General features: G+C 71.0%; 40 protein-coding genes, 1 tRNA gene and 1 pseudogene. 16 read left to right on the top strand and 26 right to left on the bottom strand.

Going from position 1 to position 43,635, the window contains the following annotated elements; translation table 11 throughout:
- Nucleotides 1-1,613: MMPL family transporter (locus tag ACFVZW_RS24865; RefSeq protein ID WP_384525145.1), on the bottom strand; the 1,613-nt coding region annotated here is incomplete at its 3' end.
- A 124-nt stretch (nucleotides 1,614-1,737) separates the two neighbouring features.
- Nucleotides 1,738-2,310, bottom strand: coding sequence for a TetR/AcrR family transcriptional regulator (locus tag ACFVZW_RS24860; protein ID WP_384525142.1), 573 nt, complete (start codon nucleotides 2,308-2,310; stop codon nucleotides 1,738-1,740).
- A 164-nt stretch (nucleotides 2,311-2,474) separates the two neighbouring features.
- Here ACFVZW_RS24860 and ACFVZW_RS24855 point away from each other — a divergent pair, with 164 nt between their 5' ends.
- Entirely contained in the window at nucleotides 2,475-5,747 is a 3,273-nt protein-coding gene (locus ACFVZW_RS24855; RefSeq protein ID WP_384525139.1) for a S41 family peptidase, read from the top strand.
- Here ACFVZW_RS24855 and ACFVZW_RS24850 read toward each other — a convergent pair.
- From ACFVZW_RS24850 to ACFVZW_RS24830, 5 genes are all read right to left on the bottom strand, one after another.
- Nucleotides 5,690-6,208 (bottom strand): GNAT family N-acetyltransferase, encoded by a 519-nt coding sequence (locus ACFVZW_RS24850; RefSeq protein ID WP_384525136.1) that lies wholly within the window; start codon nucleotides 6,206-6,208, stop codon nucleotides 5,690-5,692. The genes ACFVZW_RS24855 and ACFVZW_RS24850 overlap by 58 nt on opposite strands.
- A 125-nt stretch (nucleotides 6,209-6,333) precedes the next feature.
- Nucleotides 6,334-6,522 carry a hypothetical protein gene (locus ACFVZW_RS24845; RefSeq protein WP_384525133.1) on the bottom strand — a complete coding sequence of 63 codons (189 nt, stop codon included), beginning with the start codon at nucleotides 6,520-6,522 and terminating at the stop codon, nucleotides 6,334-6,336.
- Between the two features lie 110 nt (nucleotides 6,523-6,632).
- Nucleotides 6,633-7,523, bottom strand: a complete 891-nt coding sequence (locus tag ACFVZW_RS24840) for an SDR family oxidoreductase (RefSeq protein WP_384525131.1) — start codon at nucleotides 7,521-7,523, stop codon at nucleotides 6,633-6,635.
- Nucleotides 7,520-8,479: an alpha/beta fold hydrolase gene (locus tag ACFVZW_RS24835; protein ID WP_384525128.1), complete on the bottom strand. Its 960-nt coding sequence runs from the start codon at nucleotides 8,477-8,479 to the stop codon at nucleotides 7,520-7,522. Before ACFVZW_RS24835 ends, ACFVZW_RS24840 begins: the two co-directional genes overlap by 4 nt.
- Nucleotides 8,476-10,008, bottom strand: coding sequence for a flavin-containing monooxygenase (locus ACFVZW_RS24830; protein WP_384525125.1), 1,533 nt, complete (start codon nucleotides 10,006-10,008; stop codon nucleotides 8,476-8,478). Before ACFVZW_RS24830 ends, ACFVZW_RS24835 begins: the two co-directional genes overlap by 4 nt.
- 199 nt (nucleotides 10,009-10,207) lie before the next feature.
- Between ACFVZW_RS24830 and ACFVZW_RS24825 the strand changes: the two genes are divergently transcribed.
- Nucleotides 10,208-10,828: a MerR family transcriptional regulator gene (locus ACFVZW_RS24825; RefSeq protein ID WP_384525152.1), complete on the top strand. Its 621-nt coding sequence runs from the start codon at nucleotides 10,208-10,210 to the stop codon at nucleotides 10,826-10,828.
- Nucleotides 10,829-10,865: 37 nt separating this feature from the next.
- On the opposite strand, the gene ACFVZW_RS24820 is transcribed toward ACFVZW_RS24825, so the two are convergent.
- A complete protein-coding gene (locus ACFVZW_RS24820) occupies nucleotides 10,866-11,663 on the bottom strand; it encodes an exodeoxyribonuclease III (RefSeq protein ID WP_384525122.1) in 798 nt (265 codons plus the stop codon).
- A 50-nt stretch (nucleotides 11,664-11,713) separates the two neighbouring features.
- Between ACFVZW_RS24820 and ACFVZW_RS24815 the strand changes: the two genes are divergently transcribed.
- The 3 genes from ACFVZW_RS24815 (at nucleotide 11,714) to ACFVZW_RS24805 (ending at nucleotide 13,792) form a co-directional block, all read left to right on the top strand.
- Complete coding sequence (locus tag ACFVZW_RS24815; RefSeq protein WP_384525119.1) at nucleotides 11,714-12,208, top strand: GNAT family N-acetyltransferase; 495 nt, start codon at nucleotides 11,714-11,716, stop codon at nucleotides 12,206-12,208.
- 122 nt (nucleotides 12,209-12,330) lie between these two features.
- Nucleotides 12,331-13,251: a peptidase gene (locus ACFVZW_RS24810; protein ID WP_329119562.1), complete on the top strand. Its 921-nt coding sequence runs from the start codon at nucleotides 12,331-12,333 to the stop codon at nucleotides 13,249-13,251.
- Nucleotides 13,252-13,432: 181 nt separating this feature from the next.
- Complete coding sequence (locus ACFVZW_RS24805; protein ID WP_384525116.1) at nucleotides 13,433-13,792, top strand: hypothetical protein; 360 nt, start codon at nucleotides 13,433-13,435, stop codon at nucleotides 13,790-13,792.
- A 66-nt stretch (nucleotides 13,793-13,858) separates the two neighbouring features.
- Here the strand turns inward: ACFVZW_RS24805 and ACFVZW_RS24800 are convergent, their stop codons facing one another.
- Entirely contained in the window at nucleotides 13,859-14,581 is a 723-nt protein-coding gene (locus ACFVZW_RS24800) for a DUF4232 domain-containing protein (protein WP_384525113.1), read from the bottom strand.
- Nucleotides 14,582-14,810: 229 nt separating this feature from the next.
- Between ACFVZW_RS24800 and ACFVZW_RS24795 the strand changes: the two genes are divergently transcribed.
- The gene (locus ACFVZW_RS24795) at nucleotides 14,811-15,344 is read left to right on the top strand and encodes a hypothetical protein (RefSeq protein ID WP_384525110.1); all 534 of its coding nucleotides are present in this window, start codon (nucleotides 14,811-14,813) and stop codon (nucleotides 15,342-15,344) included.
- An 87-nt stretch (nucleotides 15,345-15,431) separates the two neighbouring features.
- Here the strand turns inward: ACFVZW_RS24795 and ACFVZW_RS24790 are convergent.
- The 7 genes from ACFVZW_RS24790 to galU form a co-directional block, all read right to left on the bottom strand.
- Nucleotides 15,432-15,505, bottom strand: a tRNA-Ala gene (locus ACFVZW_RS24790).
- 96 nt (nucleotides 15,506-15,601) lie between these two features.
- A complete protein-coding gene (glpR, locus tag ACFVZW_RS24785; protein ID WP_384525107.1) occupies nucleotides 15,602-16,663 on the bottom strand; it encodes a gephyrin-like molybdotransferase receptor GlpR in 1,062 nt (353 codons plus the stop codon).
- A gap of 142 nt (nucleotides 16,664-16,805) precedes the next feature.
- A complete protein-coding gene (locus ACFVZW_RS24780) occupies nucleotides 16,806-17,429 on the bottom strand; it encodes a GNAT family N-acetyltransferase (protein WP_384525104.1) in 624 nt (207 codons plus the stop codon).
- Nucleotides 17,426-17,989 carry a molybdenum cofactor biosynthesis protein B gene (locus ACFVZW_RS24775; RefSeq protein WP_384525150.1) on the bottom strand — a complete coding sequence of 188 codons (564 nt, stop codon included), beginning with the start codon at nucleotides 17,987-17,989 and terminating at the stop codon, nucleotides 17,426-17,428. The genes ACFVZW_RS24780 and ACFVZW_RS24775 overlap by 4 nt, the downstream gene beginning before the upstream one ends.
- Nucleotides 17,990-18,003: 14 nt before the next feature.
- Nucleotides 18,004-18,495 (bottom strand): cyclic pyranopterin monophosphate synthase MoaC, encoded by a 492-nt coding sequence (moaC, locus tag ACFVZW_RS24770; RefSeq protein ID WP_329119549.1) that lies wholly within the window; start codon nucleotides 18,493-18,495, stop codon nucleotides 18,004-18,006.
- 57 nt (nucleotides 18,496-18,552) lie between these two features.
- On the bottom strand, nucleotides 18,553-19,902 hold the full coding sequence (gene glp, locus ACFVZW_RS24765; protein WP_384525101.1) for a gephyrin-like molybdotransferase Glp: 1,350 nt from the start codon (nucleotides 19,900-19,902) through the stop codon (nucleotides 18,553-18,555).
- A 4-nt stretch (nucleotides 19,903-19,906) separates the two neighbouring features.
- Nucleotides 19,907-20,809, bottom strand: coding sequence for a UTP--glucose-1-phosphate uridylyltransferase GalU (galU, locus tag ACFVZW_RS24760; RefSeq protein WP_376442708.1), 903 nt, complete (start codon nucleotides 20,807-20,809; stop codon nucleotides 19,907-19,909).
- Between the two features lie 55 nt (nucleotides 20,810-20,864).
- Here galU and ACFVZW_RS24755 point away from each other — a divergent pair, with 55 nt between their 5' ends.
- Entirely contained in the window at nucleotides 20,865-21,509 is a 645-nt protein-coding gene (locus ACFVZW_RS24755) for a 5-formyltetrahydrofolate cyclo-ligase (RefSeq protein WP_384525097.1), read from the top strand.
- A 6-nt stretch (nucleotides 21,510-21,515) separates the two neighbouring features.
- Here ACFVZW_RS24755 and ACFVZW_RS24750 read toward each other — a convergent pair whose 3' ends face one another.
- Nucleotides 21,516-24,269, bottom strand: a complete 2,754-nt coding sequence (locus ACFVZW_RS24750; RefSeq protein WP_384525094.1) for a penicillin acylase family protein — start codon at nucleotides 24,267-24,269, stop codon at nucleotides 21,516-21,518.
- Between the two features lie 271 nt (nucleotides 24,270-24,540).
- On the opposite strand from ACFVZW_RS24750, the gene ACFVZW_RS24745 reads away from it, so the two are divergent.
- From ACFVZW_RS24745 to mscL, 6 genes are all read left to right on the top strand, one after another.
- Nucleotides 24,541-26,061: a potassium/proton antiporter gene (locus ACFVZW_RS24745; RefSeq protein WP_384525092.1), complete on the top strand. Its 1,521-nt coding sequence runs from the start codon at nucleotides 24,541-24,543 to the stop codon at nucleotides 26,059-26,061.
- Nucleotides 26,062-26,385: 324 nt separating this feature from the next.
- On the top strand, nucleotides 26,386-27,681 hold the full coding sequence (locus ACFVZW_RS24740; RefSeq protein ID WP_384525089.1) for an MFS transporter: 1,296 nt from the start codon (nucleotides 26,386-26,388) through the stop codon (nucleotides 27,679-27,681).
- A gap of 68 nt (nucleotides 27,682-27,749) precedes the next feature.
- Nucleotides 27,750-28,094: an FmdB family zinc ribbon protein gene (locus ACFVZW_RS24735; RefSeq protein ID WP_384525086.1), complete on the top strand. Its 345-nt coding sequence runs from the start codon at nucleotides 27,750-27,752 to the stop codon at nucleotides 28,092-28,094.
- A 122-nt stretch (nucleotides 28,095-28,216) separates the two neighbouring features.
- A complete protein-coding gene (locus ACFVZW_RS24730) occupies nucleotides 28,217-29,068 on the top strand; it encodes an S-methyl-5'-thioadenosine phosphorylase (protein ID WP_384525083.1) in 852 nt (283 codons plus the stop codon).
- 138 nt (nucleotides 29,069-29,206) lie between these two features.
- Nucleotides 29,207-29,767, top strand: coding sequence for a hypothetical protein (locus ACFVZW_RS24725; RefSeq protein WP_384525081.1), 561 nt, complete (start codon nucleotides 29,207-29,209; stop codon nucleotides 29,765-29,767).
- A 111-nt stretch (nucleotides 29,768-29,878) separates the two neighbouring features.
- A complete protein-coding gene (gene mscL / locus ACFVZW_RS24720; protein WP_384525078.1) occupies nucleotides 29,879-30,367 on the top strand; it encodes a large conductance mechanosensitive channel protein MscL in 489 nt (162 codons plus the stop codon).
- A gap of 19 nt (nucleotides 30,368-30,386) precedes the next feature.
- Here the strand turns inward: mscL and ACFVZW_RS24715 are convergent, their stop codons facing one another.
- From ACFVZW_RS24715 to ACFVZW_RS24675, 9 genes are all read right to left on the bottom strand, one after another.
- Nucleotides 30,387-30,608, bottom strand: a complete 222-nt coding sequence (locus ACFVZW_RS24715; protein WP_329119533.1) for a hypothetical protein — start codon at nucleotides 30,606-30,608, stop codon at nucleotides 30,387-30,389.
- 105 nt (nucleotides 30,609-30,713) lie between these two features.
- Nucleotides 30,714-31,169, bottom strand: a complete 456-nt coding sequence (locus ACFVZW_RS24710; protein WP_384525074.1) for a hypothetical protein — start codon at nucleotides 31,167-31,169, stop codon at nucleotides 30,714-30,716.
- Nucleotides 31,166-31,822 (bottom strand): ubiquinol-cytochrome c reductase iron-sulfur subunit, encoded by a 657-nt coding sequence (locus tag ACFVZW_RS24705; protein ID WP_384525071.1) that lies wholly within the window; start codon nucleotides 31,820-31,822, stop codon nucleotides 31,166-31,168. The genes ACFVZW_RS24710 and ACFVZW_RS24705 overlap by 4 nt, the downstream gene beginning before the upstream one ends.
- Nucleotides 31,819-32,418 (bottom strand): 4Fe-4S dicluster domain-containing protein, encoded by a 600-nt coding sequence (locus ACFVZW_RS24700; protein WP_384525068.1) that lies wholly within the window; start codon nucleotides 32,416-32,418, stop codon nucleotides 31,819-31,821. Before ACFVZW_RS24700 ends, ACFVZW_RS24705 begins: the two co-directional genes overlap by 4 nt.
- An 8-nt stretch (nucleotides 32,419-32,426) precedes the next feature.
- Complete coding sequence (locus tag ACFVZW_RS24695; protein ID WP_384525065.1) at nucleotides 32,427-34,742, bottom strand: molybdopterin oxidoreductase family protein; 2,316 nt, start codon at nucleotides 34,740-34,742, stop codon at nucleotides 32,427-32,429.
- Entirely contained in the window at nucleotides 34,739-35,815 is a 1,077-nt protein-coding gene (locus ACFVZW_RS24690; protein ID WP_384525147.1) for an MFS transporter, read from the bottom strand. The genes ACFVZW_RS24695 and ACFVZW_RS24690 overlap by 4 nt, the downstream gene beginning before the upstream one ends.
- Before the next feature lie 169 nt (nucleotides 35,816-35,984).
- Nucleotides 35,985-36,800, bottom strand: coding sequence for a pyruvate formate-lyase-activating protein (pflA, locus tag ACFVZW_RS24685; protein WP_384525062.1), 816 nt, complete (start codon nucleotides 36,798-36,800; stop codon nucleotides 35,985-35,987).
- Nucleotides 36,801-36,814: 14 nt separating this feature from the next.
- Nucleotides 36,815-39,094, bottom strand: a complete 2,280-nt coding sequence (gene pflB, locus ACFVZW_RS24680; RefSeq protein WP_384525059.1) for a formate C-acetyltransferase — start codon at nucleotides 39,092-39,094, stop codon at nucleotides 36,815-36,817.
- 167 nt (nucleotides 39,095-39,261) lie between these two features.
- On the bottom strand, nucleotides 39,262-40,683 hold the full coding sequence (locus tag ACFVZW_RS24675) for an MFS transporter (protein ID WP_384525056.1): 1,422 nt from the start codon (nucleotides 40,681-40,683) through the stop codon (nucleotides 39,262-39,264).
- Nucleotides 40,684-40,892: 209 nt separating this feature from the next.
- On the opposite strand from ACFVZW_RS24675, the gene ACFVZW_RS24670 reads away from it, so the two are divergent.
- From ACFVZW_RS24670 to ACFVZW_RS24660, 3 genes and pseudogenes are all read left to right on the top strand, one after another.
- A complete protein-coding gene (locus ACFVZW_RS24670) occupies nucleotides 40,893-42,101 on the top strand; it encodes a low temperature requirement protein A (RefSeq protein ID WP_384525053.1) in 1,209 nt (402 codons plus the stop codon).
- Between the two features lie 50 nt (nucleotides 42,102-42,151).
- Nucleotides 42,152-42,718, top strand: a pseudogene (locus ACFVZW_RS24665) (P1 family peptidase); the annotation flags it as partial.
- Nucleotides 42,719-42,783: 65 nt separating this feature from the next.
- Nucleotides 42,784-43,626 (top strand): DUF6227 family protein, encoded by an 843-nt coding sequence (locus tag ACFVZW_RS24660; RefSeq protein WP_384525050.1) that lies wholly within the window; start codon nucleotides 42,784-42,786, stop codon nucleotides 43,624-43,626.
- The last annotated feature ends 9 nt before the right edge of the window (nucleotides 43,627-43,635 follow it).

Raw genomic sequence — 43,635 nt, 5'->3', positions numbered from 1 at the left:
GCCGCCTTCAGCGGGACCAGGACCGAGCGGAAGACCACCATGAGGAGCAGGAAGGCGAGTCCGACGACGAGTGCCAGATAGGGCACGAGCGCGTCGTTCATCTTCTGCGAGAAGTCGATGTTCATCGCGGTGGCACCGGTGACCAGGACGTTGTCGCCGGTCGTCTCCCGGATGTCGTGCACCAGGTTCTCGGTCTCCACCGAGGAGGGACGGTCCTTCGGGATCACCGTGATCATCGCGGTGTCGCCGGCCTTGTTGGGCGTCGGCGGGGTGACCGCCACGACCCCGTCCAGGCCCTCGATCTTCTTCACGGTGGAGTCGGCCACGGCCTTGTCACCGTCGACGACGACCATCAGCGGCCCGTTGAAACCGGGGCCGAAGCCGTCCGACAGCAGGTCGTAGGCGCGGCGCTCGGTGGCGGAGGCGGGCTTGGCGCCGTCGTCCGGCAGGCCCATCTCCAGCGAGGCGGCGGGCACGGCGACCGCGCCGAGGCCCAGGACGCCGACGAGCAGCACCATGACCGGGCGGCGGATGACGAACCGGGCCCAGCGGGTGCCCATGTTGGGCTTGTCGTCGGGCTTCTTGAGCCCCTTGCGCTCCTTGCGCCCCACGACCTTGCTACCGGCGAAGCCGAGCATGGCCGGGATCAGGGTGAGCGCGATCAGGACCGCGATCACCACCGTGCCGGCGGCGGCGAAGCCCATCTTCGTCAGCATCGGGATGTTGACGACGGCCAGGCCGACCAGGGCGATGACCACGGTCAGACCGGCGAAGACGACGGCCGAGCCGGCCGTGCCGACCGCGCGGCCCGCGGCGTCCTCGCGCTCCCGGCCGTCGGCGAGCTCCGAGCGGTAGCGGGAGACGATGAAGAGCGCGTAGTCGATGCCGACCGCGAGGCCGATCATCATCGCGAGGGTGGAGGTGGTGGAGCCGAGGTCGAGGACGTTCGCGAGCGCCGTGATCGAGGAGACGCCGATGCCGACGCCGATGATCGCGGTCAGCAGCGGCAGCCCGGCGGCGACGAGCGAACCGAAGGTGATGACGAGGACGATGCCGGCGATGACCACACCGACGATCTCGCCCGCGCCGGTCTCGGGCATGGTCTGGAGGGCGTCACCGCCGATCTCGACGGTCAGCCCCTGCCCCTGCGCGTCGTGCCCGGTCTTCTGCAGCGCCTCGCGCGTCGCGTCGCTCAGCTCCATGCCGGAGACCTTGTAGCTGACGGAGACGTAGGCGGTCGAGCCGTCCTTCGAGACCGCCTGGGCGGTGTACGGGTCGGTGACCTGGGCGACCTCGTCGGAGCCGGCCTTCAGCTCGCCGACGACGTCCTGGACCTTGGCCTTGTTGGCCGGGTCGGTCATCTTCTGGCCCTCGGGGGCCTTGAAGACGACGCGGGCGGTGGCCCCGTCGGCGTTGCCGCCGGGGAAGCGCTGCTCAAGGAGGTCGAAGGCCTTCTGGGCCTCGGTGCCGGGAATCGAGAAGGAGCTGGAGGTCGCGGCGGGCGCGGTGGCGGCACCGACCCCGGCGAGCGCGAGGAGCGCCACCCAGAGGAGGGCGACGAGCCGTCGGCGCCGGAAGGCGGAGCGACCCAACTTGTAGAGGAACGTGGCCACGGGGGCGTACTCCCATTTCGTGGTGGGACAGGGCATGGGGAGCCGGCCCGACGGCGTGAGCGGTGCGACGTCAGGTGGTGCGGGTGAGGACGTATCGGTGGTACCGGCCGGGGAGCCGGTGCGGTCAGACGCCGAGTGAGGGGAGCACGACGGCGTTGACGTAGTCGGTGATGAAGGCGTGGTCGATCGGCTGATCCTCGATCAGCGGGCGGGCGACGAACGCCCCGATGATCATGTGCGGGACGAACTTCAGTGCCGGATTGTCGGCGCTGATCTCGCCCCGCTCCACCGCTCGTTCCAGGGTGTCGCGCAGGTTGCTCATCTCGGGTTCGATGAGCAGTTCGCGCAGTGCCTGGTGCAGGTCGGGGTTGGAATGGACCGCCTGGGCGAGGCCCCGCATCAGCGCGGTGTCCTTCTCCATCTGGCAGTCGTCGGTCAGCTCCATGATCGCCTGGAAGTCGCCGCGCAAGCTGCCCGTGTCGATCTCGGCGAGCTTGATGGGCTTGTTGTCGCGCAGCGCCGTGGCGACCAGTTCGGGCTTGCTCCCCCACTGGCGGTAGAGGGTGGCCTTGCTGGAGTGGGTGCGGGCGGCGACGGCGTCCATGGTGAGGGCGTCGTAGCCGACCTCGCGAAGGAGGTCGAGCACGGCTCCGTACAGCTCGGACTCACGCTCTGGTGTGAGCCTGCTGCGTGCCATGACCGGACTCCATCCGAACGAAACGGTTTCGTACACCTCGAAGGTACCCCAGCGCCCAGCGAAACGAAACCGTTTCGTACGTGTCCTGGGCCACAGGCGGCCGCGGGCCCACGCGCACGCCCGTACGAGTTGCCGCACCCCATCAGGGTGGAAAGCATTGGGGGGTGAGTGACGACGTCGCGTATCTCCGCTTCCCGCACCTCCACGACGACCTGCTGTGCTTCGCGGCCGAGGACGACCTCTGGGTCGCGCCCCTCGTCCCCGAGGGGCACCGGCCCGGCCGGGCCTGGCGGGTGACCGTCGACCGGACCCGGGTCGGCCACCCGCGCTTCTCGCCCGACGGGCGCCACCTCGCCTACACGAGCTGGCGCAGCCTCGACCCCGAGATCCACCTCGCACCGGTCGAGGGCGGGCCCGCCCGCCGGCTGACCTACTGGGGCTCGACGGACACCCGGGTCTGCTCGTGGTCCCCGGACGGCGACATCCTCGCCGTCTCCTCGCACGGCCAGCCCTTCTCGTACTTCTCCTGGGCCTACACCGTCGCCACCGACGGCTCCCCCGGCGGCCGGATGCCCTGGGGCCCGGTCTCCGACATCGCCGTGGCCGATCTCGACGGAGAGCGCCGCACGCTCCTGCTCACGGGCAAGCCGCCGCACGAGGCGGCGGCCTGGAAGCGGTACCGGGGCGGCGCCACCGGACGGCTGTGGCTGCACGGGAAGCAGCTGCAGCCGGACCTCGACGGCCAGCTCGACTCCCCGATGTTCGTCAACGGCCGGATCGCCTTCCTCTCCGACCACGAGGGCATCGGCAACCTCTACTCCTGCCTGCCCGACGGCACCGATCTGCGCCGCCACACCGACCACGACGCCTTCTACGCCCGGCACGCCTCCAGCGACGGACGGCGCGTGGTCTACCAGTGCGCCGGCGACCTGTGGATCGTCGACGACCTGACCGCCCCAGGCGCCGCGCCGCGCAAGCTGGACGTGCGGCTCGGCGGCCCGCGCGCCGGCCGCCGCGCCTACCAGGTGCCGGCCGCCAACCACGTCGACGCGATCTCGGTCGACGAGACCGGGCGGGCCAGCGCCGTCTCCGTGCGCGGCAGCCTGTACTGGCTCACCCACCGCGACGGGCCCGCCCGCACGATCACGGACACCCCGGGCGTACGGGTCCGGCTGCCCGAGATGCTGGGCAGCGGCGGCCAGATCGCGTACGTCACGGACGCGGAGGGCGAGGACGCGATCGAGGTCGCCTACCTGCCGCGCGCCAGCGGCGACCGCGAGCCGAGGCGGCTGGCCTCGGGCGAACTCGGACGGGTGGAGGAGATGGTCTCCGACCCGGAGGGCGAACGGCTCGCGATCGCCTCCAACGACGGCCGGCTGCTGCTCATCGACGCGACCGAGGACTCCAACGGGGAGGCCACGGAGCTGATCCGCTCCATCAACGGGCCCGTCCGCGATCTCGCCTTCTCTCCCGACGGGGCCTGGCTGACCTGGGCGCACCCCGGCATCGGGCGCTCGCTGCGCCAGATCAAGATGGCCCGGATCTCCGGACCGGGCGCCCGGACCATCGTCGACGTCACCAACGGCCGCTTCGAGGACGAGAATCCGGTCTTCACCAGCGACGGCCGCTATCTCGCCTTCCTCTCCTGGCGGGGCTTCGACCCGGTGTACGACGTGCACACCGGCGACCTGTCGTTCCCGCTGGGCTGCCGCCCCTATCTCGTACCGCTGTCCTCGGCGACGCCGTCCCCGTTCGCCCTGCTGCCCGACGGACGCCCGGCGGCGGGCGGTCTGGACCCGACCGAGACCGAGCCCGAGGGCGGGGAGGGCACCACGATCGTGGAGGTGGAGGGGCTCCCGGACCGGGTCACGCCCTTCCCCGTCTCCGCCTCCAAGTACTCGGCGCTCCACCCGGTCAGCGGCGGCGGGCTCGTCTGGCTGCGCTGGCCCATCTCGGGCGCGCTCGGCGAGACCTTCGCCAACCCCTCCGACACCACGGGCCGCCCCACCCTGGAGCACTTCAACATCACCAAGGCCCGCAAGACCGAACTCGTCGGCCACCTCGACTGGTTCGCGGTCAGCGGCGACGGCTCACGGCTCGTCGTGGTCGACGAGGGCGATCTGCGGGCGGTGCCGGCGACCGAGCCCGGGGACGGCGACTCGACGGTCTACATGGACCTGCGGCGCATCCTGCACGAGGTCGACCCGGAGGCCGAGTGGCGCGGGGCCTACGACGAGGCCGGCCGGATCGTCCGCGCCTACTTCTGGGACCCGAACATGTGCGGAGTGGACTGGACGGCCGTCCTCGACCAGTACCGCCCCCTGGTCGAACGGATCGCGTCCCCCGACGAGTTCGCCGATCTGCTGCGCGAGGTCATGGGCGAGCTGGGCACCTCGCATGCCTATGTCTCGCCCGCCCGCCGCAACGAGGGCCCGCCGCACTACCAGCGGCCGATGGGCCTGCTGGGCGCCAACCTCGTGCCCCGGGACGGCGGCTGGATGGTCAAGCGGATCCTGCCCGGCGACTCCTCCGACTCCAAGGCGCGCTCACCGCTCGCGGGCACCGGCATCCGCGAGGGCGCGGTCCTCACCCATGTCGACGGCCGCCCGGTGGACCCGGTCACCGGCCCGTACCCCCTGCTGTCCTCCTCGGGCGGCACGACGGTCGAGCTGACCTTCCAGCCGGCGGCGGGCGAGGGCCGCTCGCGCCGGGTGGCGATCGTGCCGCTGATCGACGAGCGGCCGCTGCGCTACCAGGACTGGGTGGCCAAACGGCGCGCGGTCGTACGGGAGGTCAGCGGCGGCAAGTGCGGCTACCTGCACATCCCCGACATGGGCGGCTCCGGCTGGGCCCAGTTCAACCGCGACCTGCGGATGGAGGTCTCCCGGCCGGCCCTCATCGTGGACGTACGCGGCAACGCGGGCGGCCACATCAGCGAGCTGGTCGTGGAGAAGCTCACCCGCAAGATCCTCGGCTGGGACCTGACGAGGAACGCGCAGCCCGTCTCGTACGCCTCGAACGCCCCGCGCGGGCCGGTCGTCGCCCTCGCCGACGAGGCCACCTCCTCGGACGGCGACATGATCACGGCCGCGTTCAAGCTGCTCGGCCTCGGACCGGTCGTCGGACAGCGCACCTGGGGCGGCGTGGTGGGCATGACGGGACGTCACCGACTGGGCGACGGCACACAGATCACGGTCCCGATGAACGCGGCATGGTTCCCCGAGTACGGCTGGTCCGTCGAGAACCACGGCGTGGAACCGGACCTGGCGATCCTGCGCACCCCGCTGGACTGGGCCGAGGGCCGCCACGCGCAGCTCGACGACGCGGTCGAGGTGGCCCTCTCGCTGCTCGCGGAGACCCCGGCGGCGAGCCCGCCCGGCTACGCCGACGTCCCCGACAACTCCCGCCCGAAGCTCCCCCCGAGGTCCAGCGCGTAGGAGGTCCCGGGCTGCCCGTCGAGGACGACGTCCCCGACGGGCACGAACCCCGTCCGTACGAGCACGGCCCTCGATCCGGCGTTGCCGAGGGCCGCGGACGCCGTGAGCCGGTCGAGTCCGTACGCGGTGACGGCCAGCCGGCACAGCTCCCGCACCGACGCCGTGGCCACGCCCCGCCCGGCGGCCTTCTCGGCGACCCGGAACCCGAGGTCGGCCGCCCCCTCCGCCACGTCGACGAGGTTGAACCGCCCCAGGATCTCCCCGCCCTCCCCGACCAGCACGTGGAACCGGATCGCCCCGGTCTCCTGCTCGTCGAGCAGCGCCCGGTGCCGCGCCGCGAACTCCGCGAAGTACGCGTCCCCCCGGTCGGGCACATGGGCGGCGAAGTACGCCCGGTTCTCCCGCTCGAACGCGAGGAGCGCGGGGGCGTGTTCGGCTCGGAGCGGCTGCAGTTCGGTCATGGCCGCACGGTACGGGGCACGGCTGCGGGTCGCACCGGAATTCATCAGGGGTGGGAGGGGGAACGCCGGAAGGTGCACCCGGCGTCCCGGGTGCACCTTCTCGGAGGACATTCAGCGGACGGCCGTCAGGCGTCGTAGTCCATGTCCAGGCGGTCCTGGTCCTGCTGCTGGGCCCGGCGCTGCTCCTCCTCGGAGGGGCGGCCCTTGGCCTGGGAGGCCCGCTCGGACGCCTCTTCGCGCGCGTTGCCCATCTTCTTCTTCGCCTGCTCCGCGGCCTGCCTCGCCTTGTCCTTGAACTGGTCTTGCTTGCCCATGAAGGTTCACTCCTAGACGGGTGTGAGGGGAACGGGGCGACTCGCCCCGTTGGGCCTCGACCAGCGTGGCACGGCGGAACATTCCGCGCATTTCGATCGGATACTCCCCGTCACCGCGGCGAGGTGTGGCCCGTGCGCGCCTGCTCGTCGGCCGCCCCACCGGCCCCCACGAGGCCCTTGGAGACTCCGGCGAGACGCGGCTCGAAACGCTTCATCTCGCGCTGCCCGACCGTGGCGATGACCCCCGGCAGATAGCCGCGGACCGACTGCATCCCGCGCAGCCACCATTGGGCGTACACGTGCGCCGAGCGCCGCTCGATGCCCGCCACGATCCGGTCCACGGCCGGGCCCAGCGGATAGGTGCGGTTGGACGGCCAGGGCAGCCGCTGCCGCAGCTCCTTCATCACGTCGTCCTGGTCGGCGCCCCGGACCATGTCGGTGTCGGTCCACGACAGATAGCCGACGCCGACCTTCACCCCCTTGTAGCCGACCTCGGCGCGCAGACTGTGCGCGAACGCCTCGACGCCCGACTTCGAGGCGCAGTACGCCGTCATCATCGGCGCCGGCGTGATGGCCGCGAGCGAGGCGATCTGCAGGAAGTAGCCGCGGGACTCCATCAGGACGGGCAGGAACGCCCGGCCGGTCACGGCTCCGCCGATCAGGTTGACCTCGATGACCCGCCGCCAGGCGTCCGGGTCGGAGTCCACGAACGGACCGCCCGACGCGACACCCGCGTTGGCGACGACGATGTCGACCTTGCCGAAGCGCTCCTTGACCTCGGCCGCCACCCGGGCCATCGCCTCGTGGTCGGTGACGTCCGCGTGCCACCAGTCGGCCTCGGTGTGCAGCCGGCCGGCGACCTGCTTCAGCTCCTCCGGCTCCAGGCCGACCAGCGCGATGCGCGCGCCGCGCGCGGAGAGCTTGCGGGCGAGGAGTTCACCGACACCGCGGGCCGCTCCGGTGACGACCGCGACCTGCCCTTCCAGGCTGACCCTGCTCATGCGTCCTCCTTCTGCTTCTGCGTCTGCTCCTGCTCGACGGGCATGGGCACGACGTACGTGGTCACGAGGTCCCTGATGCGCGCGGTGACCACCTCCGGGGCCTCGACCGGCGTCATGTGGCCCATCCCCGCCAGTTCGTCGAGCCCCACGCACTGCGGCAGCGCGGCGACCATGGCGCGGGAGTGCACGGGCGGGGTGAGCCGGTCGGCCGTACCGACGAGCACGGCCACGGGCAGCTCCAACTCCCGTACGCCCGCTTCGAGATCGAGCTCCGCGAGCACGTGCGACCAGGCCACCCGGGAGAGCCGCGGGCAGGCGTGCACGATCCGGGCGCAGGCGTCGACCCGCTCCGGCGCCGAACCCGGGCCCATCGTGGCGTACCGGAGGATCTTCTTCGACACGGGCGTGACCGGTCCGAGCGGTGCCCTCGCTCCCAGGATCGCCCTGGTCAGCCGGGTCCGCAGCCCGCCCGGCCGCAGGGGCACGACGAGGGATTCGACCGCGAGCCGGGACGGGCCCGTGGAGCAGAGCAGCGCGGCGGCGGCGTGCTCCCTGAAGGCGGGCCGCGCGGCGGCCGCCATGATCGTCATGCCGCCCATGGAGTGCCCGGCCAGGACCGCCTTCTCGCCGGGGGCGAGCGTGGCGGCGAGGACCGCTTCGAGGTCGTCGGCGAGCGCCCGCGTGGAGTGGCCGGCGGCGTCGGCCGGGGCGGGGCTGCGGCCGTGGCCGCGCTGGTCGTAGGCGATGACCCGGTGGTCGCGGGCGAGGTCGCGGATCTGCTCGGCCCAGAAGGCGATGGAGCAGGTCCAGCCGTGGGCCAGGACCACGGCCGGGGCGCCCTCGGAGCCGTGGACCTCGACGTGGACACGGGCGCCGTCGGCGGAGACGGCGATCACCTCGCGCGGATGCGGGAGCGGGGTGGTGCGGGACGTACCGGATCGGGTCAGGCGGCTCACTTCACGGTCTCCTTCTTGCGGGCGGGGCGCTTCGCCGGGGCGGGCTCGGCCTCGGCGACGGCCGGCCGCAGCACCTCGTACTCCGCGAGGTCGACCTGTCGCGTCTCGCGCCGGAACTCGGCTGTCGTGCCCGGCCACAGCGTGGTGTTGCGGCCGTTGGCGTCCAGGTACCAGCTGTCGCAGCCGCCCGACTTCCACACGGTCCGCTCCATCCGGTCCTGCACCTTGCGGTTCCAGGCGCCGACCGCGGACGGCCGGGCGGCGAGGGCGGCGCGCCCTCCGAGCACGTTCAACTGGCGCAGGTAGTCGGCCATGTAGTTCAGCTGGGACTCGATCATCAGGATCATGGAGGAGTTCCCGAGGCCCGTGTTGGGCCCGATGATCGTCATCCAGTTGGGGAAGCCGTCGACCGTCGCACCGCGCAGCGACTGCACCCCGTCCTTCCACGCCTCGGCGAGGGTGGAGCCGTCCGCGCCGACGACCCGCTCGGCGATCGGCATGTCGGTGACGTGGAACCCCGTACCGAAGACGATCGCGTCGACCTCGGTCTCGCTGCCGTCGGCCGCGACGACGGTCGAGCCCCGGACCTCGCGCAGCCCGGAGGCGACGACGTCGACATTGGGCTGGGCGAGCGCCGGGTAGTACGCGTTGGAGAGCAGGATGCGCTTGCAGCCGATGCGGTACGAGGGGGTCAGCTTGGCCCGCAGCGCCGGGTCCTTGATCGCCTTGGCCATGTTGGCCTTGGCGAGCGACTCGACGAGCCCCAGCTCGCCCGGGCGCTTGGTGAACGCGCTGACCTGGAGTTCGCGGATGCCCCAGAGCAGCCCGCGGCGCGCGGTCCCGGTGAAGGGGAGCGTGCGGTGGAGCCAGCGCTCGGCGCCGGTGATGGCGCGGTCCATGCGCGGCATGACCCACGGCGGGGTGCGCTGGAAGAGCGTCAGCTTCCCGACCTGCGGCTGGATCGCGGGCACGATCTGGATCGCGGAGGCGCCGGTGCCGACCATGGCGACGCGCTTGCCGGTGAGGTCGTAGTCGTGGTCCCACCGCGCGGAGTGGAAGACCTTGCCGGGGAAGTCGGCCAGGCCCGGGATGTCGGGGATCTTCGGGTCGGAGAGCGGCCCGGTCGCGGAGACGATCACATCGGCGGTGAGGGGGCCCTGGTTGGTCTCGATGTGCCAGCGCAGCTCCTCGGCGTCCCAGCGCATCAGCGACACCTCGTGGTTCAGCCGCAGATGCGGGCGGAGCCGGAAGGTGTCGGTGACGTGCTCCAGATACGCGCGGATGTGGCGCTGCCCGGAGAAGGTGCGGGGCCAGTCGGGGTTGGGCGCGAAGGAGAAGGAGTAGAGATGGGACGGCACGTCGCAGGCGCAGCCCGGATAGCTGTTGTCGCGCCAGGTGCCGCCCACGGAGTCGGCCCGCTCCAGGACGACGAAGTCGGTGATCCCCTCGCGGCGCAGCCGGACGGCGGCCCCGAGTCCGCCGAACCCCGATCCGATCACCGCCACTCGTACGTGCTCGTGCTTCGCCATGCCGCCTCCCGTGCGCCCGGCCAAGATTCCGCCAGCGATCACTGGCACAGTCGGGACTGTAGAGCAGCGCCATACCGAGCGGTAGGGGTTCGGCGCGGGAAAGTTACCGGCGGTACAACATAGGCTGGCGGGCGTGGCAGAACGATCGGATCAGGTGACGGACCAGGCGGGTCGGACCGCCGGCATACGCGAGTACCGGATGGACGAACTCGCGGCGGCGGCCGGCATCACCGTGCGCACCCTGCGCTTCTACCGCGAGCGCGGACTGATCGCACCGCCCCGCCGCGAGGGCCGCATCGCCTGGTACGACGACCACCACCTGGCCAAGCTCCGGACGATCGCGGCCCTGCTCGAACGCGGCCACACCCTCAACGGCATCGCCGACCTCAACACCGCCTTCGAGAGCGGCAAGGACGTCAGCGAGGTCCTCGGCCTCGGCGAACCCACCGAGGAGGAGCCGATCCGGCTCACCCCGCAGGAACTGGCCGACTACTTCGCCGGCGAGGTCACCCCGGAGAACCTGCTGGCCGCCCTCGACCTCGGATACCTCGCCACCGACGGCGACGCGATCGTCCACATCAGCCGCCGGCTGCTCGACGTCTCCGCGGCCCTGGTGAAGGAGGGCGTCCCGCTCTCCGCGGTCCTGGAGGCGGGCCGCGCGGTACGTGCACACGCGGACGCGCTGGCCGGGCTCTTCACCGACCTGCTGCGCGAGCACACGGACGAGAAGGACGTCCAGCGGCTGCGTCCGCTCGCGAAGAGCGTGGTGGAGGCGGAACTCTCGATGGCCATGGACCGCCGGCTGCGCGAGCCCTCGTAGGCGAAGGGGGCGCACCGGACGCCCCCTCCCCTCACCCCTACAGCTCGTAGACCGCCGTCACGGGCGCGTGGTCACTCCAGCGCTCGGCGTGCGTGGCGGCCCGCTCGACGTACGCCTTGACGGCCTTGGCGGCCAGGCCCGGGGTCGCGACCTGGTAGTCGATGCGCCAGCCGCTGTCGTTGTCGAAGGCGCGCCCGCGGTACGACCACCACGAGTACGGCCCGTCCTGCTCCGGATGGAGGGCGCGGACGACGTCGACGTACTCCGCCTCGTCGAAGACGCGGCTCAGCCAGGCCCGCTCCTCGGGCAGGAAGCCCGAGTTCTTCTGGTTGGTCTTCCAGTTCTTGAGGTCGGCCTCGCGGTGCGCGATGTTCCAGTCCCCGCAGACGACGACCTCACGGCCGTCGGCGGCGGAGCGCTCCTTGAGCTCCTTCAGATACGGCAGGAACTCGTCCATGAAGCGGACCTTCTCGTCCTGCCGCTCGGTGCCGACCTCACCGGAGGGCAGGTAGAGGCTGGCGACGGTGACACCGGGCAGGTCCGCCTCGATGTACCGGCCACTGCCGTCGAACTCGCTCGATCCGAAGCCGACCCGCACCCGGTCGGGCTCCCGCCGGGTGTAGAGGGAGACACCCGCACGCCCCTTGGCGGCGGCGGGCGCGTGCGCGGTGAACCAGCCCTCGGGCGCCCGGACCTCGTCCGGGAGCTGGGATTCCTCGGCGCGCACCTCCTGCAGGCAGACGGCGTCGGCGGAGGTGCCGGCGAGCCACTCCACGAAGCCCTTCTTGGCGGCGGCACGGAGGCCATTGACATTGACGGACGTCACAGTGAGCATCCAGGGAGAATACCGACCGAGCGACCGCGCATAGATGTACGATGCTCCGCATGAACATACGGCCTACCCCCTACGACCACCCTGACGCCGTCAAACTCAACGACGCCGTCCAGCTGGAGTACGTCGCCCGCTACGGCGACGAGGGCGATGCCACACCGCTGGACGCCGGGATGTTCGTACCGCCGCTCGGCCTCTACCTCCTCGCGTACGACTCCGAGGACCGCCCCGTCGCGACCGGCGGCTGGCGCACCCAGGACGAGAACGACGAGGGCTACTCGGACGGCGACGCCGAGCTCAAGCGGATGTACGTGGCCCCCGAGGCGCGCGGTCTGGGTCTGGCCCGCCGCATCCTGGCGGCCCTCGAAGCGGACGCGCGGGCGGCGGGCCGGACCCGCATGGTCCTGGAGACCGGCACGGCGCAGCCGGAGGCGATCGCGCTGTACACCAGCAGCGGCTACGAGCCGTGCGCGAAGTTCGGCCACTACCGGGAGTACGAGAACAGCCGCTGCTTCGCGAAGTCCCTGGTCGCGAGCGACGAGGACTGACGCCTCCGAGCCGATTTACTGACGCGCCCCTGACAATTCATCCCAGTATCTGGCACGCTTCCTCACGCACGTCGATCCGCACCGTTCTCATCCCCCACCTGCCTCGGCAGAAGGAGACATGCGTGAGACGCCATCGCACAGTCGCTGCTGTCCTGTTGTCGGTCGGAGCGCTGCTGACCGGAGCCCTGACCGCGACCTCGGCGCAAGCGGCGGAGAAGCCCGCCTTCTGGACCGCCGAGCGGATGCGCTCGGCGACCCCGCTGGACCTCGAGGTCGCCCCCGGAGCGCTCAAGTCCCTCAAGCAGGTCGCCCGCTCGTCCGCCCCGACGACGATCGCCCCGACCTCCGTCGCCCCGACGGCCTTCCCGCAGCCGGGCGGCCCCTGGACGGGCGGCGGCGCGGTCGTGAAGACCTCGGGCCGGGTCTTCTTCACCTTCCAGGGCCGTACGGCCTCCTGTTCCGGCAACGCGGTCACCAGCCAGAACCAGAGCACGGTCATCACGGCCGGCCACTGCGTGAAGTACCAGGGCAGCTGGCACACGAACTGGGTGTTCGTCCCGGCCTACGACAACGGCAACGCCCCGTACGGCCAGTGGGCGGCGACGAAGACGCTGACGACCCCTCAGTGGGAGGCGAGCGAGGACATCAACTACGACGTCGGCGCGGCGGTCGTGGCCCCGCTGAACGGCCAGAAGCTGACGTCGGTCACCGGCGCCCAGGGCATCCAGTTCAACGGCGGCTACAACAAGCCGATGTACGCCTTCGGCTTCCCGGCCGCCTCTCCCTACGACGGCTCGAAGCTGATCCACTGCGCGGGGAACTCCTCGAAGGACTTCCTCTTCTCCCAGGACCACAGCCTCGGCTGCAACATGACGGGCGGCTCCAGCGGCGGCCCCTGGTTCTCCGGCTTCAGCGAGGCCACGGGCACGGGCCTCCAGGTCTCGGTGAACAGCTTCGGCTACACCTTCCTGCCCAACCGCATGTTCGGCCCGTACTTCGGCAACGACGCGAAGGCCCTGTACGACCGGGCGCAGGCGTCCTGACGTCTCTCCCGACACCCCTGCCGCGGCCCCCCGGCGCACTCCTCCGCCGGGGGCCGCGGACCCTCACTTGTGTGACGAGATGGGATTGGGTGCATTCGGGTGGTAAGCGGCGGCAACCGCAACTGACCGCGGCCCGGCCGTAGTCCTCGTCGGCAGTGGCAGGACAACCGAGGAGGAACCCATGACTGCACTCCAGTCTTTCACCGCGGCCCCGACCGTAACGGCGGACCTCGACCCCTACCGCTTCCCTGCCGCGTTCCTCGACGACCTTGATGACCTTCCCGAGGAGACGGACACCCGGACGTACATGGCGCACGGCTTCCTGGAGACCGGCGACTACCCGCTGCCGGCGCCCGTGGCGAGCACGCGTCTCTCCGTGGCGCTCGATCCGGCGGACCGGCGTCGGCTGGATCTGCATGCCGCGCTCACCACGGCGGGCATCGCCCCGCTGCCGGGCGACCTCGACGCGATCGAGGCGCTGTGCACGCTCGACGACTTCACCCACATCGCGCTCCAGCGGTGGATCACCCGCACCGCGTGACGACGGTGAGGGTGGCCGCGGCGATGCGGCCACCCTCACCCCCGGACGCGGGAGAGCGCGGAGGGATCAGAACTCGTCGGCGCCGTTGCGCAGCTCGTGCGTCCAGTAGCCGGTCCTGGCGACCGCGTCGTCGACGGCGATGCCGCCGGCGGGCGCCTTGACCACCTTGCCGCCCTCGGCCGGGCCGTCCTTGGCGAAGAGGTTCACGTTGAACGAGGTCACGGCGCGGTTCTGCTCGTCGACACCGCCGTTGTTGACGCGCACGGCGGCGTAGGCGGGAGCGCCGGCGGACAGGACGACGGACGTGCCCGGCTTGCTCTTGGGTACGGACGGAACGTCCTTGGCCGTCTGGATGTCGCCGAACGCGATCAGCGGGTACTGCAGCAGGGTGCAGGAGCGGCCCGAGACGTTCGTGGCGGTCAGGGTGATGTGCGTGGTGGGTACGCCGTCCTGCTTGACCGCGGAGATCTTCACGTCGTTGACGGTGCAGGCCGGGGTCCTGCCGTCGTTCTTCTTCTTGGTGCCGGTCTGCGCGGCGGGCGTCGCCGGGCCCGACGCGTCCCCGCCGGAGGTGCCGGCGCTCCCGGCGGCCCCGCCGGTGCTCGTCCGGCCGTCCTGGCCGGTGGCGTTCTCCGTGGCGCCGGTGCCGGGCGTGACCGGGGAGACGGACGCGGCGGCCTTCTTCCCCTTCGCACCGGCGTCGTCCGCCCCGCCGCAGGCGGTGAGTGCGAGGGCGAGTGCGGCGGTGGTGGCGGCAAGGACGGTGGTGCGGGTGCGGAAGGTACGCATGTGAACTCCCCGTAGGTGGTGGCCGACCGCCTCGTCCGGCGGCCTGGTCCACACCCTGCCGCCGCGTCCGCCACGACCACCAGCTCCCACCGCCGGTACGGGACGCTGGGACGTTCCACCCCATCTGACCTGCGGGAACGCGCCAACCAAGAACGCGGGATGGAACGTTGGACCGCCTCGCACCGGCTACCAGGGGCCGGCTGTCAGCGGGTGCGTCTACGGTTCAGTCGTGCCGAACTCCTACACGACGCTGTGGACCAACGATCTGTGCCGGTTCCTCGAGCGATCCGGCTACGCCGGCCTGCGCCTGACGATGCTGTTCGGCGGCCCGCACCAGTCGCTGCCCAGCTTCGAGCGGGCAGGTGTGAAGCCCGGTGACACGATCCATCCCGTCCGGGCCTTCCGCACCCGCCTGCATGTGCTGGGCGCCATGGAGGTGTCGCGGATCATCCCGTACGAGGACGCGGGGGCGGAGCTCGACGACGAGGACTACGCGAAGCTGCTGGACTGGCGGGCGCTGAAGGCGGGCGGCGGCGTCACCGAGGTGCTGCTCGGGCCGCCCGGTTCCCCCCTCGCGTTCGACACGGTCGTCCCCGCCGATCTGCTGGCGCGGCTGACGTTCACGTCCCGCCGGGGCGAGCGCAGGCTGAAGCACGTCGAGGACGGGCGGCTGATGAGGTCGGCGGGCGTCCAGGGCATCTACCGGCTCGCCGCCGACTCCGCCGCCGAGCTCCGGGAGCTCGTCCTGGACCGCACTCGGTGATTCCCGCGCGTCGGCGGAGACGTCGTCCCCGGAAACGACGAGATCCCGCCCGATCTTTCGATCGGACGGGATCTCGTCCTGCGCTTGTGGACCTGTGGGGATTTGAACCCCAGACCCCCTCGATGCGAACGAGGTGCGCTACCAGACTGCGCCACAGGCCCTTGCGACGTGTGAAACATTAGCATCCCGATCGGGGTGCAAGGAAATCCGTTCCCCCGCAGGTCAGCCGAGGGGCCTGACGGCCCCCCGGCCGGGAGTCATTCGTTGGCGGCGCGGGGGCGGTCGTCGTCCGCGTACTGGTCGAAGAGCGGGGTGCGTCCGTGGTCGCGCTGGCGGCGCGGCTGGTTCGTGCGCTGGCGCGGGGCGGGCGCCGGGGCGGGGGACGGTGCCGGGGCGGGGTCCGCCGCCGTGGACGAGCGCGCCGAGCTCCAGGTCTCCGGGTCCGTGATGTCGACGCCGCTCGTCGCCCGCGGGGCGACCGGGGCGGTCACGTACGTGGGGAGCGGGACCGGGACCGGGTCCCAGCTGTCGCCGCGGGCCGGACCGCGCTCGCGCTGCTGGTCCACCCACTCCGCGTGGTCCGTCTGCTCGACGAGCGCGCGGCGGCCGGCCTCCTGCGGGGAGACCGAGGGTGCCGGTTCGGGTTCCGGGCGGGCGGGCTCCTCGCCGGCCTCCGGCGCGGGCTGCCGGCGCGGGGGCCGGCTCTCGCGCAGGCGCGCCGCCGCGGCCTCGGCGCGGCGGCGGTCCATCACGTACACGAAGCGCCGGCGTTCCGTCGTGCGCAGATGCACGATGTACGCGCTCAGCAGCACCGCGGGGACCGCCGGGGCCCACAGGAACGCGAGGCCGCCGACCGCGGCGACGACCGCGCCGAGGGTGAAGGCGAGGAAGAGGACGACCGTGGTGCGCCGGCGCCTGGCGAGGACCTTGCCGCGGCGGGCGCGCTCGGCGGCCGCCTTGGAGGGCCTTCGCGCGGCGGCGGGTGCCGGGGCGGGAGCCGGTTCCGGGACCTCCAGGCGGGCTTCCGTCCTGGCCGCGGGCGCGGAGAAGGCCCGGACGTCGACCGAGCTGAGATGCTCCGTCTCGACGTCCGGGTCCACGTCGGGCTCCGCTTCGTCCGCCCTACGGTCCCGGCCCTTCAGCTCCTTGGCGTATCGGCGCTCCATCCCCGCCCGTCCGGACAGCAGCCGGATGGCGGTGCTGAAGCGTTCCGTCGGACGGGCCTCGTTGAGCTCGTCCTGCCTGCGGAGCCACATCGGTACCAAGTAGGCGGCCCAGGCCCCGACGATGACTGCGTAGATGAGGCCGCTGCTGCTCACGCTTCACACCGTAGAGGGGTTCCGTTACGGGCATCGGCCAATTGGCCCGGTGTGTCGCACGATCTGGCTGATATCACTGAACTTTTTTGTGATTGTTCAGATCGATTGAGGATCAACTGCTGATTGAATTCGAACACTTATTTCATTGGGCGGGGTGGGAGGGACGTGCCTGGTGCCAGCGGCGCAGCAGCCCCTCGGGTACCTCCTCGGCGGTGAGCGCGAAGACGAGATGGTCCCGCCACGCCCCGTCGATGTGGAGGTAGCGCGGCCGGAGCCCTTCCTCCCGGAATCCCAATTTCTCCACGACCCGTCGCGAGGGGCCGTTCTCGGGCCGAATGCAGACTTCCATCCGGTGCAGTCCGACCGAACGGAAGCAATGGTCCACGGCGAGCGCGACCGCCGTCGGCATGACGCCGCGTCCGGCCACCGCGCTGTCCACCCAGTAGCCGACATGGCCCGAGCACATCGAGCCCCAGGTGATCCCGGCCACGGTCAACTGACCGACGAGCTCGCCCCGGTACTCGATCACGAACGGCAGCATCCGGCCGGCGTTCGCCTCGGCCCGCAGATGGCGGACCATCTGCCGGTACGTAGGACGCTGCGCGACCGGACCGCCCGGGGCAGGAGGCGGAACCGTCGCCTCCCACGGACGCAGCCAGTCGCGGTTGCGCCGGTTGACCTCACGCCAGACCCGCTGGTCACGCATCTTTATCGGGCGGAGCACGACGTCTCCGTCGGAGAGGACCACGGGCCAGGACGGGATCATGACGGTCTCGGGTGGTCGCCGCCGCGGACCTGGTCGACCGCATGCCGCAGGAGCGCTTCCAGTACGGCGATGCCGTCGCGGACCCCGCCCGAGGAACCCGGCAGGTTCACGATCACGGTCCCGCGCGCGACACCGGCGAGACCCCGGGAGAGCGCCGCGGTCGGCACCTTCTCCCGCCCGTACGCGCGGATCGCCTCGGGGATGCCGGGGATCTCGTGGTCGAGGACCCGGCGGGTGACCTCGGGCGTCCTGTCGGTCGGCGAGATGCCGGTGCCGCCGGTGGTGAGGATGACGTCGTACCCGGCCTCGACCCCGGCCCGGAGCGCGGCCTCGACCGGCGCGCCGTCCGGGACGACCTGCGGGCCGTCCACGGCGAAGCCCATGCGGGCCAGCCCTTCGGCGAGCAGCGGGCCGCCCTTGTCCTCGTAGACGCCGGCCGCCGCCCGGTTGGAGGCGGTGACGACGAGGGCGGAGTACGGGGCGGTGAGGGCGCCGCCGAGGTCCGTGCCCGCCGCCGGGGCGTCGTGGGCGTGACCCTCGTGTTCGTGCGCCCCGGTCACCCGGCCGCCGCGCGTCACGACTCGGCCCCTTCCCGGGTCCAGTCGCCCGACTTGCCGCCCGTCTTCTCCTCCACCCGTACGTCGGAGATGACCGCGCCCTTGTCGACCGCCTTGATCATGTCGACGACCGTCAGCGCGGCCACCGAGACCGCCGTCAGGGCCTCCATCTCCACGCCCGTGCGGTCCGTGGTCTTCACGGTCGCCAGGATCTCCACCGCGTCGTCCGCGACCGTGAGGTCGAGCGTGACGCCCGAGACGGCCAGCGGGTGGCAGAGCGGAATGAGGTCGGGGGTCTTCTTCGCGCCCATGATCCCGGCGATCCGGGCGGTGGCGAGCGCGTCGCCCTTCGGTACGCCCTCGCCCCGAAGCAGCTCGATCACGCGCGGCGAGACGAGGACGCGGCCGCTGGCGCGTGCGGTCCGCGCGGTGACGTCCTTCGCGGAGACGTCGACCATGCGGGCCGCACCCGCCTCGTCGATGTGGGTGAGTCCTTGCTGCGTGCTCATGGCCGTGACACTCCCGGTCGCTGTGTGGGACGCCACGGTACCGCCACCAGGGCCTCCTCAGCCGAGGAGGACCACGTCCAGCTCCTGCCCCGGCTCCACGGCCGTGGCCTCTTCAGGGACGACGAGCAGGGAGTTCGCATGCGCGAGCGCCGCGATCAGATGGGAGCCCGCTCCGCCCACAGGAGTGACGGTGCCGGACTCGGCGTCGTACGTCCCGCGCAGGAACTGTCGACGGCCGGCCGGGGACGAGAGCGCCTTGTCGGCCTTGAGCACGGCGCGGACCCGGGGACGGTGCAGATCGCCGAGGCCCATCAGGGCCCGGATCGCGGGCCGCACGAAGATCTCGAAGGAGACGTACGAGGAGACCGGGTTGCCCGGCAGGGCGAGCAGCGGGGTGTGCTCGGGGCCGATCGTCCCGAAGCCCTGCGGCTTGCCCGGCTGCATGGCCAGCTTGCGGAAGTCGACCCGTCCGTCGGCGGTCAGCGTCTCCTTGACCACGTCGTACGCGCCGACGCTGACGCCGCCCGTGGTGACGAGGAGGTCGGCGCGGATCAGCTGGTCCTCGATGGTGGCCCGGAGCGTCTCGGCGTCGTCGGTGACGGCGCCGACCCGGTAGGCGATGGCGCCGGCGTCCCGCGCGGCGGCGGCCAGCGCGAAGCTGTTGGAGTCGTAGATCTGGCCCTCGGCCAACTCCTCGCCGGGCTGGACCAGTTCGCTGCCGGTGGAGAGCACGACGACGCGCGGACGCGGCCGGACCCGCACCGTGGCGCGGCCGATCGCGGCGAGCAGCCCGATCTGGGGCGGCCCGAGGACCGTCCCGGCCTCCAGGGCCAGGTCACCGGCCTGGACGTCGCTGCCCCGTGCGCGGACGTGCGCACGGGCCTCGGCGGGCCGGTGGACCCGGACCTCGCCGCCGGCGCCCTCGGGGGCCGCGCTCGCGGCGCGCATCCCGCTCGCCGCGCCCTCGCCCGTGCCGCCGTCGGTCCACTCGACCGGGACGACGGCCTCGGCGCCGGGCGGCAGCGGGGCGCCCGTCATGATCCGGGCGGCCTCGCCGGGGCCGACGACGGGCAGGCCGTCGGCGCCGGCGGCCACGTCGCCGATGACGGTCAGGACGGCCGGGAACTCCTCGGTGGCACCGGCCACATCGGCGACCCGGACCGCGTAACCGTCCATGGAGCTGTTGTCGAACGGGGGCAGCGCGACCGGCACCGTGACGTCCTCGACGAGGACACAGCCCTGGGCCTCCGGCAGTTGCAGCTCGATGGGTTCGAGCGGGGAGACGGCCGCCAGGATGTCGTCGAGGTGCTCGTCCACCGACCACAGGTCGCGGGAGGGACCCGCGCAGGGGTCGGCGGACGGAACGCCGGCCGGATCGCCGGCCTCCGGTGCCGCGCTGCTGCTCACGTGGCTACATCTCCTCGGTGACGTAACTGCGAAGCCAGGTCCGGAAGTCCGGGCCCAGGTCATCACGTTCGCACGCGAGTCTGACAATGGCACGGAGATAGTCCCCGCGGTCACCGGTGTCATAGCGCCGGCCCTTGAAGACCACACCGTGGACCGGGCCGCCGATCTTCTCGTCCTTGGCGAGCTTCTGCAGGGCGTCGGTCAGCTGGATCTCGCCGCCGCGGCCCGGCTCGGTCTCGCGGATTATCCCGAAGACGGCGGGGTCCAGGACGTAGCGGCCGATGATCGCGTAGTTGCTGGGCGCCTCGGCCGGAGACGGCTTCTCGACGAGGTCCGTCACCTTCACGACGTCCGAGTCGATCGTCGCCTCGACGGCGGCGCAGCCGTAGAGGTGGATCTGGGAGGGCTCGACCTCCATCAGCGCGATCACGCTGCCGCCCTCCCGCTCCTGGATCTCCACCATCCGGGAGAGCAGCGGGTCGCGCGGGTCGATCAGGTCGTCGCCGAGCAGCACGGCGAAGGGCTGGTCGCCGACGTGCGGGGCCGCGCAGAGCACGGCGTGCCCGAGACCGCGCGGGTCTCCCTGGCGCACGTAGTGCATGGTCGCGAGGTCGTTGGACTCCTGCACCTTGGAGAGGCGCTCCGCGTCCCCCTTGCGGGTCAGCGCCTCCTCCAGCTCATAGTTCCGGTCGAAGTGGTCCTCCAGGGGACGCTTGTTACGACCGGTGATCATGAGGACGTCGGAGAGGCCGGCGGTGACCGCCTCCTCGACGACGTACTGGATCGCGGGCTTGTCGACGACCGGGAGCATCTCCTTCGGCGTGGCCTTGGTGGCCGGAAGGAAGCGCGTGCCGAGACCGGCGGCCGGGATGACAGCCTTGCTGATCCTGGTGGGGGACTGAGTCATGGGCGCATGATAGCTGTTCGATATGAGAGGAAGATGGGCCTCCCATTGGCTTCCCATGGGTAAAGAGGGATACGAGAGGTTCGTGACATCACGTGAGTTCCCTGTGACGGGCGATACGTCCGAAAAGGCCGCCCTGCGTCGCCGCCTGCTCGCCGCCCGCGCCCGGCTGACCCCTCATGATGCCGAATCCACCGGGGAGCTGTTCGCCCGGGGTGCGCGAGAACTGGCCGAGTCGGCGGGGGCGTCGACCGTCGCCGCCTACGTGTCGGTCGGCCGCGAGCCGGGCACGCGCGCGTTGCTCGACGTACTGCGCGAGCGGGGCGTCCGGGTCCTGCTGCCGGTGCTGCTGCCCGACAACGACCTGGACTGGGCCGCGTACGAAGGCGCGGAGAGCCTGGCGAAAGCGGGCCGGGGCCTGCTGGAGCCGACGGGGCCGCGGCTGGGTCCGGAGGCGGTGTGCGAGGCGGACGTGGTGCTGCTGCCCGGGCTCGCGGTCGACGAGCGCGGGATGCGCCTGGGCCGGGGCGGCGGCTCGTACGACCGCGTGCTCGCCCGGCTCGCGCGGGCGGACGCCCATCCGTCCCTGGTGGTCCTCCTCTACGCGAACGAGGTGGTCGCCCGGGTCCCTGAGGAACCGCACGACCACCCCGTGCACGCGGTGGTGACCCCCGAGGGGGTCAGGCGCTTCGAGCGCCCCTGAGGCCTTCTACGGCTTGAGGACCAGCGTCTCCTTCGTCGAGGCGTCGACCGCCGCCTTGCCGAAGGACCAGTCGAGCAGCTCGCCCTTGGCCCATGCGTCGGTCTGGTCGGTGTAGTGCGAGTGGTACGCGTGCCCCGAGGCGCCGGACAGGTTGATCCAGCGCGACCTGTCCCAGTCGCCGACGTTGACGACCATCCGCATCGACGGGACCCAGACGACGTCGTAGCCGCCGGCCGCGTTCCAGCCGGTCGCGTTCACGGCCGCCTCGCCTCCGCCGAGGTTCCAGGGGCCGCGGTTGAGCAGCGACTGGACGAAGCCCGGTCCCGCGGTGCCGAGGGTCTGGTTCTTCAGGGTCAGCTGGTGCAGCCGGCCCCAGCTCCAGGTGGAGACGTCCTTGCCGAGCTTGGCGGTCAGCTCCCAGCGCGCGTCCTCCATGGCGCGGGCGAGCAGCTGGTCACGGTTCTCGGTGGCCTGGTCGGTGCGGTTGGCCTCGGTCTTCCACCAGTCGCTGTTCTCCTGCTTGAGGAGCGGGCGGACCACCTCGTACCAGCGGTCGCCGCCGTCCGGCTGCGCGGTGTCGCCGTCGCGCTCACCGCACTCCCGTACCCGCTTGTTCTGCTCGTCGACCGGGAGGCCGGTGGAGTCGGCCGGGCGGACGTTGATGCAGTCGCCCTCGGCCCGCAGCTCCTTGGGCAGCTTGTCGCCGAAGGCGAGCTTGAGGACGTTGCGCCAGACCGCGTTGAAGTACGCGGCGGCGGCCGAGTCGGGCTCCTGGGTGTAGTCCCAGCCCTCCAGCAGCTTCTGCGCCTCGCGGACGTAGGGGTCCGAGACGTCGATCTTCAGCAGGAGCGGGTTGAGGAGGGTCGCGATCTCGCTGCGGTTGTCCATCTGCATGGTCCGCATGTCGTCCGGCGAGATCTTGCCGCCGTCCTTGGTCTTCGACTCGATGAGGTCGTCGATCCGCTGGCTGCGCGAGCCGTAGCCCCAGTCCTCCGTAAGGAGGTGGGGGTACTTGTCGGCGTCGACGACGGCCTGGTTGGCGGTGACGATGTAGCCGCGGTCGGGGTTCTCCTCGTACGGCAGCTCGTCGTACGGGATGTAGTCCTTCCACCGGTACGAGGAGTCCCAGCCGGGCGCGGGCACGGTGCCGTTGTGGCCCTTGGCGCGGACCGGGATCTTGCCGGGCGCCTGGTAGCCGATGTTCTCGGCGTCGGCGTAGATCAGGTTCTGGGAGGGGACCTCGAAGTGCTCGGCCGCGGCGCGGAACTGCTTGAAGTTCTTGGCGCGGTTGAGTTCGAAGATCGCGTCCATGGACCTGCCGGGCTCCAGGGCCGTCCACCGGAGGGAGACGGCGTAGCCGGTGCCCCGGTCCGGGGCGGCGTTGCCGACGGGCGCCTTCTGGCCGACCTTCTCCAGGTCCGAGGAGCGGTCGGAGACGAGCGGGCCGTTGCCGGTCGCGCGGATCGTGATCTTCCGGCTGCCGCCGCCCGCGATCTTGATGACCTCGTCGCGGGTCGCGAACGGCTTGACCTTGCCGTCGACGAGGTAGCCCGCGTCCCCGACCTTCTCCAGGTAGAGGTCGGTGACGTCGGCGCCGAGGTTGGTGAGGCCCCACGCGATGGTGTCGTTGTGGCCGATGATCACGCCGGGCGTACCGGAGAAGGTGTAGCCGGCGACGTCGTAGCGGCAGGTCGCCGAGACGGAGCGGCAGTGCAGGCCCATCTGGTACCAGAGGGACGGCAGCATCGGCGCGAGGTGCGGGTCGTTGGCGAGCAGCGGCTTGCCGGAGGTCGTGTACTTCCCGGAGACGACCCAGGAGTTCGAGCCGATGCCGTTGCCGTTGGGGCCGAGCAGCGCGGGGATCTCGTCGAGCGCGTCGGAGAGCGCGCCGAGCTGGGACTGCATCCCCTCCAGGGCGCCGTCCGCGCTGCCGTTCGCGGAGCCGTTGGTGCCGGTGCCTTCGGTGGAACCCTGGGCGCCGGTGCCGGTGGTCGCGTCGTCGGCGTCGTTGCTGCCGCCGCCCTTGCCCGCGCCCTCGACGATCGGCTGGTGCAGGTCGTACGGGTACTGCGGGTACAGCTCCTTGATCTGCGCGGCGCTCAGCCGGCTCGTCATCAGGGAGCGGTCGATCTCGTCCTGCATGTTGCCGCGCAGGTCCCAGGCCATCGCCTTGAGCCAGGCCACCGAGTCGACGGGGGTCCAGGGCTCGATCTCGTAGTCGTTGGTGAACGCCAGTGCCGCGTACTCGACCGAGATGTCCGAGGGGTCCCGGTCCTTGAGATAGGCGTTGACGCCCTCGGCGTAGGCCTGGAGATTCTTCTTCGTCTCCGCAGACAGGACCTTGTCGTACTCCTGCTGGGCGACCTGCCGCCAGCCCAGCGTGCGCAGGAAGGCGTCGGTGTCGACCTGGTCCTTGCCGAACATCTCGGACAGCCGGCCCGACGTCATGTGACGGCGGACGTCCATCTCGTAGAAGCGGTCCTGGGCCTGGACGAAGCCCTGGGCGCGGAAGAGGTCGGCTTCGGTGTCCGCGTAGATCTGCGGAACCCCGTAGGCGTCGCGCTTGACCTCGACCGGGCCGGAGAGCTTGTCGAGCCGGAGCTCGCCCGTGGTCTGCGGGAACGAGGCCCGGACAGTGCTGACGCCCCAGTACCCGCCGTAGCCGACGCCCGCCACCAGAGCGAGGACCAGGACGAGGACGATCAGGCGGGCACGTCGCCCCTTCTTCTTGGCGGGAGGCGCGGTCGTGTTGGAGGGCATCTCTGTCCTTCGAGGGGCAGGGTGGTCCTGGAGTACGGGAGCAACCTTAGGCGCAGCGTCCGGGCGGCCCGGACGGGGTGCCGATAAGCGGACCGCACGAATGATCGAGGAGGGAACAGGAGAGACGCAGGAAGGGCGTCAAGAAAGCGTTAAAGATTAGGTAAGGTAACGAAGTACCGGCTGCTGGAGGAACGATCCGGCCGCACGCGAGGGGAAGGATCGCCCGCTGACTGTCCACCAGCTCAATGAACTCCTGCTCATCTGCTCGCTCGTGCTGCTCATCGCTGTCGCGGCGGTGCGGATCTCGTCCCGGAGCGGGCTCCCCAGCCTGCTCCTGTACCTCGGGATCGGGGTCGCCATCGGGCAGGACGGGATCGGCAACGTCGCCTTCGACAACGCCGAACTGACCCAGGTGATCGGCTACGCCGCACTTGTCGTGATCCTCGCCGAAGGTGGCCTGGGCACGAAGTGGAAGGAGATCAAACCCGCGTTGCCCGCGGCGGTCGTGCTGTCGACCGTCGGCGTCGCGGTGAGCGTGGGCATCACGGCCGCGGCCGCCCACTATCTGGTGGGCCTGGAGTGGCGGCAGGCACTGATCATCGGCGCGGTCGTCTCCTCGACGGACGCCGCCGCCGTCTTCTCCGTCCTGCGCAAGGTGCCGCTGCCCTCGCGGGTGACCGGCGTCCTGGAGGCCGAGTCCGGCTTCAACGACGCCCCGGTCGTCATCCTCGTGGTCGCCTTCTCGACCGCCGGCCCCATCGACAGCTGGTACGTCCTGGTCGGCACCATCGCCATGGAACTGGCCATCGGCGCCGCCATCGGCCTCGGAGTCGGCTTCATCGGCTCCTTCGGCCTGAGGCACGTCGCCCTGCCCGCCTCCGGCCTCTACCCGATCGCCGTCATGGCCATCGCGGTGGTCGCGTACGCGGCGGGCGCCCTGGCCCACGGCTCCGGCTTCCTCGCCGTCTATCTGGCCGCGATGGTCCTCGGCAACGCGAAGCTGCCGCATGCCCCGGCCAACCGCGGCTTCGCCGAGGGGCTCGGCTGGATCGCCCAGATCGGCATGTTCGTCCTGCTCGGCCTGCTGGTCACTCCGAGCAACCTGGTCGACGACTTCTGGCCGGCGGTGATCATCGGCCTGGTCCTGACGGTGGTGGCGCGGCCCATGGAGGTCCTCGTCAGCCTGCTGCCGTTCCGGATCCCCTGGCAGGAACAGGCCCTGATGTCCTGGGCCGGCCTGCGCGGAGCCGTCCCCATCATTCTCGCCACGATCCCGATGGTCTACGGGATCGTGGGCAGCGAGCGGGTCTTCAACATCGTCTTCGTCCTCGTCGTCGTCTACACGCTGGTGCAGGGGCCGACGCTGCCCTGGCTGGCCCGGGCGCTGAAGCTGGGCGACTCCTCGGAGGCCGCCGACCTGGGCGTCGAGTCCGCGCCGCTGGAGCGGCTGCGCGGGCACCTGCTGTCCGTCGCCATCCCGGAGGGCTCGAAGATGCACGGCGTGGAGGTCGCGGAGCTGCGCCTCCCGGCCGGGGCCGCGGTCACCCTCGTCGTACGCGAGGAGACGAGCTTCGTGCCCGGCCCGGCGACCGTGCTGCGACGCGGGGACGAACTGCTCGTCGTCGCGACGGACCCGGTACGGGACGCCACCGAGCGGCGGCTGCGCGCCGTCGGGCAGGGCGGAAAGCTGGCCGGATGGCTCGGGACGGGCGGCTCCACGGCGGTCTCCGAGCGGGCCCACAAGCACTGGCACGGGCCGCATCTGCCGGGCGGAAAGCGAACGTCCGGTTAATCACAGGCATAGATTCAAATCGAAGGGCGTTTTCCCAGGCGGGAAGACGCCCTTCCCTGTACGATGAAGGCACACTTGATCGAACCAACTCTGCCTGACGCAGAGCTGGCGCGACCGTATGGCGGCCGTGACGCCCTCCGCAGTGAGGCCCGGTATCTACCGCAGTTCCGCGCATGAGGACAGCTCTCGGCGGCACCCGCACCACCGTGCACGGGCGCGCTACCAGGCGGCAGAAAGGCAAGGACCGTGGTGTCCACGGTCACCGACCCTCGGCCTGACGCGTCCGCAGCGCCCTCGGAGCCCCAGGCGCCCGAACGCCTTGCGGTGCACGACGCTCCCGCGAAGGCCGGCAGGCGCGCCGCGAAGAGCGGCAAGCGCGCCGGCTACGGACAGCTCCTGCGTACCCCCGGAGCCCTGTCCTTCCTGCTCCCCGGCTTCGCCGCCCGGCAGCCGTTCGCGATGCTGACGATCGGCATCGTCCTGCTCGTCCAGCACACCACCGGCTCGTACGGCAGCGCGGGCGCGGTCGCCGCCGTCACCGGCGTCTCCATGGCGGTCTTCGCCCCGCAGAGCGGCAAGCTCGCCGACCGCTTCGGCCAGCGCGCCGTCCTGGTCCCCGGCGTGCTCATCCACTCCGCCGCGGTCTCCCTGCTCGTGGTGCTCGCCCTGGCGGGCGCCCCGATGTGGGCCCTGTTCCTCGCCGCCGTACCGGCCGGCGCCTCCGTCCCGCAGGTCGGGCCCATGGTCCGGGCCCGCTGGGCGGCGAAGCTGGAGAACTCCCCGCTGATGCCGACGGCCGCGGCCTTCGAGTCGGTCACGGACGAGTTCACCTTCGTCGTCGGCCCGGTGCTCGCCACCGCGCTCTGCACCGGCGTCCACCCGGCGGCCGGTCTGATCGCCGAGGCGGCGCTCACGCTCTTCGGCGGCCTGTTCTTCGCCGCCCAGCGGCGCACCCAGCCCGCCCACGGGCTCATGTCCGCCGCCTCCGGCGAGCCGCGCGTCTCCGCCCTGTCCATCCCGGGCGTCCGGGTCCTGGCCGTCGCCTTCCTGGGCATCGGCTCGGTCTTCGGCGGCATGCAGGTCTCGCTGACCGCGTTCTCCGAGGAGATCGGCAACCCCGGCGCCAACGGCCTGCTCTACGGGATCTTCGCCGCGGGCAACATGCTCGCGGGCATCGCGTGCGGCGCCATCGCCTGGAAGATCGGCCCGCGCAAGCGACTGATCCTCGGCTACGCCGGACTGACCGTGGCCGCCTCGCTGCTCTGGTCCGCGCACTCCGTGCTGCTGCTCGGCGCGCTCGGCCTGGTCGTGGGTCTGTGCATCGCCCCGGCCCTGATCACCGGCTACACCATCGTCGAGACCCTCGTCCCGGCCTCCACCCGTACCGAGGCCTTCACCTGGCTCACGGGCGCCGTGGCGCTGGGCCAGGCGGCGGCCGTCACGGTCGCCGGCCGGCTCGCCGACGAGCACGGCGCGAGCACCGGATTCCTGGTTCCGCTCGTCGGTACCGCGCTCGCGCTGGCCACCCTGCTCGCGCTGCGCTCGCGGCTGACGCCCCGGTCGTCGCGGCGGGTCGCGGCACGTGGTATCGGTCACCGAGTGCCGGTGACGGTGGACTGATCCCGCGGAATAGGTCACTATGGATCGTCGTTAGCACTCGATGAGTGTGAGTGCCAGGAGGAAGACAAGTGCCGACCTACCAGTACCAGTGCACCGAGTGCGGCGAGGGCCTCGAGGCGGTGCAGAAGTTCACCGATGACGCGCTGACCGAGTGCCCCAGCTGCAAGGGACGCCTGAAGAAGGTGTTCTCGGCGGTCGGCATCGTCTTCAAGGGATCCGGCTTCTACCGGAACGACAGCCGCGGCTCGTCGTCCAGCAGCTCCCCCGCGTCGAAGTCCTCCACGACTTCTTCCACGTCCTCGTCGTCCGGCTCGTCCGCGTCCCCGTCCTCGGACGCGAAGCCGGCCGCCTCGTCGAGCTCGTCCGCTTCGAGCTCGTCGTCGAGCTCGAGCTCCTCCAGCTCGGCTGCCTGATCCAGGTCCTCGCGAGAGCCCTGCCGCCTGTGCGCGGTGGGGCTTTCGGCGTTGTACGGGCAGGGCTGTAGGGGGCCGGTGTTGCGGGGGCCTGCGCTGTGGGGGCAGTTAATCTGACGACCATGGCGACCAACGCGTACGCGGACATCGGTGTGATCGGCGGCTCCGGCTTCTACTCCTTCCTGGAGGACGTGACGGAGGTGTCCGTGGACACCCCGTACGGCAGCCCGAGCGACAACCTCTTCCTCGGCGAGATCGCGGGACGGCAGGTCGCGTTCCTGCCCCGCCACGGCCGCGGCCACACCCTGCCGCCGCACCGGATCAACTACCGCGCCAACCTCTGGGCGCTGCGCTCGGTGGGCGTACGGCAGGTGCTCGGGCCGTGCGCGGTGGGCGGGCTGCAGGAGGAGTACGGCCCCGGCACGCTGCTCGTACCGGATCAGCTGGTGGACCGTACGAAGACGCGGACGCAGACGTACTTCGACGGGGAGCCGCTGCCGGAGGCCTGGGGCGGCGCCGTGCCGAACGTCGTGCACACCACCTTCGCCGACCCGTACTGCCCGGACGGGCGGCGGGTGGCCCTGAAGGCGGCCCGGGGGCGGGGCTGGGAGCCGGTGGACGGCGGCACCATGGTCGTCGTCGAGGGGCCGAGGTTCTCGACCCGGGCCGAGTCCCGCTGGCACGCGGCGGCCGGATGGTCGGTGGTGGGGATGACCGGGCACCCGGAGGCGATCCTCGCCCGGGAGCTGGGACTCTGCTACACCTCGCTGGCGCTGGTCACGGACCTGGACGCGGGCGCGGAGACGGGCGAGGGGGTCTCCCACACCGAGGTGCTGCGGGTGTTCGGCGCGAACGTCGGACGGTTGCGGGAGGTGCTCTTCGACGCGGTCGGGGCCCTGCCGGACACGGCGGACCGGGACTGCCTGTGCACACACGCGCATGACGGGTGGGACCTGGGGATCGAGCTGCCGTGAATCCCCTTGGCGGGTGAGGGAGTTGTCCACAGCCCCGCGCTGATCCACAGGCGGGAGCGGGGTGTTCGCGGAGGCGGGATGGTGGGAGCGGCTCTCCGGACGGTCCGGGGGCTCGACTCCTGACAGGCGGTTCGTGCGATGACGACCTCTCCTTCTCCCGGCCACTCCCCCGCTCCTTTCCGCTCGCCCGCTCCTTTCCTCTCGCCTGTTCCCGAGACGTGCGGTGTCCCGCTGTTCGAGCCACTGCGGGTGCGCGGCGGGCGGCAGCGGCTGCGCCGGGTGCTGCGGCGCCGACGGCGGGCACCCGCCGTGGTCCTCGCGATGAGCGCGGCCGCGCTGGCGGTGGCGGGCGGGGGCGAGGTGTCCGCCGGTCCGCCGACGCGCCCGGCGGTGAAGGAGCAGCGCCGGCCGGCCGCGGTGCGGCTGGTGTCGGCGCCGGTACGGATCGCGGACGCGGCGACCGTGCGGCTGCTGCGGCCCGGCGACCGGGTCGACGTGATCGCCGCCCCCAACGCGTCGATGGGCGGGGGTGGTACGGCCCGATTGGTCGCCGCGGGCGCTCGGGTGGCCGAAGTCCCGCGCACGGGTGAGACCCGTCTCGACGGTGGGGCCCTGGTCGTTCTGTCCGTTCCGCGGTCGACGGCGACAGCCCTGGCGGGTGCGGGTGTCACCTCCCAACTGGCGGTGACACTGTGCTGATTCGCACGGACTGCCTGTCAAGTAACCGTTCCGTGTGTACGGATTGGACGCCTCTGCGCCCTTCGCGGCCTAATGGCTCCGCCAACTGCACACGGAACGAAAGGCGCCCCGGTGACTCCGAAGAAGGAAAGCGTGATGGCAGGCTTCAAGGCCTTCCTGATGCGCGGCAACGTGATCGACCTGGCGGTGGCGGTCGTCATCGGCGCGGCGTTCACCAACATCGTGAACGCGCTCGTCAAGGGTGTCATCGGCCCGGTGGTCGGCGCCTTCGGCACCAAGGACCTGGAGGGCTACAAGTCCTGCCTGAAGGGCACCTGCCAGGTCGTGAACGGCGAGGTGCAGGGCATCCAGATCGAGTGGGGGCTCGTCCTCAGCGCCACCCTGAGCTTCCTGATCACCGCGGCCGTCGTCTACTTCCTGATGGTCCTGCCCATGGCGAAGTACCTGGCCAGGCGGACGGACGCGGAGAAGGCCCCGGACGGCGTCCAGGAACTCATGGAGGTCAGCGAGCTGGAGGTCCTCAAGGAGATCCGCGACCACCTGATCGCCCAGCGCGGCCCTAGCTCGGCCGCCGGAGCGGGGACGCACCCCACCCCCTAGCCGGCGACTCGCACCGGCATCAGAGGTGGTGCGGCGGCTTCTCTTCGAGGAAGCGCGCGAGATCGGCGGCGCTGTCACTACCGCCGGGAGGCCGCTCGCCCCACCCGCGGTCCGTATCGTCCGCGGACTGCTGGTCCAGTGGATCGTCGAAGATCAGCTTCGGCTTCGTGGTGTTCTCGGGGATGGGCTGTGTGCCGGGCTGCTTCGCGTCTCGCGGTCCGTGGGCGGGGGCGGTACTCATACCTCCAGGGTACGCCGGTCATTCGGCCTCGTACCGCCTCGATCAGCGGTCCTTCCGCCTCGATAGCGGTCCTTCCGCCTCGATCACCGGTCCCTCCCGCTTCGGTCAGCGGTCCTTCGGGTCGAGCAGCCACAGGCCGAGGACGACGAGGAACGACAGGACCAGGAAGCCGGCGCCCCACCAGGCCGTGCCGGTGTCGCCCGCCATCCACTCGTCGACCACGATCGTCAGACCCCACAGCTGGCCGACGACGACCGTGAGGGCCAGGGTGAGGCGGGCGCTCAGTTTCGACGAGCGCTCGGGCTCCTGCTCGGTACCGGCGCCGGGACCGGGGCCGGTGTGGCGGATCCGCGGATCGCCGTATCCGCTGGTCGGCCGGATCTGCGGATAGCGCTCGTGGACGGGACGGTTCAGACGCGGCTGCGCACTGCCCGGCGTGTACGCGGGGCGCGGCGGCAGCTCGGTCCCGGATACGGGAGCCTGGGCGTGGTCCTTGGCGGGAGGCCGGTCCCCGCCGGTGCCGGGGGCCTCCGGGTCCCGGGGGAAGGGGCTGTCGGTCATGTCCGCTCACTCCTCGTCCCCGTTCCGCCCGCCGGGGCTCCCGGGCAGCCGAGGCGCTCGGCCAGGTCCGGTCGGTCCGCGCCGAGCTGGCGGCACAGCCCTTCCTGGACGCTCTCCCCGGAGCGGGTGGTGCCGACGGCCCAGACACTGCCGTCGGCCTCCTCCACCAGGAGCACCTTGGGCAGCGCGCGCGGTGGCGGGCCCGCGGTCACCTCTCCCGTACGGGCGTCGAAGATTCCTTCGTGGCACGGGCAGTACAGCTCGCCCTCGCTGCCCCGGTCGTTGCGCCACAGCACGGCGCAGGCGAGATGGGTGCAGACGGCCGAGTAGCCGGCGAGGGTGCCGTCCTCCAGGCGGATGGCGACCGCCCGGTCCTCCTGCTCCGGGTAGCGGAAGGCGAGGGACTCGCCGGGCAGCAGCTGGTCGGCGATCTTCTTGACCTCAGGCGCCCCGTCCGCGTCTCCATGGCGGTGCAGGATGCCGGAGGCGACGCCGATGCCGCCGATGGCGAGGCCGCCGGAGACCGTGGCGACGATCCGCAGGTAGTCGCGCCGGGTGGTGAGCGAGTCGGCCGCGATGCGGTCGTGCAGCGCCTCCTGGGCGGCGTCGGCCGCTCCGGGGCCGTCGGCGGGGGGCTGTTCGGTGACGCTCATCGGACGGCCCTTCCGTTGATCTCGACGACGGGGAGGCCGCCGGGGACCGGCCACTGGACCTTGTCGGCGGGGACGACCATCGCCACTCCCGTGGAGACGGTGGTGGTGCCGAAGGTGAACGAGTCGGCGACCTGGACGCCGGGGCGTTCGGCGCGGAGCTCGTCGAGGGTTCCGTAGAAGAGGGCGCCGGTGGGGCAGACGGTGGCGCACATCGGGGCGAGGCCGTACGCGGTGCGGTCGTAGCAGAGGTTGCACTTCATCTGCAGCTTCGCCTGGAGGTCGATCTTCGGGACACCGAAGGGGCAGGCGTTGACGCAGTTGGCGCAGCCGATGCAGCGGGTGGTGTCCGCCTGCTGCACCACACCGTCGGCGGTGACGAGGATCGCGTCGGCGGGGCAGACCTCGGCGCAGGGGGCGACCGGGTCCTCGCAGTGCATGCAGACCGTGGGAAGGGAGGCGACGGAGTGGCCCTCGTCGGGGTAGTCGAGGTGGATCATCGACTTGCCGCGGTGCGAGTCGCACTCGCGGCAGGCCGAGACGCACGCCTGGCATCCGATGCAACGCCCGGGGTCGATGAAGATCGTGCGGCCCATCATGAGCGACGTCAGCTCCTCTCCGCGGTGCCACGGCCCTGCGGGGACGTGGGGGGCAGGGGGTCGGTGCGGGAGACCTGGGTCTCCGGGTAGGCGACGTGTCCCGGCGCGGTCGGCGGCGCGGGGACCTCGTCGATCCGCTCCGCGGCCTCGATCCGGGCGGCGCAGACCTTGTACTCGGGGATCTTCGAGCGCGGGTCGAGGGCGTCGATGGTGAGGGCGTTGGCGGCCGTGGGGATCGGCCAGTGGTACGGCACGAAGACGGTGTCGGGGCGGATCGCCTCGGTGACCAGGGCGGGGAAGACCTCGCTGCCGCGGCGGGTGACGACGCGGACGGGGTCGCCGTTGCGGAAGCCGTGGGAGGGGTGGACCTCGACCCAGGGGCGTGGGGTCTGCTCGACGAGGGCGCCCAGGCGGCGGGTCTGGTTGCCGGAGAGGAAGTGGGCGACGGTGCGGCCTGTGGTGAGCGAGAGGGGGTACTCCTCGCTGTACGGGTCCATGGGCGGGTGCCATTCGACGACCTGCATATGGATCAGACCGTCGGCGTGGTAGGTCCTGCCGTCCTCGAAGAGGCGCGGGGTGCCGGGGTGGTCCGTGGTGGGGCAGGGCCAGGCGATGCCGCCGGTCTCCTCCAGGCGTTCGTAGGTGATGCCGTAGTAGTCGTTGACCGTTCCGGCGGAGGCGATGCGGAGCTCCTCGAAGACGGAGCGGGAGTCGGGGAAGGCGAACTTGTCGCCGGCGCCCAGGCGTTTGGCGAGCTCGCAGATCACCCAGGTGTCGGTGCGGACCCCGGCGGGCGGTTCCTGGGCCTTGTTGTGCTTGACGACCCGGGCCTCGGCGTTGGCCATCACGCCTTCGTCCTCGGCCCAGACGGTGACGGGGAAGACCACGTGCGCGTTGGCGGCGGTCTCGGAGAGGAAGAAGTCGAACTGGGCGTGGAACTGCAGGGTGTCGTAACCGTTCTTGACGGTCGCGTAGTTGGGGAGGGAGACGAAGGGGTTGTTGCAGATGCCGATCAGGCCGCGGATCTCCTCGCGCTGCATCTGCCAGACCATCTCCATCATGGAGGTGCCCGCGGGCGGGAGTTCGGACTCCTCGATGCCCCAGATCTCGCAGATCTGGCGGCGGTGCTCGGGGTTCGTGATGGAGCGGCCGCCGGGCAGCAGGTCGGACTTCTGGCCGTGCTCGCGGCCGCCCTGACCGTTGCCCTGGCCGGTGATCGTTCCGTAGCCGGCGCCGGGTTTGCCGATGTTCCCGGTGGCGGTGCACAGGTTGATGATCGTCAGGCAGTTCTCGACGCCCTGGGAGTGGTGCTCGACGCCTCGCGCATGCCAGGCCATCGCCCTGCCGGCGCCGGCGAACATCCGGGCGGTCTGCACGATCTGTTCCTCGGGCACGCCGCAGATCTGGGCGGAGCGGGAGGGCGGGTAGGCCTCGACGGTTCGCTTCACCTCGTCCCAGCCGGTGGCGTGCGCGGCGAGGTAGGCCTCGTCGGTGAGGCCCTCGGCGACGATCACGTGGAGGACGGCGTTGAAGAACGCGGAGTCGGTGCCGGGCTTGAGGGCGACGTGGAGGTCGGCGGTGCGGGCGATCGCCGTCTCGCGCGGGTCGACGACGATCAGAGTGGCGCCGCGGTCCCGGGCTCCCCAGAGGTACTGCGTCATCACGGGGAAGCATTCGCCGACGTTGGAGCCGGCGATGAGGAGACAGTCGGTGAGGAGGATGTCGGAGAACGGGTTGCCGGCCCGGTCGATGCCGAAGGACAGCTTGTTGGCGCCGGCGGCGGAGACCATGCACAGGCGGCCGTTGTAGTCGACGTGCCGGGACTTCAGGGCGACGCGGGCGAACTTCCCGACGAGATACGTCTTCTCCGAGTAGAGGCTGGCTCCGCCGAGCAGGCCGAAGGAGTCGTTGCCGTACTCGGCCTGGATGCGGCGGATCTCGGCGACGGTGAAGTCGAGCGCCTCCTCCCAGCTCGCCTCTCGGAAGGGCTCGTCGCGGTTGCTCCGGACGAGGGGGGAGGTGAGCCGGTCGGGGTGGTTGACCTGCTGGTAGGCGTTGATGCCCTTGGGGCAGAGCCGCATCCGGTTGATGTCGTGGTTGCGGGGTTCGACGCCGAAGACCTTGCCGCCGTTGTCGACGCGCAGGTACATGCCGCACTGGACGCCGCAGAAGCAGCAGTGGGTGGGGACGAGCGTCTCCCCGTTCTGGTCGGCGTGCCAGCGGTCGGCGGGGATGCCCCCGGCGTCGCGGAAGTTGCGGGTGCCGGGCGGGGCGATGGACGGGTCGAGAGGAAGGGGGTGCTGCCCCGCCTGCGCTTGCGTCACTTGAAGCCCTTCTTGACGTCGGTGAGGTAGGCGGCGCCGCGCAGGACGCGCTTGCAGCGGGGGCAGTACTCGGTCCATGCGTCGAAGCCGAGCTTCAGATCGCGCATGGTGCCCTGGAGGTTCTCGACATAGGGAGGGGTGTCGATCGGCTCCTGGCAGCGGCGGCAGAGGAGGACCTCTTCGTCCTTCTTCCGGGAGGTGTACTTGAACAGCTGCATGCCGACGGCGGCGGGCCGCTGGACGATGTGGAAGAACTTCCCGAACGGGATGTAGATGAGGGTGAAGACCACCGACACCATGTGCAGGATCGCCAGGAACTCGTAGCCGCCGCCGTGCAGGAAGATCGACGAGAAGGTGAGCAGCAGCCCGGTCACGGAGATGACGATGAGGGCGATCAGCGGGACCAGGTCGTAGGCGAAGCGCTGGCCGGTGATGGCGCCGCGGTCCTTCATGCGGCGCCACAGGAAGTAGGAGGCGCCGGGGATGACGAGCACGGCGGCGATGTCGAGGCCGTGGAACATCAGCCAGCCGACGATGTTCAGCGCGTCGAAGCCGAGGACCTTGAGGCCCCAGATCCGCATCTCGTAGCCCGGCCCGGAGCCGGTGGAGGAGGTGAAGGTGAACCAGCCCCAGGTGAGCGGGAAGGTGATGAGGGCCGCCAGGATGCAGCCCCAGAAGATCAGCTGGTGGGCTGCCCAGCGGGCGTGGGAGCGGGCGCCGAGGAACTTCTGGAAGCCGAGATAGGTGGCGATCATCTTCGGCAGGGCGGTGGGTGCACTGCGGAAGTTGGCGGCGGAGAAGAAGGAGCGCCAGCCCTGCTTGAACAGCCGGCGGGCGCCGGGGGCGGAGATCCACACGGTGTAGCGGTAGGCGACACCGAAGGCGAGGAAGACGGTGGCGACGGCGTACGGGAGGAGCGCCGAGTCGAAGTCGCGCAGGAGCCGGCTGCCGAGGACGATCGCGACGATCAGCAGCACGGAGACGGCGGTGCCGGCGAGCGTGGCCCGTCGGCGCACGTCGGCGGGCGTCTGGACGACGGGCGCGGTCCGGGGGGACGACGGCGCCTCGGGCACGGTCGTGGTCGTCGTCGAGGACGTCGTCGGAGTCGTCGAGGGCGCAGTCGGGGCGGGCTGGCCCGGCGTCGGGTCCACGGGGCCCTGCGGTGGCTCGGTCACCCGGTCACCGTAAGGGGATATGCCCGGGATGATCCTGTTTTGGGGTACGAGTGGGTGAGGGTGTCGCTCAGATGGCGTTCAGGCCGTGGGAGCGGAAGAGCGCGCGCGCCTCGGCCACCTGTTCCGGGGCCGGGGAGGGCGTGTCGTGGAGGGTGAAGGGCATGGCGAGTGCTTGCCACTTTGCTTCGCCGAGCTTGTGGAAGGGGAGGATGTCGACACGCGAGACATTGCCCAGGCCGGCGGCGAATGCGGCGACTCCCTCCATGTTGGCGGGGGCGTCGGTGAGGCCCGGGACGAGCACGAAGCGGACGTGGACCTCCTGGCCGAGGTCGGCGAGGCGGCGGGCGAAGTCCAGGGTCGGCTTGAGGGGGCGGCCGGTCACCTTGCGATAGGTGTCCGGGTCCCAGGACTTGATGTCGAGAAGGACGAGGTCGGTGTCGCGCAGCAGGGCGTCGGTGGCACGGGTGCCCAGGAAGCCGGAGGTGTCCAGGGCGGTGTGCAGTCCGAGCTCGTGCTTCATCCGGTGAAGGAGTTCGCCGGTGAAGACGGGCTGGAGGAGGGGTTCGCCGCCGGAGACGGTGGCCCCGCCTCCGGCGGCCGCGATGAAGCGGGTGTACTTCGCGGCTTCGGCGATCACGTCGTCGGCCGAGGTGCGTGCGCCGTCGCGCATCCGCCAGGTGTCGGGGTTGTGGCAGTAGAGACAGGTCAGCGGGCAGCCGGAGAGGAAGGTGACGAAGCGGGTGCCGGGGCCGTCGACGCCGGTCGACAGGTCCCAGGAGTGCACCGAGCCCTCGGAGGGGCGGCGGGTCGCGGCGGCCGCGGGCGTCGCGGGACCGAGTCCGAGCGTGGCCGTGGCCGCCGCGGCCGTTGTCGTGGTGATCATGGTCGCGGACGTCCTCACAGCGAGCCGTGGAAGGTGCGGTTGAGGACGTCGAGTTGCTGCTCGCGGGTCAGGCGGACGAAGTTGACCGCGTATCCGGACACCCGGATGGTCAGCTGCGGGTAGTTCTCCGGGTGCTCCATGGCGTCCACCAGCACATCCCTGTTGAGGACGTTGACGTTCATGTGGAAGCCGTCGCCGGCCATGTAGCCGTCCAGGACGCCGGCCAGGTTCGTGATCCGCTCCTCGGGGGTGCGGCCCAGGCCGTCGGGGGTGACCGTGCTGGTCAGCGAGATGCCGTCCTCGGCGTGCTCGTACGGGAGCTTGGCGACCGACAGGGCAGAGGCCACATAGCCGTGGGCGTCGCGGCCGTTCATCGGGTTGGCCCCAGGGGCGAACGGCTCACCGGCGCGGCGCCCGTCGGGGGTGTTGCCGGTCTTCTTTCCGTAGACGACGTTGGAGGTGATGGTCAGGACGGACTGGGTGTGTTCGGCGTTGCGGTAGGTGGGGTGCCCCCGCACCTTCTTCATGAACTCCTCGACCAGCCAGACCGCGATCGCGTCGGCACGGTCGTCGTTGTTGCCGTAGGCCGGGTAGTCGCCGTCGACCGTGTAGTCGGTGGCCAGGCCGGCTTCGTCGCGGTGCACGGTGACCCTGGCGTACTTGATCGCGGCCAGCGAGTCGACGGCCACCGACAGGCCGGCGATGCCGAAGGCCATGGTGCGGCGCACGTCGCGGTCGTGGAGCGCCATTTCGAGGCGTTCGTAGGCGTACTTGTCGTGCATGTAGTGGATGACGTTCAGCGAGTGGACGTAGACGTTCGCGAGCCACTCCATCTGCTCGTCGAACTTCCGCATGACCTCGTCGTACTCCAGGACGTCGGCGGTGATGGCGCCGGTTTCCGGGCCGACCTGGACGCCGGACTTCTCGTCGCGGCCGCCGTTGATCGCGTAGAGGAGGGTCTTGGCGAGGTTCACGCGGGCGCCGAAGAACTGCATCTGCTTGCCGACCGGCATCGCCGAGACACAGCAGGCGATGGCGGTGTCGTCGCCCAAGCGGGGCCGCATCAGCTCGTCCGACTCGTACTGAACGGAGGAGGTGTCGATGGAGACCTTGGCGCAGAACTCCTTGAAGCCCTGCGGCAGCCGCGGTGACCAGAAGACCGTCATGTTGGGCTCGGGGGCCGGGCCGAGGTTGTACAGGGTCTGGAGATAGCGGAAGGAGGTCCGGGTGACGAGCGGACGGCCGTCCTCGCCCATGCCGGCGATGGACTCGGTGACCCAGGTCGGGTCGCCGGAGAACCCCTCGTCGTACTCCGGGGTGCGCAGGAAGCGGACGATACGGAGCTTGATGATGAAGTCGTCGACGAGTTCCTGGGCCCGCTCCTCGGTGAGGAGTCCGGCCTCGATGTCGCGCTGGAGATAGACGTCGAGGAAGGTGGACGTCCGGCCCAGCGACATCGCGGCGCCGTTCTGCTCCTTCACCGCGGCGAGATAGGCGAAGTAGAGCCACTGGACGGCCTCGCGGCCGGTGGTCGCGGGGCCGGAGACGTCGTGGCCGTACGCCCGCGCCATCGCCTTCAGCTCGCCCAGGGCGCGGATCTGCTCGGCGAGTTCCTCACGCAGCCGGATCGTCTCCTCCAGCGAACCGGGGCTCGCGGGGAGGGTGTCGAGCTCTGCCTTCTCCTCCTGCTTCACCGCGATCAGGCGGTCGACGCCGTAGAGGGCGACGCGGCGGTAGTCGCCGATGATCCGGCCACGGCCGTAGGCGTCGGGCAGCCCGGTCACGACGCCGGCCTTGCGGGCGGCTCGGATCTCGGGGGTGTAGGCGTCGAAGACGCCGGCGTTGTGGGTCTTGCGGTACTCGGTGAAGACCTTCTCCAGCTCCGCCGAGACCGGGTAGCCGTAGGTGTCCAGGGCGCCGGCGACCATGCGCCAGCCGCCGTACGGCATGATCGCGCGCTTGAGCGGGGCGTCCGTCTGAAGGCCGACGATCAGGTCCTTGTCGCGGTCGATCCAGCCGGGGGCGTGGGCGGTGATCGTGGAGGGGATGTCGTGCGCGATGTCGAAGACGCCCTTGGCGCGCTCCTCGGGGAACTTCTCCGTGATGGCCGCCCAGACGGCGGTGGTGCGCTCGGTGGGGCCGGCGAGGAAGGAGCCGTCGCCCTCGTAGGGCGTGTAGTTCCGCTGGATGAAGTCGCGGACGTCGATGGCGTCGCGCCAGAGTCCGCCCGTGAAGCCCTTCCAGGCTCCTTCGGTCACCGTTGCCTCAGCAGGGGTCGCCGTCACTGCCCGCACCGCCTTCTTCGAATCGTTCGATCGCGTCGTTGCCTCCCTCCATTGCACGCCTTTTGATCGATCGGAACGGTCGGCAATGGTCACCGGTCGAGGGCCGTTGGTCCCGTCTCCGGACAGCGGAAAGACCCCGCCTGGGCGGGGCCTTTCGCACGGGGAGAGCGGGTGGGTCAGCTCGGCGCCTCCGCGCCCTTGCGGGCGTAGAACCACCAGGTCACGACCGTGCAGCTGGCGTAGAAGGCGACGAAGCCCCACATCGCGCTGGTCACCGCCATCGAGCCGAAGAGCGCCGGGATGAAGAAGAAGCCGAAGGCGGCGATCCCCGAGGTGAAGCCGGTGACCGCACCGGACTCCATCTCCGACTGCTTCAGCGCGTGCCGGTACTCCTCAGTGCCCTCCGTCAGCCCCTTCAGATGGGTGCCGCGGAAGATGACCGGGATCTGGCGGAAGGTCGAGCCGTTGCCGATGCCGGAGAAGAAGAACGCCGCGAGGAAGCAGAAGAAGAAGCCGTAGAAGCTGCCCGTGCCGGATCCCGACGGGAGGAAGGTGATCACGCCGATGATCGCGGCCGCCATGCCCACGAAGGACAGTATCGTCACCCGGGCGCCGCCCCACTTGTCGGCGATCCAGCCGCCCGCCCACCGGGCCAGGGCGCCGACCGCCGGGCCCATCCAGGCGTAGGTGGCGATCGAGTAGTCCGGGAACGTGGTCTTGATCAGCATCGGCAGCGCGGCCGCGAAGCCGATGAAGGAGCCGAAGGTGCCGACGTACAGCCAGGTCATCAGCCAGTTGTGCTTGCGCCTGAAGATGATCTTCTGTTGGCGGAAGGGGGTGGCGGCCACCTTCAGGTCGTTCTGCCCGAACCAGGCCACGGCCGCCAGGACGAGCAGCACCGGGACCCACAGGAAGGCCGCGTTCTGCAGGTGGACCGGGGTCCCGTCCGCCGTGTGCTGGGCGGTGCCGATCGCGATGGTCGACCAGGTGATGACGATCGGGGTGAGCAGCTGGACCGCCGAGACGCCCAGGTTGCCGAGCCCGCCGTTGACGCCGGTCGCGCTGCCCTTCTTCGCCTTCGGGAAGAAGAAGCCGATGTTCGCGAGCGAGGAGGCGAAGTTGGCGCCGCCGATACCGCACAGGGCCGCGATGGCGACCATCACGCCGTACGGGGTCGACGGGTCCTGGATCGCGATGCCGAGCCAGATCAGCGGGACGATCAGCACGACCGTCGACAGCGCGGTGAAGCGGCGCTGGCCGACCATCGGGCCGAGGAAGGTGTAGAGGATCCGGGCCGTGCCACCGGTCAGACCGGGGATGGCCGTCAGCCAGAAGAGCTGCGAGGTGGAGTAGCCGAAGCCGACGTCCGTCAGATTGGTGGCGGTGACGCTCCACACCTGCCAGACGACGAAGGCCACCAGGAGCGCCGGCACCGCGATCCACAGATTGCGGTTCGCGACACGCTTCCCGATCGACTGCCAGAAGAGCTCGTTCTCCGGCTCCCAGTCCGTGATCGACTTCCCGGGCCGGTACTGCTCCGCGTCGTACGAGGGGGCTGGTCCGCCCGCCGCTCTGGTGTCCTGGAGTACGGAACTCATGGCGCTTCCCTGGGGATCGGGGCTTCCTTACCCGTCCAGGCTGCGCCCGCGCACAGGGGCAGGTCAGAGGCCATGGTCGCGACCCGGGCGGGCGGAGGTCCCGTCAGTCCCGGGCCGTTCGCACGCCCCGGTCCGCCACGGCCCAGCCCACCCGAGGGCCCGCGTGCCAATCGCGCCGGTGAGTGGCGGGCTCTGGTGTCCTGGGGCGCATGACGCAACCGTTCCTGCCCCTCATCGCGCGGTCACGCGCCGAGGCGCACCGCGCCGCCACGCCGCTCGAGCTCTTCTTCGACCTCTGCTTCGTCGTCGCCGTCGCCCAGGCCGGCGCCGAGCTCGTGCATGCGGTCGCCGAGCACCACACCGCCGACGGCATCGCCCACTACGCGATGGTCTTCTTCGCGATCTGGTGGGCCTGGATGAACTTCACCTGGTTCGCCTCCGCCTACGACAACGACGACGTCCTCTACCGCGTCGCCACCTTCGTCCAGATCGCCGGTGTCCTCATCCTCGCCGCCGGCATCTCCCGCGTCTTCGAGGACGACTTCCTCGTCGCCGTGCTCGGCTACGCGGTCATGCGGCTCGCCCTCTCCTTCCAGTGGCTGCGCGCCGCCCACCACGCGACGGACCCCGCAGAGCGCACGATGTGCCACCGGTACGCGGGCGGCGTGATCCTCTGCCAGATCGGCTGGACCGCCCTCCTCTGGGCCCCCGAGTCCGCCCGCTCCTGGATCTTCCTCGTCATGATCGTCGCCGAGCTTGCGGTCCCCGCGGTCGCGGAGAAGGACACCAACACCCACTGGCACGCGCATCACATCGCCGAGCGCTACGGCCTGTTCACGATCATCGTGCTCGGCGAGACGATCGCGGCGGCGACGGTCGCGGTGAAGACGGGGGTCAGCGAGTACGACGCCCTCGACGAGCTGCTCCCGATCGCCGCCGGCGGCCTGCTGATCGTCTACGCCGCATGGTGGATCTACTTCGCCGTCCCCGCCCACGTCCGCCTCCACTCCAACCAGCAGGCGTTCCTCTGGGGCTACGGCCACTACCTCATCTTCGCCTCCGCCGCCGCCATCGGTGCCGGCATCGAGATCGCCGTCGAGCAGGCGGTGGGCAAGGCCCACATCTCCACGCTCGCCGCCTCCTCCGCGGTGACGATCCCCGCCGCGGTCTTCCTGCTGTGCGTGTGGCTGCTCCACGCCCGCTACTTCAAGGTCGGCATCGCACAGCAGCTCGTCCTGCCCGTCTCGTCGCTGGCGATCCTGATGTGCACGTTCGCCGGCCGCCGGGCGGTCCTGGCGGCCGGTCTCGTCGCGGCCGCGACCGTGGCGGTCGGGGTGACGCTGGCCGCGCGCAACCCCGCATCGCACGGCAGCGGACCCGGCCACGGACCGAACAAGCGTGGTACGCAAGGACCATGACGAAGAACGAGGCACCGCACGACGCCATCACGGACGTGACCGGCCTGCGGGTCGGCACGGCGAGCACGGTCCTGGACTCGGGCATCACGGTCGGCGCGCTGGTCGTCGTCAACGCGGTCGGCTCGGCGGTCGACCCGCAGACGGGCGCGCTGTACGGGCAGTACTTCCAGGGCCGGCCGGAGTATCCGGACGGGGCCGTCCACGAGGCGGCGCAGCTGCGCCTCGCCGAGGCCCTTGCGAAGAACACCCCGCCGCCCCTGAACACCACGCTCGCGGTCGTCGCCACCGACGCCGTCCTGACGCGGGCGCAGGCGCAGAAGTTCGCCGGGACGGCGCACGACGGCATCGCGCGCGCCATCCGGCCGGTCCATCTCCTCAACGACGGGGACACCGTCTTCGCGCTCGCGACCGGGGAGCGGGAACCGGACGCGAAGGCCGGTCCGCTGGCCCTGAACGAGATCCTGGCGGCAGGCGCGGACGCGGTGACCCTGGCGATCGTGCGCGCGGTCCTGGAGACCGCCGAGGGAGTCGCGGGTCCGGGCGGCCACTTCCCCTCGTACCGCGAGCTGTACGGACCCGGGCCTGCTGTCGACTCCCTTTACAACAAGGGGAGTTGAGGCCGGAGGGCCGACGGACGGGAACTTCCCGCGCGACCCCTTCGTTTTGCCGAACCTCGGACACGATGTCAGACCCAGGGACTACGTTAAGCAAGCACCGAGTGACATGCGGCGACGGCCTGGAGACCCTCTTGAACGATCCGCAGGATCCTCACGATCCGTACGAGACGACCGAGACGCAGGTGGAGCGGCTCCTTGGCCGGGCGCTCAACTCCTTCGATCTGCCCGACAGTACGGTCGAGCGCCTGGAGACGGCGCTCGCCCACTCCAGCGCGCTGTACTCCTCGCACCACAGCGCGTCGCTGCACAGAACCACGCATCGCCACACCTATCTGCTCGCCGACGGCACGGCGCTCAGCCTGTGGGAGCTGGTGCACAACTCCGGCCGGGACGGCGCCGAGCAGCACGAGCTGTACGCGGACGAGGCGGAGGCCCGGCTCGCGGCGTCGCGGCTGCCGAGCGGCCTCGACCCCGGCTGGGGCACCGAGCGCGCCCCCGGCCAGGACTCCGACGAGGACGGCGACCTGGAGCTGCTGAGCGCGCTGCTGTCCCGTCCTATACCGGCGCAGCCCCGGATGTACGTGCCGGACAACTCCGCGGACCACGCGCGCCGGGTACTGCGCCGCGCGGAGAACGCGGACCGGCCGGGCGAGGAGACGGCGCGCAGACTGCGGGTGGCGTTCGCGCACCACATCACGCAGGCATTCGGCCGCCAGTGCGCGGTGGAGAGCGGCCGGGACGCCGGATTCACGCTCTACGAGCATGCGTTCCTGCTGCTCGACGGCGGCGAACTGAGCCTGTGGGAGGTCGAACACACGGCGACTCCGGACGGCCGCCACATGTGCGAGGTGTACGAGGACGAGCACCGGGCCCGCGAGGCGATGGAGCACCGCGCGCGCGTGCGGTGAGGCGGGAGC

It is taken from the genome of Streptomyces sp. NPDC059567 (assembly GCF_042735655.1).
Classification (GTDB): Bacteria; Actinomycetota; Actinomycetes; order Streptomycetales; family Streptomycetaceae; genus Streptomyces.
Note: the sequence above shows the minus strand (reverse complement) of the source record. Positions and strands in the feature narration are given on the sequence as shown.

What these genes read in the sequence shown, in the direction of transcription:
- ACFVZW_RS24860 (WP_384525142.1), bottom strand. Translation starts at nt 2,310, where the DNA reads ATGGCACGCAGCAGGCTCACACCAGAGCGTGAGTCCGAGCTGTACGGA.
- ACFVZW_RS24850 (WP_384525136.1), bottom strand. Translation starts at nt 6,208, where the DNA reads ATGACCGAACTGCAGCCGCTCCGAGCCGAACACGCCCCCGCGCTCCTC.
- ACFVZW_RS24845 (WP_384525133.1), bottom strand. Translation starts at nt 6,522, where the DNA reads ATGGGCAAGCAAGACCAGTTCAAGGACAAGGCGAGGCAGGCCGCGGAG.
- ACFVZW_RS24840 (WP_384525131.1), bottom strand. Translation starts at nt 7,523, where the DNA reads ATGAGCAGGGTCAGCCTGGAAGGGCAGGTCGCGGTCGTCACCGGAGCG.
- ACFVZW_RS24830 (WP_384525125.1), bottom strand. Translation starts at nt 10,008, where the DNA reads ATGGCGAAGCACGAGCACGTACGAGTGGCGGTGATCGGATCGGGGTTC.
- ACFVZW_RS24825 (WP_384525152.1), top strand. Translation starts at nt 10,208, where the DNA reads ATGGACGAACTCGCGGCGGCGGCCGGCATCACCGTGCGCACCCTGCGC.
- ACFVZW_RS24820 (WP_384525122.1), bottom strand. Translation starts at nt 11,663, where the DNA reads ATGCTCACTGTGACGTCCGTCAATGTCAATGGCCTCCGTGCCGCCGCC.
- ACFVZW_RS24815 (WP_384525119.1), top strand. Translation starts at nt 11,714, where the DNA reads ATGAACATACGGCCTACCCCCTACGACCACCCTGACGCCGTCAAACTC.
- ACFVZW_RS24805 (WP_384525116.1), top strand. Translation starts at nt 13,433, where the DNA reads ATGACTGCACTCCAGTCTTTCACCGCGGCCCCGACCGTAACGGCGGAC.
- ACFVZW_RS24800 (WP_384525113.1), bottom strand. Translation starts at nt 14,581, where the DNA reads ATGCGTACCTTCCGCACCCGCACCACCGTCCTTGCCGCCACCACCGCC.
- ACFVZW_RS24780 (WP_384525104.1), bottom strand. Translation starts at nt 17,429, where the DNA reads ATGATCCCGTCCTGGCCCGTGGTCCTCTCCGACGGAGACGTCGTGCTC.
- moaC (WP_329119549.1), bottom strand. Translation starts at nt 18,495, where the DNA reads ATGAGCACGCAGCAAGGACTCACCCACATCGACGAGGCGGGTGCGGCC.
- galU (WP_376442708.1), bottom strand. Translation starts at nt 20,809, where the DNA reads ATGACTCAGTCCCCCACCAGGATCAGCAAGGCTGTCATCCCGGCCGCC.
- ACFVZW_RS24755 (WP_384525097.1), top strand. Translation starts at nt 20,865, where the DNA reads ATGGGTAAAGAGGGATACGAGAGGTTCGTGACATCACGTGAGTTCCCT.
- ACFVZW_RS24750 (WP_384525094.1), bottom strand. Translation starts at nt 24,269, where the DNA reads ATGCCCTCCAACACGACCGCGCCTCCCGCCAAGAAGAAGGGGCGACGT.
- ACFVZW_RS24730 (WP_384525083.1), top strand. Translation starts at nt 28,217, where the DNA reads ATGGCGACCAACGCGTACGCGGACATCGGTGTGATCGGCGGCTCCGGC.
- ACFVZW_RS24725 (WP_384525081.1), top strand. Translation starts at nt 29,207, where the DNA reads ATGACGACCTCTCCTTCTCCCGGCCACTCCCCCGCTCCTTTCCGCTCG.
- ACFVZW_RS24715 (WP_329119533.1), bottom strand. Translation starts at nt 30,608, where the DNA reads ATGAGTACCGCCCCCGCCCACGGACCGCGAGACGCGAAGCAGCCCGGC.
- ACFVZW_RS24710 (WP_384525074.1), bottom strand. Translation starts at nt 31,169, where the DNA reads ATGACCGACAGCCCCTTCCCCCGGGACCCGGAGGCCCCCGGCACCGGC.
- ACFVZW_RS24705 (WP_384525071.1), bottom strand. Translation starts at nt 31,822, where the DNA reads ATGAGCGTCACCGAACAGCCCCCCGCCGACGGCCCCGGAGCGGCCGAC.
- ACFVZW_RS24700 (WP_384525068.1), bottom strand. Translation starts at nt 32,418, where the DNA reads ATGATGGGCCGCACGATCTTCATCGACCCCGGGCGTTGCATCGGATGC.
- pflA (WP_384525062.1), bottom strand. Translation starts at nt 36,800, where the DNA reads ATGATCACCACGACAACGGCCGCGGCGGCCACGGCCACGCTCGGACTC.
- ACFVZW_RS24675 (WP_384525056.1), bottom strand. Translation starts at nt 40,683, where the DNA reads ATGAGTTCCGTACTCCAGGACACCAGAGCGGCGGGCGGACCAGCCCCC.
- ACFVZW_RS24670 (WP_384525053.1), top strand. Translation starts at nt 40,893, where the DNA reads ATGACGCAACCGTTCCTGCCCCTCATCGCGCGGTCACGCGCCGAGGCG.
- ACFVZW_RS24660 (WP_384525050.1), top strand. Translation starts at nt 42,784, where the DNA reads ATGTCAGACCCAGGGACTACGTTAAGCAAGCACCGAGTGACATGCGGC.